This is a genomic window from Desulfosporosinus meridiei DSM 13257, from assembly GCF_000231385.2.
Taxonomy (GTDB): domain Bacteria; phylum Bacillota; class Desulfitobacteriia; order Desulfitobacteriales; family Desulfitobacteriaceae; genus Desulfosporosinus; species Desulfosporosinus meridiei.
Window position 1 is genome coordinate 1,920,858 of sequence record NC_018515.1, and the last position, 57,671, is coordinate 1,978,528.

Below are 57,671 nucleotides of genomic sequence, written 5' to 3' on the forward strand. Positions count from 1 at the left end.
ACTGCGCAAAAGCGGGATAAACGATCCGGTGTTCCATTCACTGCTGCAGATTCTGACTCCCTTTGGCGTCTATATCGTTACCGAAGATATTCTCCACGCTTCAGGAGTCATAGCCGTTGTAACTGCCGGAATCATCCACTCCGTTGTCAGAGAACATACGGAAACCTACATGGCCGAGGAACAGCTGCTCACTGAAAACACATGGTCCATCCTTTTGTTTGTCTTAAACGGATTTGTCTTCTTATTATTAGGATTGAATATTCCATCGGCAATGTTTGATACCATATCCAGTCCTGATCTGGGCAATTGGCTGGGTTTTGGCTATGTAGCGGCTATCGGACTTGCAATTCTTGCCATTCGCTTTATCTGGTCTTTTGTGAGCAAAGCCAATAATTATTATTTCCGGAAAAGAAGCGGTGCTGAAAAACCGGAAATAAGGACCGCCCTGATCACAACCCTGGCAGGTGTGCGCGGTACGGTGACCATGGCCGGCGTCCTGACCGTGCCGGCTTTTTTAGGAAACGGCGAGATATTTCCGGAGCGTTCGCTGCTTATTTTTATTGCTGCGGGAGTAATTCTTCTGCTTTTAATTCTGGCAACCCTGTTTTTGCCCTTGCTTTGCAAAAAGGAAGCACCTGTCGGAGGAGCTGGGGAGCAGGGGGATTTGACCTGGGCCAAGAATAAACTCCTGCTCTCGGCAATTAAGAAAATCAAAGCGGAAACAAATGGGGAAAATGAGTTAGCGGCTTTGCAGCTGATCAACGAATATACCGCCAGTTTTCAGAGGAATCTTTCAGGACAGAAATCTGATCAACAGTATGCAGAACACTATAACAGGAAAATCAATGAGGCACGTTTACTGGCTTTAAACCTGCAAAGAAAGTACATCAGCAATCTTTTGGCCAATGAGGAAATAGATATATCGGTTTTCGACATTCTGAGCCAATTTCTGGATTATCGGGAAGAAGCCCTGAACAATAATTTGCATTTCGAAACAAAGTTCTTCTTGAAACGTGCCCTGCGTGATTTCGGCCGCTTGGGCGGCAAACAGCACCGGAATGACGGTGCCGGCTTAGACGATCTGCATTTCGTCCGGGACATCCAGATAAGTGCTATGCGCGCAGCTGTTGAGGGTTTGACGGAATACGCCAAAACCCAGGAACAGCCGGAGTACGTTTATGCTGTGCTTCTGGACTATGAAAAAATGCTGCAGAGATTCAAGCGTACGGGCCGCGATAACGACAGGTTCGAAGTTCAAAAGGAAGAATTGCGGTTTAAAGTATTGGATGCTGAGCGTTCTGAAATGCGCAGAATGTATGAAGCTGGAGAAATAACCTCAGTCCAGGAGAAGGAACTGAGGAGATTTACAAACTACATTGAGAGTATCGTTTTGTATGAACATAATGAATAACACATTATTCCCTGCCACCCTGTGGTGGGACGAGACGGCAGTTTGACCGGCTATGTAGGCGGTCTTCCCGTAAAACAGTATTTTATTGGAGTTGGAGAAACACTATGCCTGATCTACAGTATTTTGATTATGGAGAAAAGGAAATCCAGTGGCTGAAAGCCCGTGATCCGATACTCGGTGCTGCGATGGATGAGATCGGGCATATCAACCGTCCGGTTATCCCCGATATGTTCACGGCTTTGGTAAATGCCATTGTCGGACAACAAATATCTACAAAGGCCCAGGTGACAATCTGGAATCGAATGCTGGAAAAATGCTCAGCTATTACACCGGAAATCCTGAGGGCAATATCGGCGGAAGAATTACAATCTTGCGGAATATCTATGCGCAAGACGTTATATATCAAAGAAATTGCTGATTCCGTGCAGAAGGGCAGCTTGAACCTGAGGCTTTTACAAACAATGTCGGATGAAGAAGTTTGCCTACACCTTAGCCAGATTAAAGGGATTGGTGTCTGGACAGCGGAAATGCTGATGATTTTTTCCCTGCAGCGCCCGGATGTCATGAGCTGGTACGACCTTGCAATCCTCCGTGGTTTACGGATGCTGTACCATCACCGTAAAATTACACCTCAGCTTTTTAATAAATACAAACGGCGTTATTCGCCTTATGCTACGGTAGCCAGCCTTTATCTGTGGGCCATAGCCGGTGGTGCCTGCCAACATCTTGTAGACTATCAGCCTAAAAAAGCAGCTCCTCAAAAAAAGAAATTGAACTTAATCCGCTAAACTGATTTATCTGGTTTGTAAGATTTGAAAAAGGAGGTGGCCATGGCTTCAGTTCCCTGCGGTACTAAAGGTTAACCTGACAACCTTGGTTGTTGATAGGACTGACGGAGGGCAGGGCTAACCCGGGAGAAGGCTCTCTTATTTATGGTGATGGAATAAATTTTAATTGATTTAAACTGAAAATGTTATAAAATAACTAAAAGCACTTTTACAAATATTACAAGAGGGAGGACGTTTTATGGAAGAGTTTAGTTCAAAAACGGAAAAGAATTTATGGGAAGCTTTTCTTGGAGAATCTCAAGCTCGTAATAAGTATACCTACTTTGCATCCATAGCCAAAAAAGAAGGGTACGAGCAAATCAGTTCGTTTTTTTTGGAAACGGCAGAAAATGAGAAGGAACATGCTAAACTTTGGTTCAGAGAACTTGGCGGTCTTTCAAATACTATCGAAAATATGAAAGCGGCGGTAGCCGGAGAAAACAGCGAATGGACGGATATGTATCCGAGAATGGCCGCTGAAGCCCGGGAAGAAGGATTAGAGCATATTGCCAAGTTATTTGAAGGTGTGGCAAAAATAGAAAAAGAACACGAGGAACGTTATAAACAGCTTTTAGAGAACCTGGAAGAGGGCAAAGTCTTTAAAAAAGATGGCAAGGTTTATTGGAAATGCAGAAACTGCGGTCATATTCACGAGGGAAGAGAAGCACCCGAGATATGTCCGGTCTGTGAACATCTCAGAGCATATTTTGAAGTTCGAGAACAAAACTATTAGGACGTTTCTTGAATATAAATAACATACGTGCGATATAAAACATAAAATAAATCATAAAACAGTCCGTGAAAAGAGGGGGTCCTTATGAAATGGGTTGTTCTCCTCATATTCGTTTCGGCTGTAATAGTATGGTTTATAGAACTAGGAAAAAATGAGTGACGCCCCTATAAGGGCGTTTTTTCTTTGTTTACATTGGGTTTAAGCTTTTTGATGAGGAAATTTGCCCATAGGAATCTTCGGACCGCTAGGATTCTGTTTGAACAAGATAACAGGCGCTGTGGAGCTTGCATCATTTCTGCGTGTTCATTATAATCTGGGGTAAAGATATTGGGTAGGGTTTGGGAGGTGTGACCATGGAGATCAAACATTTGGAGTATTTTGTGGAAGTGGCTCATCAGAAGAGTTTTAGTAAGGCTGCGGAAAAATGTCACGTGACCCAATCCACCATCAGCAAGCTGATCAAAGATCTGGAAAGGGAACTGGGTACTCCACTCTTTAACCGGACCTCCAAATACGTGCAATTGACGGATACGGGGGCAGTCTTTCTAGACCAGGCTCAGGAGATCGTAACCAAGTTTGCCAATCTCACCGGCGAATTTCAAAACCGCCTTAAACTGGAACGGGGCAAAATCTCTATCGGCCTGCTGCCCATTACCGGTACCACCCTGTTTGCTGAATTGCTAGGGGAATTTAAGAAGAAATACCCGCAAATCGGAATCAGTCTTTCCGAGCATGGGTCGAAAAAAGTCATCCTGGATATTCTGGACGGAACTCTGGATGTGGGGGCGGTCTGCAGCGTGCCGGACAGCCGGTATTTTGATTCCTTTGCTTTTGCCGAAGATCCGCTGTATGTTATCGTGTCAGCTCAAAATCCGCTCAGCAAAGCGGCATCCCTGGATCTCAGTTCCCTAGCCGGTGAGCCTTTTGTCTTATACAGCAGTGAATTTAGCCTGCATGATGAGATTATCAGCAAGTGTAAAAATGAGGGCTTTGAGCCCAACATTATCTTTGAGACTTCCCAGTTTGAACTGATGACCCAGATGGTGGCGGCTGATTTGGGCATCGCCTTCCTGCCGGGGGCCGCCTGCCGAGAACTGGATCCCCGCCGCTTTGTGGTGATCCCGGTGACCAATCCGCAGATAATTCACCAGATGTTCATCATCTGGAAACGAGGGCGGTCCATGTCCCATGCGGCTAATTTATGGCTGCAGTTCGCCACCGGATTCTTTGCCAAAAGTTGAGATGATCAGATTTTTAAATGTTTGTGAAGAAGGAGCGTTACGCCGGGCGTAACGCTCCTTTTGTTTGGGTTTCGGTGTTCTGATTGTTCAAGTTCAGAAGGAAATTCTCATAAATCTATTGCATCGATAGATATGATGGTAACTATCTATTTTACAAATATGAACTGGGACTATACAATTATTTATAGAAAGAGGTGAGAGTTCATGAGGCAGGGGTTACGTTTTATCGTGCAGATTGCCTTGCTTTGGGCAATCTATCAATTAGGAAACTGGCTGGCGGAGTTAAGCCATCTCCCGGTACCGGGCAATGTTTTGGGCATGCTGATCCTTTTTTTGCTGCTGCTGACGGGAGTGGTTCAGATCCACTGGATTGAGGAAGGAGCGGATTTTCTGCTGAAACATTTGGCTTTTTTCTTTATTCCCATTGCCGTTGGGCTGATGCAGTGGATCGGTCTGTTCCGGTTAAGCGGAGCCCAGCTTTTATTGTCGATCGTTATGGGCACGGCAGTATGCGTGGTGGTTATGAATTCAGTGACCAGTTTGCTGGTCCGGCTGAGTGCGCCCAAAGGAGGAGTTTAAATGAATCTGCTGCTAGTATTGCTGACAATGGCTGTTACTATAGTCGCTTATGTCTTCAGCCGTTTTATTAATCAGCGTTACCCCAACCCGTTTCTCAATGTTGTTTTTCTGAGCACTGCCCTGATCATTGCAGTCTTTTGGTTTTCCGGGGTTACGGTGAGCCAGTACCAGGAGGCCAGGAATATTTTGACCTATCTGTTGGGACCGGCCACCGTGGCTTTGGCCATTCCCCTTTACCGGAACCAGGAGATCCTAGGCAGGAATATACTGCCGGTGCTGTGCGGAATTGTGGTGGGAACCACGGCCAATATCGTCACCACCGTTTTGGTGGCGGAATTTCTAGGGCTGGATAAGCTCATTGTCACATCCTTAGTTCCCAAATCCGTGACCGTGCCCATTGCCGTCAGCGTCTCCGAGATTTTAAACGGTGATCCCACGCTGACTTCGGTTTTCGTGATTACTACAGGCATGATTGGGACCTTTCTGACGCCTTTTCTGCTTAATTTGCTAAAAGTACGCAACCCGCTGGTGCGCGGGTTGGCATACGGAACCACAGCTCACGGTCAGGGGACGGCCACAGCTCTGGCTGAGGGAAGGGTGCAGGGGTCTATGTCCGGGGTGGCTATGGGTATTGCCGCCATTTATATGTCGATAGCCGCACCATTTTTGGTGCATCATGTGTTGAGTTTGTAAAACAAAATGCGTTTGTTACAGACCTTTCAGGACTATCAAGGAGCTGAGCGGGCGGCTAAAATATATTATTAAAAAAGTTGAGGTAAGTATTAAACCTACCTCAACTTGTGTCAGCTATAAAGTTACACAGATAAGCGGAATCGATTATTTGCTGGCCAAATCGGCATGATGAAGAGATGATGATTCAAAGGACTGCACTGATTTATCAGGTTTGGTGTTCATTCTGGATAACTGCAGTACAGCCAGCCAGACAATGGTAAAGCCAATCCATTGCCCAAGGTCAATGGTCTGGTGTAAGATCAGCCAGTTAAGAAGCAAGCCTGTTGCCGGGAAGGCAAGTTCAGCAATGGTGGCATGAGAAGCTTTCACTCCATCTAACCCATGGTAGTAAAGCAAGAGACTTATAAGGCTTGGCACGAGGGTTTGAAATAGGAGGTTAGACCAAACGGGTGCCAAACTAAGGGCTTTCCCCATGCTTTGCCAGTCTGGGTGTTGTGCCAAGACCATAACAGTCAACAGAGGCAGGGCTACGGCGAAGCGAAGAGCAGTTAGAGTAGTAAAGGATACTTTGCCGGCCAAGTGTTTGCCCATAACGGTGGATCCTCCCCAAAGTGCAGCAGCTCCGATGGCAAACAGCGATCCAATGAGCTGTGAAGTATTCTCGGCAGCTGAAGGAATGTGCAGTCCGAAGGTAAGCAAGTAGGCTCCGATGAGTGCAGCAATGAATAAATTCCAGTAGTTTTTCTGCAAACGCTCTTTTAAAATTAGTGTGGCGAGGAGTACAGCAAAAAGGGGCTGGATTTTTTGTAAGATGAGCACAACGTTAGGATTGCCGTAAGTAAATCCGGCTGTAAATAGGACTGAGGCTAAGGCTGATCCTCCCCAGCCTATGAAGAGAACTGCCAACCAGTCATTAAGTTTAAGTTGCTTGAGTTCATGGCGTTTCCGGAGAAGCACCGGGAAAGCGAAGAAAAATAGTAAGACGTGTTCCAGCCAGACAATCTGAGAGGATGTCAGATTGTGCAGCAGTGAAACGATAAAGACACCATCAAGTCCCCACATAGCAGCTCCAAGGGCGATCCACCAGATACCCAATGAAGATGACTGTTTGTTTTGAGTCAAGTTCGAACCCTCCATATCCTAATACTGTATTTGAATTGAACCTTCTCATGTCAAAAGAAAGAATTATTAACATGAAAAAACCTCGTAAATATTTATTTCACGAGGCACCTAAGAGGAACTAGGGAAGCAGATTGCTTAAACCTAGTTTTTACCTTCTCTCGTCCGGACTGTACCGTCGGCCTTGGAATCTCACCAAGTCAGTCGATGCAACATTAATAGCTGCACCGAGTCGCGGGCTGAATTGCACGGGCAATCATCACCGCCGGTAAGGAATTTCACCTTGCCCCGAAGGTTCATATTCAGTTAAGAAAAGTATAACAGAATTTTGTGCTTCTGGGTACTTTAATTTTTTATCATACAGTGTTTACGGTTAATTTCATTGGTAACTCTTAAACAAAACTACCTTGATTTAAACCACTTCGAAGAAGTCGAAGATTCGCGTCAAGTAAACCGTGAAGGGCAGAATACTTAACCAACATGAAGCCTGTTCCCATCGAAATCATCTGTTATCACTGCCAGCAGTTCTACAGCGTGTTCCACGCTGCAGTAACAGACAAATTCTGAGTGAACTGGAATGTCGTCGCTTAAGAAATGCCGAAGCAAGTGGAGGGCTGAAGAGTGAATAATAGACAAGTTGGTGGATGAACTGGCAAAAGGTAAAGCCCATACAGCAAGGGAATACGTCAAATACCTCGACCTGGAGATCTTGCAGGTTAGGTATTTTTTTATTTAACATATTATGTCCGTATAAGACAATTTTCACAATCTCTTGCAATTTATAAAAAATACAATATAATAATAAATATAAAAAATTCTTGTATTATGAACTTATTAATATTGTTTACATTATTTTCGAGGTGTTTATCGGGGGTAGAAATTTAATTTAGGGGAGGAGTTAATATGGAAGGGCTGGATTTCTTGGTAACATCTATTTGTTTCTCTGTTTTGGGTTACGTATTATGTTATCTTACTCTTTCAAGTAACAATGAACTTAAAAGGGCTAACGATACTCAAGACGAATCATTGGCAAGATGAGAACGCAAGCTTTAATAATTTCTAACCTGTTGTTCGTGTAAAGAAATATAATCCCAATACAATGAGAAGGCCGCCGCTAAGTAATGTAATATAGTGGCTCTGGCCAATGGCCTTACTTAAAAGTAAGGCTGCTATGCCCAACATAGCAAGGGTTGCGGCAAGCCGCCGATATACCCTAACATGAGGAGATTGAAAATTCAGCGGTTTTGAGGTCTGACTAATCTAGATTAGTCCCCTCAAAACCGCCGAATTTTTTCTCGCATTCTTAAAGCAAATGTCCGCCAGACACTTCAATGTCCTGGGCTGTAACCCAGCCGAAATCATTGGACAATAGGTTCACAATGACCTTGGCAAGATCCTCGGGTTGGCCGATTCTGCCAAACACAGATTGCTCAGCCAGCGGCTGGATGAATTCAGGATGTTTACCGAATACTCCATCGCCAAAATTGCTGTGGGTAGGACCGGGAGAAACCGCGTTGACCCGAATTTTGCGAGGGGCAAGTTCCTTGGCGATGTAGCGAGTCCAAGATGAGAATGCTGCTTTTATCGAGCCGTAGGCGGAGTACCCTGGAAATGATTGGTTTTTAGATGTGCTCGTGGTATTAACGATGGCTCCACTATCATCCATGAATTGGACGAGGAGTTGTGTTAAAAAAACGGGTCCCTTGAAGTTCGTATTTAGAATCTTGTCGAAGTACTCTTCGCTCATCTCAGTGAACATCATTGGCCCACCAACACCGCCATTATTGACTAAGTAGTCAAAAGTTGTTCTGTTCCAAATTTCTTTAAGGTTCTTTTTCACTTCTAGAACGAAATCTTCGAATGTTGATATTTGAGTCAGATCCAACTTCAGTGCTGCAGCCCGAACTCCTTTATTCGTCTCAATTTCCTACTATCATAATTGAAGTGAATGAAGGCTTGGAATCTAAAGTGATCAAAAGGATAAAGCTTGTAGAGCAGTATTGTACTGTATTTAATATCATGAAATTAAGCGCTGACATTGAGGTGTCATGTTATATAAATGGGGTAAAACAACTACTTGATTAGATAATTAATTAACTGAATGCTGTATGTTCGGGCGGAAAGACAAAAGGGCTGGCGCAGTAAGACAGCCCGAAAATAATAAAAGACGGCGACTGGCAGTGCCAGAAGCCGTCTTTTGTCGTAAAATATAAGTTGATGAAAGCTAAATAAATTTCTAGCCTGTTCGTCCAAAATTTCCCCCCCTGAAACCTATTGACAATAATCCTAATTCGTATTATCGTATAGTACGAGTTAGGATTATTGCGCAGGGGGGGAATTATTATGGGTAATAGCAGTGATATAAGGCGTATTGGAAAAGCGACTGCCGCGCTTGATGGAATTTACTGGAACATTGCAAAAATGTCTGGCGTAAAAGAAAACCTGTTCTGGCTGCTTTATGCGTTAGATGACGGTGAGTTTCATACACAAAAGCAGATATGTGACGATTGGCTGTTTCCAAAGACAACTATTAATACGCTTATTAAGGAATGTGAAGTAGACGGATATGTTATCTTGCAAGCGATACCGGGGCGCAAACGCGAATTGCAAATATGCCTAACTGATAAAGGGCAAGCATACGCAAAACAGGTAATGAAATCTGTCTATGAAATAGAAAACAAAGCGTTGTCGGCGGCTTTGGAAAAATGCTCGCCTTCCTTTATAGCAGACCTTGAATTGTTTGTAGGCGAACTGCAAACAGTCTTTGAAAATTATAAACATACGGAAAGAGGATAAATACCTTTATGCGTATTCAACTATCAGACCACTTTACTTATAACAAACTTCTGCGGTTTGTTTTGCCGTCTATCACCATGATGATTTTCACATCTATATACAGTGTGGTAGATGGATTTTTCGTATCAAACTTTGTAGGAAAAACACCTTTTGCCGCAATCAATCTGATTATGCCGGTTCTTTTTATTCTCAGCTCGATAGGCTTGATGATTGGTGCGGGCGGTACGGCTATTGTCGGTAAAACCCTTGGGGAGAACGACAGAGAACAGGCAAACAAATATTTTTCCATGCTTGTCTGTGTTATTGCCGTCGCTGGCGTTGTATTTGGCACGGTTGGCTTTTTTGCAATACGTCCCCTTGCTATGGCTCTGGGAGCAGAGGGGGCCATGCTGGAGGACTGTGTTCTCTATGGGCGGGTGATTGTCCTTGTAATGCCATTTCAAATGATGCAAATGTCTTTTCAAAGTTTTTTTATTACAGCAGAAAAGCCAAAGTTGGGGCTTGCCACAACTGTCATAGCTGGTGTGTCAAATATCATGCTGGACGTGCTGTTCATTGTAGTGTTTCAGTGGGGTTTATTTGGGGCGGCTTTTGCAACTGCGCTCAGTCAGACGTTAGGAGCAGTAATTGCTCTTGTCTATTTTTTAAGAAAAAACGACAGCCTTTTGAGGTTGACTACAAAGACAAAGTTTTATGGGAAAGTCCTTTTGAGATCTTGTACGAATGGCTCTTCCGAGATGGTGAGCAATGTTGCGGCTTCGCTGGTTTCAATGCTCTATAACTACCAGCTTATGCGCTTTGCCGGAGAAAACGGCGTTGCGGCATACGGTGTTATTATGTATGTGAGCTTTATTTTCTCTGCTATTTTTTACGGCTATTCTATGGGAAGCGCACCGATTATCAGTTATCAATTTGGTGCGGGAAATCATAACGAGCTGAAAAATATGTTCAGAAAAAGTATGGTTTTGATGGCTGTGACGGGTAGTGCAATGCTCCTGCTCGTTATCGTTGCGGCTGATCCGCTGGCGAAAGTATTTGTTGGCTATGACCAGGATCTATACGATATGACTGTCCATGCTTTTCGTATATTTGCTATTGCATTCCTGCTCACTGGGTTTAGCACGTTTGCCTCGGCGTTTTTTACGGCGCTCAATGATGGAAAAATTTCGGCTGCCATTGCGTTTTTGCGAACTCTACTTTTTGAAACTTCCGCAATACTGATTATCCCTGCGCTGTTAGGGTTGGATGGTGTGTGGTGGGCAATTGTAGTAGCGGAGTTTGCGGCATTTATCGTTACGATCGCTTTCCTCATTATGAAACGCAAAAAATACCGCTACGCTTAATAATCTAATAATAATCAGAAACGGACAATGACCATTAATATTATTACAGTAGCCGCGAGTATGGAAGCGGTGGCAGAGAGCTTGCCAAACGTGGTTTTTCAAAGTTACGCCTAAGATTTGAAAAAGGAGGGAGTATTTTATGGCAGGACCGGACAAGAAAAAACTTTATCCCAATGAAAAGATAAAGACGGTTTGCTATATAAGTAATTTGCCTAAAAGACCCAATGTCGAGATTGGAGACTATACTTATTATAGCGATAATCATAAATCTCCGGAGAACTTTTATGATAATATCGAACACCACTACGAATTCTTGGGAGATAAACTGATCATAGGCAAGTTCTGTGCCATTGCCGAGGGTGTTAAGTTTATCATGAATGGAGCAAACCACAGAATGTCTGGCATTACAACCTATCCCTTTAATATCTTTGGAAGTGGCTGGGAAAAGGTCACTCCTGCCAGAGAGGATCTGCCTTTCAAGGGGGACACAGTGATCGGTAATGATGTTTGGATAGGCCAAAATGTTACGATCATGCCGGGTGTTAAAGTTGGTGATGGTGCAATTATTGCCGCCAACTCAACTGTGACAAAAAATATTGAGCCCTATACAATATATGGCGGTAACCCAGCCAAATTTATAAAGAAACGATTCAGTGATGAAAAAGTTGAATTCTTACTAAAGCTTCAATGGTGGAACTGGGACGAGGAAAAAATTTTTGCCAATCTTGAAATGCTAACCTCAGAAGCCGGTTTGGATCAATTAATAGAATAAAGTAAAGAAGAGACTGCCGGCAGCGAAGACGCTGCCGGCAGTCGGTGGAATCTGGGGATACTGCTGAGCAAGGTATGCCGGGTAGCGCTCAACCGGCGGGATATTTCGATTATGTTGTTACCCCAATGCTGTTAATCCAATCTTGAACCTGCTTATCATCAAAATCGCTTGTTGCTGCAAATCCCGGTAACAGTTTTGAATTGGGGCATTCTTTAGATATATTGATTTCTATTTGCCCAAATCCGCCACCACCATGAGTGCAAAACGGAATGATTGTTTTTCCTTTCAAATCTGCACTGCGCAGAAAGCTCAATATCGGAGGTGCAAAGGATTTGAACCAATTAGGTGTTCCTATAAAAATATATTCATAATTTTTTACCGGTTCATTTCCAGACAGCAACTTTGGACAGTACCCTCTTTCAATTTCATTTCTTACTTCTTTTGTTGCGCCATTGTAGGTAAATGAATAAGGTTTTTCCGGGATTAACTCTCTAATATCTCCATCTGTAATGATTGCTATATCTTCTGCCAAACTTTTTGTTGTATTTGAATAAGAGTAATATATAACCACTGGTTTATACATAATAAATCCTCCGAAATTCTAATAATAACACAATTCATATTTTGGACTATGAAAAAGCAAGCCCTAATTGAGGAAGCAACTCATATAGGCATTGGCTCTTGTTATTGCAGGTAGAAGAGGTTGCATATAGGCCAACCATGTGAAAGCGCATTCAAAGGGCTGACGATACTCAGACGAATCATTGGTAAGATGAAAAGGCTGCCTAAATAATTTCTAGCCTGTTCGTGTAAAGAAATATAATCCCAATACGATGAGAAGGCCGCCGCTAAGTAATGTAATATAGTGGCCCCATCTTTGTAAGCGCGGTAAACTCTTTAGCACAGCTGTAAAGGTTCCGGCGATAATCAGGGGTAACCCATGTCCAAGTCCATAAATAAAGAGCAGCAATCCTCCATACCAAAGAACACCTTGACCGGCTACATAAGTCATTAAAACTGCTAATACAGGAGTGGCACAAGGTGAAGCAACTAACCCAAACAATAAGCCCACTCCAAAAGATCCTAGAACTCCACCCTTTTTCTCGGGCATAGCCTGTAAACCCGGCAAATTGAAATTGACAACGCCAATTAGCTGTAACCCCATGATAATAGAGAAAAGAGCAATGATATAAAGCCAGGCGGAGCCTATCTGGCCAAAGGCTTTACCTAAAAGTGAGGCTGCTATGCCCAGTAGGGCAAAGGTTGCGGCAAGGCCTAGGACAAAGGACATTGAGGTTATAAAACCTTTGGTCTTGGAGGGCTTTTCCAAGCCGCCGATATACCCTAACATGACAGGTAACATGGATAAGATGCAGGGGCTTAGGCTGGTCATTAATCCCCCTAAGAAAACGAAAAGTAAAATGGTTACACCGCCATTAGACAAAACCCGGGGCAGAGTATCGTTAAAGAACGATTCGTACCAAGCAGAGTTTGGATTGCCGGAATTGAGGGCATTATCCAAGGCGCTTTTACTTTGAGGGCCAGAAGCGCTGTAAGTGATTTGGCCTTGTTGATCCAGCACAAAAAAAGCGGGGATATAGTAGATGTCAAATTGTCGGGCAAGAGCCTGTCCTTGAGGATCATCAATATCAACGACAATAAAGTTGACCTTATCTCGGTATTCTTTCTCTAGAGCCAGCACCACGGGCTCCATGCTCCTACAGCTGGGTCACCATTTGGCATAGAATTCTAAAAAAGTCAGTTTCCCAGATTTTTGAGCTTCTTGGAAAGCAACCATTGGTTGATTGGTTGGATTGAATTCCGAAGGGCTTGAGTATCTGGGAATTATTAATGCCATTATGGACAAAATGGCAACTGTTAGTATGATTAAGATCTTGGTTTTTGTTTTCATAATCCACACCTTTAGCATTTTATCAAGGCCGCAGCCCTTTAAATTAAGATCAACTCCTATTATGACAGAAGCACCTATTGGGGTCAAAGCAAGGAAAGGCTGAATCCAATCCAAGCTCAAAAACAATTGGAACCATGGTAGTTGACCCATAACCACATTGAATTGACGGGGATAGGAAACGAATTCCCAAGCCGAAGACCTGGGAATTCGTTTCTTTATGTTATCTAAATCATCTCTATTTACTTTTAACGGTATTCCGTTAATCATTTGCAGGGCACACTGGTATCCTGTACATACTTAAATAAATTAATGGGCGGAGCAAAAGGAGATTTCTGCATGGGGAAAATATCTCTGGATGAAAGGCTGAAAAGAGAAAAGGAAAAGCTGCACAGGCTAGTTGAGGAAGCCATAAATAATGGAATTCCGATTATACAGGATGAAGCAGTTATGAGACAGAACCGCAAAGTTGATGTCTTGGTGGTCAGACTGCAAAAAGAACTGGGGCAACACATGAGAAAGGAATAAGACAACGTTGTTCTGGATTTTTCAGCCGATATCAAGAAGTCGTTTAAGCAGCGACGAAAATTCAGCAGTATCGACGTTAATCTCAAGAATTGTTTCGTCCTTGGGATCATCGGGATACATCACAAAGGTGAGTTTACCGGGTTCCGATTCAAAGATTTCCAGCACATTTTTATCATCAAGGATTTCAATCTTAAGCTTACCGGACATATAAACAACCCCTTTGTGATGATAAACGAAGATTAACGCAACTCAATATTTTCGCGGGTTGACCAACCCATGATGTCATAAACAATTCAGTAACCAATAGTAGCTTCTAGTAGGTTGAAGAGACCCAAGATACTAGCTGCGGTTGCTATCCATCCATTGATAAATCCCATAGCGGCTAAACCGAATAAAACCAAGCTAATAAGAACACGTATTCCTCTGTCTAAAGCGCTTAGATTTCTCTGAAAGTTAAGTTCCACAATACGTCCCTCACATTTAATTAAAGATAATGTTAATCTTTCCCCTAAAGACTGAAGGGTATTCCTTGAGACAGATAGGCTAAATGGCAGAAGATGCAAAACTAATTTTTCCCTTGGTGTGACGATTTCTTACCCGTGGGAACCCTGAACTTGACGCTGTGGTCATTCAGGTCCGAGGGGTTGAGTGTAAAAACCACTACATTAGGCACTAACGGTGGTTCCACAGATAGGTAGTGCAGCAGGTCGATTTAGAAAAAAATCGTTATAGTGAAGAGAACTGCCGGCACCTATGATGCTGCCGGCAGTTTCCTTTTCCGATTGAACAGTTAAGCCTGGGGAGGGTCATAAAGATCATTCGTTGTCGTATCAATGACCATTATATCCCGTATTCCCATCAGGGCATTGCTGGGTGTTAAAAATATATCGCTGGTACGCTCTAGCAGCCTGCCTTCAAGACCTATGATGAAGGGTCAGGGTGTCAAATTAGTAGACGATCTAATGTCAATGCTCGTAGATATAGCTAAGGATCATCAAGCTAGCCTGATATGAATCCTTGCCTTTAGGAGTCAAGACTGGCGAAACTTAATTTGAATGCTACACGCGGGGACGCTTTTTGCGGTAGTTCTTCGATACAAGGTTGCAATTCCTCGCGCCTCTGCCAGTTATTACCACATATGAATAATGATGCAAAATATCAACGGAACGATATTCTTTCCTCGGGTAAACGGAAACGATATGCTTTTGGTTAAGTCATATATTTTGTTTGAAATAATTTTTTTTTGCCTTTAAATAAGGAAAACTCCTTTATTAAAAGCAATTTATTTTTGAATGAACCATCGATATGTCGGTGGTCTTTATCATGGATACATAAGTGAAACTACCTGCAAATTCAACGTTCTTTTGCATATTGTTTTATTTAAAGAAGGAATATTTAGGCAAGTTGTTTAATTCTAGGTGAGAGTAGCCGCGCATCCATGGTAGAATTGTTGTAAAAAATGTCATGTAGTTATTTTATCTATTATTGGAATTTGGCAAGACGTGGGTTTTAGCTCGAACTGCCCTTTGTTGTGTTGCATAGAGAGAAAGGGAATATCTCCGTAATTTATCTTCGGGTATACTCATGAAATGCTAGGTATACCCGAAACAAATATTCGCAAATTCCGCAATTATGTGTAATGCCCATTTCGGGGTGGTTTACCGGATGTGAATAATAGCATGAGGAGGAGGTCAAGTAAATGGATGAGCTAAAATATCCTATTGGTCAATTTGATTTTTCTGAAGAGGTCAGTGATGAGCAAATTCCAGCCTTAGTTACACAAATAGAGGTACTGCCAGATTTACTTTCAAAATCCATTAAAGGTTTATCTGAAGAACAATTGAACTGTTCATATAGACCAGAGGGATGGACAATTAGACAAGTGGTTCATCATATTACTGATAGCCATATCAACGGGTACGTTAGGTTCAGATTGGCGCTTACGGAAGATTGTCCTATAATCAAACCATTCGACGAGGTTCAATGGGCTGAACTTGAGGATGCTGTGAATATGCCGGTCGATGTTTCTCTGAGGCTTGTCGAATCGTTACACAAAAGATGGGTTCGATTAATAAGATCATTGACCGGTAGCAAACTTGACTCTGAATTTCATCACCCTGATATCGGAAACGTAAGTATAAAAAAGGCTATAAGTCTTTACGCGTGGCACGGTAATCATCATCTAGGACACATAAATACCTTCAAAAAGAAGATCGGGCTAGAAATATAGTTGGCATAAGGAAAAAACCAGCTTCATTATCCTCTTTTTAAAAAAAACCCCAAATTGATTCGAAGTGAAGAAAAAACTAAGAAAAAAGCTCATAAAAAGTTTACTTTTTCAGTGGTTTCGAACCGTCCCCCTGTGTCTTCCCTTTGTGTTTTTTATTTTTCTGTTTTATAAAGGAATTTAAATAATTATGAAGAATCAGTTATATTGTATGGTTATATATGGAATAAGCTATAATTCCATATATCGTGCGAGAAGTGGGTGCGATGATTGGAGAGCAATTTTATGATTCATGAGATACATCTGAAGACCAAAAGACGCGACGAAATGCTCGACATTACAGCTCGAGTCCAAAATCTTCTGGCGCAGGAAAATATCCTAGAAGGTCAAGTCGTAATATTTTCTTCCCACACTACGGCGGGAATCACAATCAATGAGAATGCGGACCCCGATGTTCAGAAAGATATTCTGCGGAGGCTTGATGAGATTTACCCGTGGGAGATGAATAGAGATCGGCACCTTGAAGGAAATTCCGCAGCTCACTTGAAAACAAGCACCGTAGGGACGTCCCAAACTGTCATTGTTCATAATGGAAAACTGCTCTTAGGCCGGTGGCAGGGCATTTACTTTTGTGAATTTGACGGTCCACGTGAGCGTACTTGTTATGTAAAGATACTTAAGTAAAATCTCAACTTCATTATTTCAGAAGAGGAGTGACAGGTAATGGTTACAATAACAGAAATTGCAGCCCAAAAAGTCAAGGAAATGCAAAAAGTAAAGAAGAAAGGAACCGCATTTCTTAGAATCCATCTATTAAATGAAGGGTGCAGCGGACCTAATTTTGGTATGACTTTAGAGGAGTTAATAACTGAGGATGATATGATATATGAAGAATATGGAATATCAATAATCGCGGATATAGGACTAGCAACGGCTTTAGAGGGAGCTATTGTAGATTATTCAGAGTCTAACGATGGCGGAGGTTTTGAAATACGCAAGGAGATTATAGGCCATGCTAGCGGCTGTGGCGGGAGTTGTGGAAATTGCGGAGAAAGTTGTTAATAGGGTAGAAGAAGCAACCATATTCCCTGGGGTACGCTTATTTTTATCGGTAGACTATTTAATTTGATTAGGAAAAGTTCGTTTTATAAATCAAATCCTTATTTCGACCTAATGGATCGAAATAAGGATTTTTGATATTTCAACGAGTGATAAATATGATACACATTCCTGACTTGTAAAATTCCTAAGACCAAATGAAATAGATTCTGAGACAAAGGGTAAAAAAAGGTGTTAGAGGATCGCGGTATCAATGTCCTGATCTACTAATCAAGCAGGAAGACAGTATATTACCAGTATATGACACGGCGCTTTTACATGCTGATGCTGCGGCATATTATGCATTAATCGATTGAATAATTGGGTCGAGGGTGACTGAACAATGGGAGGGTCATAAAGATCACTGCTTGTACCAAGAATCTTACGCGCGTAAGATTCTTGGTATAAGCCCCGGAGCATTCTCTCTTTTTTATAATGTCGAACATGCGGCTTGAAAAACCCGCAAAAGTTAAGTAGAATTACGAACCCGCTTCAAGTCATTCGCTTAAACAGCCGCTTCCTTAGCGGGAACCATTTTCTCCTTCGTCTTAGCTGTCCTTCGCTTAATAAATAAAAAGACACAGGGAATACAGACAAACAAAGGTATAGCGGAGATCAGAAATGTATCCGCAATGGCAGAGTTTAAGGCTTCTTTTTGCATAATACCGACTAAAACAGCACTGGCACCACCCGTCGCCGTGGCAGCATCCGTACCCATTTGGGCTAGGGCTGATGAAATCTGACTAAGAGCTTGTGTCGCAAGATAGGAATCGGAGGGAATACCGTCTGCGATGTTCCTGACATGAAAAATCTGACGATTGGTCATGATCGTGGTAAATATGGCAATGGACATAGTCCCCGCAACCTGACGCAAGACATTGGATAAGGAGGATCCCCGTCCGATAAGTTCTTTAGGAATCGAATTCATTCCGGCGGTGGTAATTGGCATCATACATAGCCCAATTCCCATTCCCCGCAGGGCCAGAATCACAGTCAGCCAGGGAATGGGTGTATTAATAGCCAGGTGCTGCAGCTCATAGGTGGTCGTACTCATTAAAAGCAAACCGGCTATAGCCACAGGGACTACCCCCAGCTTATCAAATAGCCTGCCGCTGAGGGGCATCATTAAGGCCATTAAGACACCTTGAGGTATCATAATAATCCCTGTGTCAATGGGAGTTAACCCCTGCACATTTTGTAAATAGAGGGGAACAAGAAAAGACCCTCCCATTAACCCTGCCATGACCAAACCGCCGCAGATCACACTTAAGGTGAAAATCGGATTTTTAAATAATTGTAAATCGAGGAGGGGGTCTTCCGCTCCGGCTTCCACCCAGATCAGCAGCAGCAGGCTAAAGAAGGAAACAAACAATAGGCCTACGATATAAAAGGAAGTCCAGCCTTCTTTATTTCCCTGACCTAAAGCCAGAAGCAGGGTGGAAAAGAAAATAACGGATAATACCGCTCCCCCCAGATCAAAGCTGGCTTGCTTCAGGGGTGATTCTTTCAGCAGGAATATCCCTGCCGTAACGGCAAAAATCCCAAAGGGAACACTGATGAAAAACAGCCAGCGCCAGCTAAAGAAATCAATTAAATAGCCACTGATGGTAGGTCCGACTGCCGGGGCTGCCATAGCTGCGATTCCCCATATGCCCAGGGCTGTGCCGATTTTGTTTTTAGGAACAATCCCGTAAATGATCGTCATGCTTAAAGGGGAGAGTACCCCCCCTGATATGCCCTGCAGAACCCGAAAGGCAATCAGGCTGATATCACTCCAGGCCAAACCGCATAATACCGAAGTTATGGTAAAGCCGGCTAAGGCGATGATGAATAGTTTCTTAGTCCCAAACCGGTCACCCAGAAAACCGCTGAGCGGTATGACAATTGCGGCAGCCAGGGAATATCCCGTTAATACCCACTGCATCGTATCGGTGGTAGATCCAAACACATTGGTCATTTCTGGTATGGCCACATTGATTAAGCTATTATTGAGAACCGTTACGAAGGTTCCCAATATGACCGCGCATAAGGCTAACCACATTCTGTCGTCCCTCCTAATTAATCTGGACTTTAACCCCGTCGGTCAATTGGGAACCAGGATTAATGACGATCTCATCATTATTGGCAACTCCGTTTATGACGTAATTCCAGTTAGAGTCTTTTTCCTTTAATTCCACCTGGACGAGACGAGCCACATCTTTATCTACCTTGTAAACATAATATTTCTGGTCTTGCTCTACAATAGAGGACTTAGGCAGTTCTGAGATTTTACCGTTCATGGAATCCAGGGAGATCCTGGCAATCATGCCAACCCGCAATACAGCAGAAGTATTGTCTATCCTTACTTTTACAGGGAAGGTATTGTTGGTTGAATCGGATACAGGGCTGATAAAGTCGATGGTTCCGTTAAATTTCTGGTCTATCCCGTCGACAAATACTTCTACAGGAGTCCCCGGCTTGACCTGAAAAATTTTATCTTGAGGAACGCTTACCTGCAGCAGAACCTCCTGCATATTAACGATCGTCAGCATTGAGACCCCGGGAGAGGCCATTTCGCCTGGATTAATCAGCTTTTCGGTTACGGTACCGTTAAGGGGAGAATAGATGGACGCATCCTGTACGGCACTTTGGGCCAGGGCTAAAGAAGCTTCGGCTCCGGGCAATCCGGCCTTTGCTTGTTCGTAGGCTGCTTCAGCTGTCTTCAGCTTCGTGTTGACAGCATCCAAATCACTTTGCGGAACGACTCCGGCTTCCGCTAGGGCTTTGGTGCGATCGTAATTGGTTTGGGCGTAGTCCAGGGCAATTTTGGTCTGAACAATGGTTTGCTTTAAAGTATCCAATGAGCTTTGGGTTTGGATCACTTTATTCCCACTATCAAACGCATCCAACTGAACAAGCAAGTCGCCTTTATTGACAAGGTCGCCTTCCTTGACGTTTACCTCGGTCACCTTGCCAGCCACCTTGGAGAAAACTTTCGCTTGTTGGTCCACAATAATCTTGCCGCTTAAATTGGCATTATTGGTGGTACTGCCGACTTTCATTACTTTTACCGGTATTGCTGTCGGTGCCGGAGTGCCGGAAGATGTAGTCTTTACAGCGCAGCCGGTCACTATTAAAGTCAATGTTGAAGATAAGAGGGTAATTGCTAATAGTCTGTTAATCATGCCTTTGCTCATGTTTCTTTCACCTGGTTAACCTTTCGCTTGGATTTTTAAGACGACGTTCATACCGGGAGATAATGAAAGCCCCTGTTGATCATCAATGGATAGTTTGATAGGAATCCGCTGAGTTACCTTGGTGAAGTTGCCGCTGCTGCTGAGAGAAGGCATTAAGGAAAAGCTGGAAACCGTCCCTTCACCGATTTCGATTATTTTTCCTGTCAGGGTATGTCCGGGAAAACTATCCACGGTAAATTCTGCTGTTTCTCCGCTTTGCAGGCGGCTGATATAGGTTTCCTCAATGTTAGCGGAAATGTATAAGTTGCTTTTATCCACCACTAAAGCGATAGGCTGGCCGGGGGAAAGAACTTCCCCTTCTCTGGCCAGGGTTTTGGTTACGGTTCCCGTGATAGGAGCTCGGAGGCTGGCGTTATCCAATAAGCCTGTGGCCAGATTGTTCGTATCCTGCTGACCGACAATCTGGTCAGCGACAACCGTATCACCCTGTTTTATTTGAAGGCTGAGGAGTTTTCCGGATATGCGCGGCATAACCCGGTAAGTATCCCCGTCAATACGGGCGTCTTCAGTAGACACGTAATGGGACCCTTCATACCAGTAGTAGTAACCAATACCTCCTCCGGCAACAACCATTAAGGCTAAAATGACATACAGCACTATTTTTCGTTTCATTTTTATAACTCCTTGCTCTTTCTAACTGGTTAATCGGGTGTTTCCATTTCTATGTAGTGGCTAGTTTGAAACTGGCTGCGTCCCTAATGGTCAAAGCCCTGCAGAAGATCCTTGAAGCAGTGGCGGATCACATCCCCACGGCTAATGATGCCAACTAATACTCCATTTCGCTCAACAGGGAGTTTCTTAATTTTCTTTTTCCCCAGAATAGTAGCGATGTTTTCAACTTCTTCGTCCCAGGAAACTTTAATGACCTTACTCTGAGCAATCTTAAGTACCTCTAAATCCAGTAGAAGTTTGATTCTTTCCGGGAACTCCTCATCATCCTTAATTACGGTAAAGTAGTAGAGTGAATCAAAGATTCGATGTTCATGGGTGCCGATATAGCGCATGATATCCCCGTCGCTTATATAACCAACAATCTTATTTTTAGTGTTGATTACCGGAACACCGCTGATCCTGTGAGTAATGAATTTAGCAATGACTGCACCGACAGTATCGCTTTCTTTAACGGTATAAACATCACTTATCATAATTTCATGAGCCTGCATAATTACCCTCCTAACCTTTGCTTGTACGCTTTTTAATATAGTTGCATGATGAAACTATGTAATTGTATTATACAACTAACTTGTCTGATGATCAATTCCTGATTTTTAAAGAGTTCCTCGTTTTTTAAAATCTTGTCGTTATGATAGAATAAGTCGTGTTATAAATTCGGCGAGGCAGTAAGGAGGCAATCATGAAATGAATGAAAATTGGCTGGAGACCATTCTATCGGAATTAGCCGTCCTTCATCGCAGTCTTGGATCGGCAGCTAAATATAAAAAGCCCGGAACCATTGAACGGTCCGCCCATTTGTTGCTTGGACAAATTACTTCTCAGGGTCCAGCCGGTGTGAAAGCTTTGGCGGAGGAGTTCCAGTTGGATATTTCCACCGTAAGCAGACAAGCGGCAGCCCTGGAGAAAAAAGGATATGTCTATCGTATGCCGGACCCTTTGGATAAAAGGGCGTATTCACTTCAGATCACGGAACTGGGCATGAAAGAACTTATGAACTATAAGCAAAAACGATTGGCTGATATGGGGAAACTGCTCAAGGATTGGTCTGCTGAAGACTGCGAAGCATTCGGTCAGCTTTTGAAAAAATTCAATCATACCTTGTTGAATTCGACCAGCAAGTAGAAAATCATCAAGGCCCGTACCTTCTATTATGAGGAGATTAAAAATCCGGCGGTTTTGAGGGCACTAATCTAGATTAGTGCCCTCAAAACCGCCGGATTTTTAATCTGAGTTTGTGATGGATGGGGAGAAGGGCTTTCCTTATGACGGGGCAGTAGAGCGACAGAGTGTTGGTGAGATTTTTTTAATTACGAGGGGAGGATATTGAGGTAAAATGTGGAAATAAGCTATGACACTTATATTGGAGTTAGCAACAACCCATGTATAGCTTTATTGCAATCATGAGCTTACTAACTTCTTATACAATACTTTAAAGTTACTTCGCTTTTGTCTTAATGCGTGATCCATTCGTAGGAAAATGTGTTACTACCACCGGAGAAAAATCAAAAAAGGCCAAGATTAGATGTTAGTCTGAAAAAAATTGGTTGTTGCAGATATGTTAAGAGGGAGGGATTGGATGAGGAAAACTATTGCCTATCTAGGCTATGGATTGGGTCTGATGATGCTTGTGTATTATGGCTTAAATTATCAGGAAGCACTGCATATTGAAGCAGGCAGAAACTTTGATCCGTTTCCATTAATGCAGTTTAGTTATGTTTACTCCTTGATGATTGGTATGTATATTGCTTTGCCTGGATTTATAAAGAGAATGGCTCTGAAAGGAACGTTATCAGTTAACTGGTTAAAGATCTTGATTCTCGGAATACCTATGCTGTTAATCAGTGCTTCAGGTATACTATTTTATTACTCCGTTTCATCGCAGCTTAATTCATTAATTAGATGGGTATATCTCAAGTATAATATGATGGGAACCACTTTAATCGGAGTAGCTTGCGGATACATATTATTAAGTTCGATTTTCAAAAAAGAGATCGAACAGAACACTGTCTCGGTTGTTAAGTCTAGCCTTGCCAAAATCGTTGTCCTGTTTATCTTAGGGTTTTCTTTGCTTTATGTTGCTTTGAACGGATTCCTTCATCCTATGAAGCTTGTGGATGTTCAAGCTGATATCGTAAAAAATGATGACCAAACTGGATATTTAGTCAACGATGGAAAGGATACAGTTTACTTTATACGCACAGAAATTGAATACCGTTTGAAGTTCGAGAATATGCCGGTCAGATCTATCAGGCAACCTGGTGGGGATCTCAAGATAAAGGTTGAACCTCAAGAAGAATTACGCAGCTTATTCTCAGAGGATATCTTCAAGCAGCCTGAAGGCATCGGATTTACCGGTGGCGGTAAGGAGACAGAAATAACTCTGACCTATACAATTGGATCCATTGACCCGGAAGGAAATAATGTTGATCTTCCCCCACCTGCTCCGGAGGTTTTAGAAGAGATCAAGGATCGTTTATATAATGCTGAATTAGTCTTCGAGTTTAGTGATACGGATATAAAAAGATTTAATTTGTTAGATTATAAAGGGAATTAGCTCAGAAACCATCCTAAGGGATGTTTTCTGAGTTCAAGGAGGCGTAATGATAAGGAAGAGGATAAATATGAGTATGACGCAGGCCATTTTAGATTAGTTGATTGGGGGATTCTTTATGAAGAAATCTTTAGTGGTTTTGTTTATATTTGTAAGCGTTATTATCTTTATCGCAGGAAGTTCTGAACAGATAAATTTAAATAGTAGGCTACTGTTTTTAGAAAAGGAAAATAAAGAGTTGCAGATGAAGTTAGAACAAGTTAATACGATATCGATGCTCTTTCAAGATTACAAAGATAAACAAAGGTTAGTACCGAAAGAATCCCAAATTTATACTCTTCCAATTAATGGGTTGAAAAAACTGAACATGATTGAACCGAACACAGTTATTCTAAGTAATAGATGCGGCACAATGCCAAAATGAACAGTTATGGTTTTATGTGTCGATACCAGTCTACGATTCCCCAATTAACCATAAGGGATGGATTCCAGAATCCGAAACGGTAAAATTAACCCAAGACAATGTAAAACAAGTGCAGGGAGATGTTTACATTAAAGAAGGAACTCCAATCTATGAGGTGGAGCAGTTTAATGAATTAAATTCTGTGGCACTTAATAAAACTCCTAAGGACGTTAGAGGAAGAATAGAGAAAAGAGAAGGTTCTTTCGTAAACTTAATGGCACCTGGTGGATGGTATTTTTGGGTAGAGGATAAGTATTTGATTTTTCCAAAAGTAGAAGAAGAGGAAATCGGTCTTATCTTCCCCCTTTTACTAATTTTATTGACATCTTCCTTGTCCATATAATATCATCTTCATTTTTTAATAATATGAGACAATAGGCTAACACCCTTTCTGATGACATCAGGTTCCAGATGACCATAGCCCATAAGCAGCTTGCTTTGATGCCTGCCTTTTTCAAGGCAGTGGCTTTCGACAGGAGTAATATATACTCCGTTTTTTAGACAGCTGCTTTTAAACCCCTCGTCAAATCGCCTTCCTGGAAAATCTATAGCAACATGCAGCCCGGCGGAATCTCCATAAGCAATCCACTCGCTGCTAAAAGCTTCTGCCAGCGAATCCAACAACACCTGCCGGCGCAGGCCATAAATTTTACGCATCTTTTGGACATGCCGGTCAAGCTTGCGTGTTCTTAAAAATTCTGCCAGAGCAGCCTGCTCAAAGGGTGGATTTTGTACATCCGTATAAGTACGCAGATTTCGCCAGTGCTCTTGAAGCTGATAAGGCAAAATTACATAACCTATTCTCAGGGCTGGAAAAACTGCTTTACTGAAGGTGCCGACATAAATCACACGTTGCGGGTCCAAAGTGTAAAGGGGAGCAATGGGCTCGCCGCTATAGCGGAATTCGCTGTCATAATCGTCTTCGATGATATAAAGATCCTTTTCTCTGGCAAAGCGAATCAGCGCGGTACGGCGTGAGGCGGGAAGAATTCCCCCCAAAGGAAACTGATGAGATGGCGTAACGTAGATTGGGCCTGTACTTCCGCATTTTGACAGGTAATCAGTCTGCATCCCCTCGGCGTCAACGGGGATAGGAATAATGGAGCAGCCCTTGTTTAGGAAGGTGCCAAGCATGCCGAGATGACAGGGGTCCTCCATCAATATTTTTTGGCCTTTCCCACAGAGAATATCCGCAATGAGATGCAGTCCTTGGGTTGCGCCAGCAGTAATAAAGATATCTTCTGCTGAAACCTTAAGCCCTCGACTTCTGAACAACCAAGCCGTAATCTCCTCTCGAAGGTCAGGCAATCCCTGGGGTCCGGTATAACCAAAATCCTCAAGGGGCAGTTCCTCGGAGGCCTTATGCAGCAGCTGCTGCCAAAGAAACCGGGGAAATTGTTTTAAGTCGGGTCTGCCCGTCCGAAAGCTTACGGAAATTGACCGGACTGCCTTGCTTTTTAGCTTAGGAGTGGATGCCGGTTTAACTGGTTCAAGGCATAAACCCTCCGAAACCCGGGTGGGGGCTCCCTGACGGCTGATGATAAAGCCTTCGGCAATCAGCAAGTCATAAGCCTCGCAAACAGTATTGCGGGAAACCTTCAGATCCTTCGCTAATTCCCGTGTGGAGGGCAGAGCTTCTCCCGCTTTCAGGTGCCCGGATAGCATTAGTTCTTTTAAGTACTGGTAAATTTGACGCCATAACTGCAATTCATGGTTCCGGTTCAATTCAATTCCTAACATAACCCCTCCAACTGGCACCGTAAAATCTGCTCCATACTGGCTCTTTAACAGAACCAGTGATCTGGGTAGAATTATACCATCAGGTTAAAAGAATGTAATGCATTTTTGGAGAGATGTTAGAATGGATGGTTTGAGCGGGAAATTATATTTGATTTGCGCTTTTTCCCTGGCAGGAACCAGCGTCATAGCGGCCAGGTTCGTTACGGGAAAGCTGGGCACATTTACAATCACGGCAGTAAGCCTGTTTTTTGCCCTTGTGTTTTTGCTTCCATTATGCAGAAAACAACTTGTCCGATATCTTCGCTTAATGTCCTTGCGTAATTTTCTCTTTTTGTCACTTCAGGCCTTATGCGGTATTTTTCTGTTCCGTATGTTTTTGCTATGGGGCCTTCATTATACTGGTTCAGGAGAAGCGGGCATACTCACCGGCGCTACGCCGGCCATAACAGCCCTTCTGGCTATGATTGTATTAAGGGAGCCGGTCAGCGGCAGAAAACTTGCCGGAATACTCTGTACGGTAGGAGGGGTTCTGATCATTCAAGGAGTATTAACGCCGGGAAAGGGTTTATCTTTAGAACATATCGGCGGGAATTTGCTCATACTTTGTGCGGCGGCTTGTGAGTCGGCCTTCAATACGCTGTCACGTATTTCCGCTGTCAAGGCGGCGGCGGACTTGAAAGAACCAGCAAGTCCTCTTGCTCAGACCGCCATTGTATCGGCAATTGCTCTGATTCTCTGCCTGATCCCGGCAGCCTTTGAGCATCCCTTGAAGGAACTTGCCGGAATCGGCATGCTGGAGTGGACGGCTCTTCTTTGGTATGGCGTATTTGTAACAGCTCTGGCATTTATCTGCTGGTACTCTGGCATAAAGCGCTGCGGTGCGTTTACAGCTGCGGCTTATTCGGGCATGATGCCGCTTACTTCCCTGCTGCTGGCGACTGCAGTGTTGGGCGAAAGCGCCGGTTACCAGCAGTGGTTGGGCGGTCTTCTTGTAATCCTCGGCATGTTCCTTATCGGGACTGAAGGATTGTGATAGAATAGTAGCATGAAAAGGGAGGGTCTGCTTCATGCATAAGATCCTGATTGTTGAAGACGATGCTGTGATTGCTAAAGCGATTAAAAACCATATCGGGAACTGGGGGTGGGAAGGGGAATGTGTGACGGACTTCGAGCAGGTGATGTCTCTGTTTATCTCTTTCAATCCCCAGCTTGTGCTCCTGGATATTTCGCTGCCTTTTTACAATGGCTACCACTGGTGCAGCGAGATCCGCAAGGTGTCCAAGGTACCGATCATCTTTATTTCCTCCGCTACCGAAAATATGAACATCGTCATGGCCATCAATATGGGCGGTGATGATTTTATCGCCAAGCCTTTTGACCTGAGTGTCTTGACGGCTAAGGTGCAGGCCATGCTGCGCCGAACCTATGATTTTGCCGGACAGACGGATTTGTTGGAGCACCGGGGAGCCATCCTTAATACCAGCGATGCTTCCTTAACCTATAATGACAGCAAGGTCGAGCTGAGCAAGAATGATTATAAGATCCTGAAAATGCTGCTGGAGAATAAAGGGAAGGTCGTGGGCCGTGAAGCAATCATGGCCCGCCTGTGGGAAACGGACAGTTATATCGACGAAAACACCCTGACGGTGAACATGACCCGGCTGCGCAAAAAACTGGAGACAGCAGGGCTGGCCGGATTTATTGTGACCAAAAAAGGGATAGGGTATATGGTGACGTGATATGAAAGAGATCAGCCTAGGGGCAGCGGGGAAGCAGTACCTCCGGGGGCAGAGCCGGGGAATTCTTTTGTACTGCATCTTTGCCGGGGTCTTTGCCTTGGTGTTTTATCTGTATCATCTGCCGGCGGAAGCGGTGCTTTATGCTGGTTTGCTCTGTGCCGTCCTGGCTCTCCTGGTTCTGACAGCGGATTTCCATGGCTATTATCAACGCTGCAGAGTGCTCCGGGATTTGCAGAAACAGATTATGTTCAGCCTGGAAGGGCTCCCTGAGGCTAAGGGATTATTGGAAAAGGAGTATCAGGAGCTGATCACCGCCCTCTACCGGGATAAGATCAGGCTGGTTTCCCGGGCCGATAATGAACGGAGGGATTTGGTGGATTATTATACCCTGTGGGCCCATCAGATCAAAACCCCTATCGCCGCCATGGGCCTCCTCCTCCAGTCCCTCCCCTCGGCGGAGGAGGATGGGAGTGCTGCTCAGAGTATGGAGCAGAACAGGGAGCTGGCCATGGAGCTGTTTAAAATTGAACAGTATGTGGAAATGGTGCTCCAATACCTGCGGCTGGAGAGCCCTTCCTCCGATTTTGTGCTGAAACGCTATGCTCTGGATGATATCGTCCGGCAGGCGGTGCGCAAATATGCCAAGATGTTTATCCGTAAGAAGATCAGCCTGGATTTCTCCCAGCTGAACTGTGACGTGCTGACGGATGAAAAATGGCTGGTGTTTGTCATTGAGCAGATCTTGTCCAATGCTTTGAAGTACACCAACCGGGGGAAGATCTCCATTTATCTGGAAAAAGACGATGCCAAAACCCTGGTGATCGCCGATACAGGGATAGGCATTGCCGGGGAAGACCTGCCCCGTGTCTTTGAAAAAGGCTTTACCGGTTATAACGGCCGAAGGGATAAAAAGTCCACTGGGATCGGTCTTTATCTTTGCCAGCGGATCCTGACCCAGCTGTCCCACACCATTGTGATTGAAGGGGAGCCGGGCAAGGGCACGAAAGTGAAGATCGGCCTGGATAGGGTGGATATGGTGCTGGAGTGAATCTAAAGGGCATTTGGGCAGCTTGTCAAAAATAAGTCGGTCCTGATTGAAACGATGAGTAGTCGAATACCGGAATGTCAGCGATGACGGATCAATAGTTAGTATCAGGGATAAGAATAAAATCTGTGACCTAAAAGAGAGGGTGTAACCCGGGAAGATTCTCCCGTCCTTCGGAAAATTGAAGGACGGGAGTTTTATATTCGTGACATAAACATGGGGAACTAAACTTCTTTGACGGATAGAGCAGTTTAAATTGGTCACTGGTGACCAATTTAGCCTAATTGACAAAGAAAGGTTTTTTGACTAATATTATGTCATGCGATATATCGCATGACATAATATTAAGGAGTGGGATAATGTGTCCTATTCAGGGGGCCCGATGACGGAAGCAATGTATTATATACTCTTGGCTTTAATGAATCCCAATCATGGCTATCAGCTAATGGCTGCAATTGAACAAGTATCAAATGGGCGGATAAAAATGGGGCCGGGAACGTTGTATGGCGTTCTCACAAGACTGCAAAAAGATAATCTCATTGAAATATTAAGTGATGATGGCAGAAGGAAGACCTATGCTATTACGGAAGAAGGCAGAACTGCCCTCAAAGCAGACTATGAAAGGTTAAAAGACATGATTCAGGATGGCAGAATATTAGAGGGGTGAATAGAGATGGGCAAGATAGTAAGGAGGCTAATGCTTGACGATATCTATGCTATCGGCCGGAATGAGAGCTGGTTTTCTGGTATGGCAAGAAAAGGTCTGCATTTAAAGAAAATTGGTCGTCTATTTGTCTATTTTGAAAAAGGAGAACCAAAGGAAACCAACTATCGAATCGATTACCTTAAAGAAGCACCTTCCCAGGAACAACTTGACGTTTATCATGATTGCGGTTGGAATTTTATCGCAAAGGCCGGTTATTTCTATGTCTTTTCTGCTGATGAGAAATCCTGCACCACTGAGCTGCATACTGACCCAGTTGAGCAAGGTTTTGCCCTGTCAGAATTAAACCAGCGACTGAGAAATAATTTAATCATTCTATCCATTGTAATGGTGGTTTTCTTGGGAATGATGATCAGCGTCTATTATTTTAACGACGAGCCCTTTTTATATATGATAAAAGGTCAATTTGTCCAGCAGATGTTCATTGTGATTGTTGAGCTGTACGTTTTTTATTCTGTAATTCGCAACTATAGAGTAGTTCGCAAGCTCAAACAATCTCTGCTTCGGGGTGCAGAAATCGATCATAACCAGGATTATAGAAAAGCCAGGTTATTGGGAGGTATATGGGCAGGTGTATTTTTACCCATGGCCTTATTTACAATTTTCATACCAATTGTTGATATTGCTAGAAGCAATGACTATACACTTTCGGAAGGCAATACTAATCTACCTATTATCAGGCTGGCAGAAATAGAAAAAAGCCCAAATCTTAGGCGGAAAACAGGTTATTATGATAATGTTGATCGGGAAAATAGGGTCAGCTTCGATTGGAGCCTGCTGGCACCTGTTCAATATGAAATCGATGAACATGGAGTTATCAACGGCGAAATGTGGGGAGATAACAGCGGTGTATATTCTCCCAGTATCACCACTCGATACTATAAGCTGACTTTTAGGAGCATGGCAGAAAACCTTACTCTTGATCTTATTAATCGCTATGTTTGGCGTGATAACAGTGAAGTTAAGGAGGTTAAACACCCGTCCTTTGATAAACTATATATGGTAGAGGATGGAATCAGCAAACAAATCTTTGCCTATTTGGATAATCAAGTAGTGCATGTTACCTATTATGGGGAAGAGGGAATAGAGGATATTATACCGATCCTTGCTCAAAAGATGAAAGAGGTGATTCCATGATACCAATTTCACATACGGAAATATTTACCTTTTCGTGATGTAATGGTATTATCTCATCGATAAATGTCTCAATGGCTACACAGATGAGGAAAAAATAAATGTATCGATATTTCCAGATTTAACGGTAGATTTGACTGCGGTGTTTCCTTCTATTTAATAAGGGTAGGATAGAGTGACGGAGTAAACTCCTTTGGCTGAATAAAAGATGATCTACCTTAGAAAAGGGTAAGTTCAAACTGGAAAATGTAAGCCAAAGTTATGGCAAGGCATTTTCCAGTTTTGCTATACTGAACCTACTCAGCAAAGGAGGTTCTTCTTGATAACCATGTCGGCACCTTTTGTAGATTCCAGACAGAACATCTGTTCAAAACTGTTCTCTCCATGGTAAATAAGGGCAAAGAATGTTAAGATGGCAATTAATCCATTTTTTATTGGGCCTATCCAAAAGATGATGTGGAAGCTGATACCAATTGAAATAAGGAGCTGAGACTAGTTGCTTCTTTTTAAAGATCTTATGTGGTTTTTTAAGCAGGAGAAAAAAGGCTATATCTTAGGGATCATTGTCTTAGTCCTCGTCGCCTTGCTAAATTTATTACCTCCATATATTGTTCGGGTTATTGTCGATGAAGTCAGTCGCGGGGCCCTAAGGTCGGAATCCTTGCTTTATTGGACGCTGGTCCTTGCCGGGATAGGTTTGGCCGTTTATGCTTTGCGCTTTTCCTGGCGGTTAATGATATTTGGGGCGGCAAGCCGTTTAAGCAGGTTGCTTAGAAAACAGCTTTTTGATCACTTTACCCTGATGTCCCCGCAATTTTATCAAAAGCATCGCACCGGGGATTTAATGGCCCATGCCACCAATGACATCCAAGCCGTTGAAATGACGGCCGGCATGGGGGTCTTGACTTTTGTGGACTCCATAACAACCGGGGGGTTAGTGGTTTTATCAATGACTGCATTTATCAGTTGGAAACTGACCCTTATTGCCCTCTTGCCAATGCCCCTGATGGCTTGGTCTACCAGCCGTTATGGGACAATGCTGCACAACCGGTTTCACCATGCCCAAGCCGCCTTTTCTGATCTTAACAATAAAGTGCTGGAAAACATTAATGGGATGAGAGTTGTCAAAGCCTTCGGAGAAGAAGAGGCAGAATTAGAAGCTTTTCGCGGGTTATCCGAGGATGTGGCGGCGAAGAACCTGGCTGTTGCCAAAGTAGATGCCCTCTTTGACCCGACAATCCAGCTGATTATTGGGCTTTCTTTTTTTCTGGCCCTTATTTTTGGCTCCATTGACGTGATTCATGGTGAATTAACCTTCGGGCAGCTTACTCAGTTTACCATCTATTTAGGTCAATTTATCTGGCCCATGCTCGCTTTCGGCTGGCTGTTCAACATTCTTGAACGGGGCAGAACCTCCTATGACCGAATAGAGAGTCTATTGAAGATTAAGCAAACCATCAAGGAAAAGGAGGGGGCTCTTAGCCGCTTCAACAATGGTGATGTCATCTATAAAGGAGCTTCCTTTACTTATCCCGGAGGCAATACACCGGTTTTGCAAACTATCAGTGTTCGGGTGGAGCAGGGGCAAACCCTAGGGATTGTCGGTAAAACAGGGAGCGGGAAAACTACCTTTTTGCGCCTGCTTCTGCGGGAGTTTGACCTTAACCAGGGAGATCTTCAAATAGGCAGCATGTCGATTTACGATGTAACCCTGGAATCTTTGCGCAGTAAAATAGGGTATGTGCCTCAAGATAGTTTTCTTTTTTCCACAACTATTGCTGAAAATATTGCCTTAGGCCAACCGGAGGCCTCCATAGAGGAAATTCATCAAGCAGCAGAGATTGCCGGCATCCACGCAGATGTGCTGAGTTTTCCCGAGGGGTATGGCACCTTGGTCGGAGACCGGGGGGTCACCCTTTCAGGAGGGCAGAAGCAGAGGATATCTATTGCCCGGGCCCTTTTGCTGGAACCGGAAATTCTCATTTTAGACGACTCATTATCGGCAGTTGATGCGAAAACGGAGAAAAAGATTTTAGAGAGCCTGGGAAAAATGCGGGTGCAAAAAACCACCTTTATATCCTCTCATCGTCTTAGCGCCGTTGAAAAAGCAGACCTAATCATCGTGCTGAAAGACGGACAAATCACGGAACAAGGTTCTCATCCGGAACTAATGGCTCTCAAGGGCTGGTATGCCGCGACCTATCGAAGGCAGCAGCTGGAATCCTTGCTTGCCGATGGGGAGGAGCATTGAGATGGTGATCCGACGCTTACTGACTTATCTTATCCCTCATAAAAAAGCCTTGACCTGGGCTTCTTTCATTCTGATCCTGGCTACCTTTGCCGATGTCATCGGTCCTGTTCTGGTTAAGGTTTTTCTCGATCAGCACTTAGTTCCCCGCTCCTTTGACCGGGGTGCCTTGATCATTCTGGCCTCAAGCTATCTGGGGCTGAACATACTGTCGGCAATATTACACTATTATCAACTAGTCAGCTTCAACGAAATTGCCTTGAAAATCGTCCGGCAGCTGCGAATTGATGTTTTCTCTCATGTCCAAAACCTGGAGTTTAAGGTCTTCGACACTACTCCCGCCGGGGCCTTAATTTCGCGCATAACCAACGATACGGAAGCCGTTAAAGAGCTGTTTGTGGGGGTTTTAGCGGCCTTTGTCCAGAATGTGGTTTTCATGCTGGGCGTTTTTGTGGCTATGTTTTATTTAGATGTTCGTTTAGCCTGTTTTTGTTTGATCTTGCTGCCGATTATTATCATCCTCATGATTTCCTACCGCAAAGTAAGTACCAAGGTTTACCGAAGGCTGCGCCAGGAACTTAGTCATCTTAATGCCAAACTGAATGAATCCGTCCAGGGAATGAATATCATCCAGGCTCTGCGCCAGGAGAAGCGCTTTCGCCGGGAATTTCAGACCATCAGCAATAATTACTACCGGGAAGAGATGGTTAATATTCGTTTAGAAGGTCTTTTTGTCCGGCCGGCGGTTGACCTGATCTATACCTGGGCCTTAATCATGGTTTTAAATTATTTCGGGTTCCAATCTTTGACGGGGCCCATTGAAATAGGGGTGCTTTACGCTTTTATCAACTACCTGGACCGTTTCTTTGAACCTGTCAACATGATGATGGAGCGTTTGTCCCAATTCCAACAATCCTTCGTTGCTGCCGAGCGGGTTTTTGAATTGTTGGATGACCGGCGAGTAACTTCGAAGGGTAGCTCTGTGGATTCTCCTGGGATCAGTCAGGGAAAAATTGAATTTAACGATGTCAGTTTCTCTTATGATGGCGACAAGGGGGCAAAGGTCTTAAAATCAATCAGCTTCACAGCCTACCCTGGTCAAACTGTTGCTTTAGTCGGGCATACGGGCAGTGGTAAGAGCACCATTGCTAACCTGCTCATGGGGTTCTATCCGGTCACTCAAGGAGAAATCCTTATCGACGGAGTTTCCCTTTCCCGGCACTCCCATCAGGAGCTGCGCTCAAAAGTAGGGCTGGTTGCCCAAGATCCCTTCTTATTCGCAGGTACTATTTCCAATAATATTGCCTTGGCCCGAGCTGAGATTAGAGAAAAGGAAGTTCGGGAAGCTGTTTCCTTTGTTCAGGCCGAAGACTTTATCAGCAGGCTGCCCCAGGGACTTCAAGAGCCCATGGGAGAACGGGGGACAACCTTATCCAGCGGACAGCGCCAACTGATCTGTTTTGCCCGGACTATGGCCGGCAATCCCCAGATACTGGTCTTAGATGAAGCAACAGCCAGCGTGGATACGGAAACAGAGGAAGCTATTCAAAAGGCTTTAAGCAAGATGCGCCAAGGCCGGACAACTATCGCTATTGCTCATCGGCTTTCAACCATTCAGGATGCCGACCTGATTTTAGTCCTGCACCATGGTGAAATTGTGGCGAGGGGAACTCATGCCGAACTTTTGGCTCAAGAAGGGTTGTATTATAAGATGTTTATCCTGCAGCATGGGGGTAAAGAAAAGGAATAAGAAGTGATTTCGGAGGAAAGGTTTAGTTACCGGTCATTTCCATAATGATGACATCAAAATTCTGGAACTTATCTCAGGACTCATTGCAGCAGCGATGTTTAACGCCATGAAAAATGAGGAAAATGAGCTGTTTCATCAGGCTACCCACGATAGCTTGACAGGGATATCCAAAATATACAATGGAGCAAAGGAGAGCAAATCAAGAGCGGCTCATGGGCCTGGAACGACAAGCACTGGAGCAGCTAAGGCAATTTGGTACCCCAGTAAGACTTCGTATTCAACAAAACCATCATGCTTAATGTGCAGTGAGCAGGACACAATGTCCAACTCTCTGCTTTTTTATCGGATAGCACTTCTTTTATATTTTTGAACGGTTTTACCGGTCGGAGGGTGCCCGCAGGCGGGAAAGAGGGGAAGGGAATTTTCAAGCATAAATATAATCGTGATTAAAAGGAATACTATAATTATTAAAATCTTTAGGAGACAAAAGATGGAAATAAAATATATTCCTTTCTTTTACACGTTGATTTTTGCTTTAATTCTCGTTGCAGTAGTACCTAAAGCTGAAATTCGCAGATTATCGATATACGGAATTATTTTTGGGGCAGTATTCGATGTTGTGCTTGTTAGCATAGCAAATATAACTGGATCATTCAGGTATATTAATTATGAGCCTTTTGGACTAATAGGTATTCATTTTCTGGCACCGATCAGTTGGGCTATCTTCTTTATAATGTATTTTCACCTCTTACCGAACAAACGATCTTATATTTATCTGTACACGGTTTCTGGTGTGTTTTATAGCATGATGTTTTGCCAAATGATTACGAAACTTGGCGTTTTAAAACTCTCACATGGTCTATTAGACTCAATTATCCCCTTTGTTTTTTGGTTTCCCTTGGCTACTTGGGGTTATTTGAAGTTAGAAAAGGCTAATTGAAGGTAGAGTGCGTAGCTGCTGAGAGAGGGCGACTACATTCGTTTGCATAAGCCACACCCGCGAAATATCCTCAAGCTGTATCAAGTAAGGGATGTCATTACAGCTTTACAAGAAAGGGGATTGAAGATAGTTGCTCATAACGGAACCCCTAAGAGGATAAGGGCTTGGGAGTAGGTCAAATTGTGCAGCGTTGCATAATTTGAGCTGTCGTCCCCCTCAGGGAGGCGGGGAGCTTAGGGCCGTGTTCCTTGAAGATTTGGATTAGCCTGGTAGCGGTGCTGTGGGAGTAGCTGACCGATTCCTCCAGCCACTGGCCCCACTCCCCATGCTCGAGCAATGCCTTGGCTTCCGTCAGGTGCCGTCCGATTTCGACGGCGTTGATCAGCACCATCAGCCGCGAATACAAGGGGTGTCCGTTCCGTGGCCACATCATTCATGCTATTTTCCGTCCTTTATTGATAGAATATGTGCAGGGCTTTTGAAGGTGCAGGAATCAATGAGCTCTTGACTGAACATAAAATAAGATGCGCCGGCATAAACCGGCGCGAAGTGGGCTCAGCCGAATGTTACAGGATAGCAAAGCCGTACACGCTCCTATGCTGGGAGGCTTGTGTACGGCTTTGCTGAAAAACCCTTAAGTAAATGTTGACTAAAGAATGAAAAAATATATAATTAAAATCATAAAGCTAATGAAATGTTCTTATAAAAAAATAGCTCTTATTCTTGTATAAGCTCAATAATATGGTTTGAGCGTCTCGACCAGGCAACCATAAATTGCCCAGGCTACATGAATAACTTTTTAGATTGCCGTTTATTAACCTAAACGCGTGTGTCTGACTTGTTATTCCTGTGCCTGGGTTTTTGTTTTGTGCATGATTTAATTTTCAGTCTTTTCACAATGGAATAATGTAAGGCTCGATTTTCTCCGCTCCTGCGGAATTAGGAGGCAGATGTAATGAATGTTGGTAAAAGTATTCCTCGTGTCGATGCTTTCGACAAAGCAACAGGAAGAACCAAGTATACTGATGACCTGTGTGACAGCCGGGCCCTGGTAGTTAAGCTTGTGCATTCGACCATCGCTCATGGTCTTGTCAAAGCAATTGACATTTCTGAAGCGGAAAAAGTCGAAGGGGTTGTAAAAATTGTTACCTGCTTTGATGTTCCTAAATATTATTTCCCTACGGCGGGACACCCCTGGTCAACGGACCCTCATCATCAGGACGTAGCCGACCGTCTTCTGCTGACAGACAGAGTCAGATTCTATGGCGAAGAGGTTGCGGCAGTAATAGCTGCGAATGATATTGCTGCTGCCCAGGCCGTCAGAAAGGTTAAGGTAGACTATGAGGAATACCCATTTGTGCTTGATGTTCAGGAGGCCATGGAGGAGAGGGCTCCCCAGCTTCATGAAAACTACCCTAACAACATTCTTGGCCACAGCAATCTGCGCATCGGTAATTATCAGGAGGCCATTAAAGAACCCGGGCTGATCAAATTTGATAACTGGTACGATACTCCAACCGTTCAGCACTGTCATATCGAGAATCATATCTGCTACGCCTATGAAGAAAATGGCAGGATTAATATTGTTTCCTCAACCCAGATTCCCCATATTGTCCGCCGGGTTGTCGGTCAGGCCCTGGGTATTTCCTGGGGAAAGGTCAGGGTAGTCAAGCCCTATATCGGCGGTGGTTTCGGCAACAAGCAGGATGCTTTATATGAACCCTTGTGTGCCTACCTTTCAACTCAGGTTGGAGGAAGACTGGTGAAGATCGATGTGACCAGAGAAGAGACTTTTACGAACAACCGTGTCCGTCATGCCATCAGAAGCCATATAATTACCTGGGTACGTCCTGACGGGACCATTGTGGCCAGAAAGCTGGAAGCCTTCTCCAATCAGGGTGCCTATGCTTCTCATGGACATGGTATTGCCGCTAAAGGAATGGGGGCCTTCCCCCAGTTATATCCCTGCCCCAATGTTGAAGCGGATGCTTATACCGTCTTCACCAACCGTACTGTGGCAGGTGCCATGAGAGGCTATGGCATCCCTCAGGCCATGTTTCCTGTGGAGAGCCAGATTGACGATATAGCGCGCCAAATCGGTGCCCATCCCCTGGAATACAGGCTGAAGCATCTGATGCCTGTGGGCTATGTGGATAGCTTCTCCAAAAATGAGAACTACTTTGACAGCTTTAGACAATGTATAGAAAAAGGAAAAGCGGCCATCGACTATGACCGGAAATACGAAGAATACAAGAACCAGACAGGAAATATCCGCAGGGGTATAGGCTGTGCTGTTTTTTGGTATAACACGGCAGTCTGGCCGATCAGTTTGGAAACCTCTTCCTGCCGTATGGTTCTTAATCAGGATGGCTCAGTTCAGCTGCAGTTAGGCGAAACTGAAATAGGTCAGGGTGCCGATACTGTTTTCGCTCAGATGGCAGCGGACATTTTAGGCTTCTCCATGGATAAAATTAATGTGATATCCTGCCAGGACACGGATGTTACACCCTTTGGTACTGGTGCATATGCCTCCAGGCAAACCTACGTCGGAGGGTTTGCCGTCAGGCAGACTGCTGAGCTGCTCAAGACCAAAATATTGGAGTATGCTCACGAATTGACAAGAATGCCGGTATTCAACCTGGAAATAGCAGATAATAATATTGTCCGCACCACGGATGGCCGAATTCTCATGTCAGTGGGAGACCTGGCCTGTGAAGCTCTTTATAGTCTGACCCATTCCCAGCATATTACGGCAGAGGGCACTTACCAAATTAAGACCAATGCCTACTCCTTTGGCTGCTGTTTTGCGGAGGTGGAGGTTGATATCAAATATTGCAAAGTAAAGGTGCTTGATATTGTCAATGTTCATGATTGCGGACAGCTGATTAACCCTGATCTGGCTGAAGCACAAGTTCATGGCGGTATGAGTATGGGCATCGGCTATGCTCTGTCGGAACAGCTGCTCTACGATCCCAAGTCAGGCCGCGCCCTTAATGACAATCTTCTTGATTACAAGCTGCCGACAACTATGGATCATCCTGATCTGGCGGCACAGTTCGTGGAGAATTATGAACCTACCAGTGCCTTTGGCACCAAGGCTCTGGGCGAGCCGCCGGTTTGCCCGGTGGCCCCCGCCATTCGAAATGCGATTTTAAATGCCACAGGTGTCCCCCTGTATAAAATTCCCATGACCCCTCATGTTCTCTTTGAACGTTTTACTGAAGAAGGACTGATTTAAGCGCGGTTTGTCTTTAGTCAGCGGGATTGGTTATGTCTCTCCGCCCAGGGAATTGACTGGATTAATGCGCAGAGATGCCTGGGAAACCCGGGCCTGAAAGGAGTTATTATGTACGATATTAAAGCATTATATGAAGCCGGCAGTATTCGGGAAGCTGTTGAGTTAAGACTTGCCCACCCCGAGGCGGATATTATTGCCGGCGGCAGTGACGTTTTGGTCCAGATGCGTGAAGGGAAACGGGCCGGCAAAGAATTAATCAGTATCTATATGATTGACGAGATGAGAGGAATCAGGCTTGATGAGAATGAAGCAATCAGAATCGGTTCCTTAACCAGCTTTTCCCACATTACCAAACATGAACTCATTCAAAAACACATCAATGTGTTGGGGGAAGCCGTGGATATGATTGGAGGTCCTCAGGTGCGAAACATTGGCACCATAGGCGGCAACACCTGCAATGGTGTGACCTCCGCAGACTCTGCTTCCACCCTCCATGCCTGGGAGGCAATTATCGAGCTCACCGGCCCTGAAGGTGTGAGAAGAATTCCCATCAAGGAATTCTACCTTAAAGCAGGGGTTGTCGATATCAGGGCGGGGGAAATCCAGACGGCTATTATCATTCCGAAAGAAAGCTACGCAGGCTGCAAAGGGCACTATATCAAGTATGCCATGAGAAATGCCATGGATATTGCGACGACAGGCTGTTCCGTCAATGTTAAGCTTTCCGAGGACAAAAAAACCATACTCAAGGTGAGGATTGCTTATGGCGTTGCCGGTCCTGTTCCCATGCGCTGCCCTGCGGCGGAAGTTAAAGCCAATGGTCAGCCGGTCTGCAGTGAGACAGTCAAGGCCTTTGCTGCCGGGGTTCTGGAGGATATCAATCCCCGTGACAGCTGGCGTGCTTCCAAAGCATTCCGTCAGCACATTGCCGTGGAACTGGCAGAGCGCTGTTTAATCGAAGCCATCAGATTGTCCGGAGGTGAGATTTAATGTCAGCACAATATAAACTGGTAAAATGCAGCATCAACGGCAAGGACGTTGAAACCATGGTCGATGTCCGGGCTTCCCTCACCGATATGCTGAGAAACGATTACAGCCTTACCTCAGTAAAAAAAGGCTGTGAGGTGGGCGAGTGCGGAGCCTGTAACGTGATTATCGACGGGGAATGCTTTAACTCTTGTATTTACCTGGCTGTCTGGGCAGAAGGCAAGAAGATTCGTACTTTGGAAAGTCTGCTGGGACCCGATGGGGAGCTTTCCGACATTCAGCAGGCCTTTATCGATGAAACAGCTATCCAGTGCGGCTTCTGTACGCCGGGATTTATTATGACGGCCGTTGAAATCCTGGAAACGGGTCAGGAATATACCAGGGATCAGTTAAGAAAGCTGCTTTCCGGTCATCTGTGCCGCTGCACCGGCTATGAAAATGTTGTTACTGCCGTAGAAAAAACCATGCTCAGACGGCTTGGTAAATTAGATTAATTTCCGGGGTTATAATCATTCTTGAATTGAAGGCATCTCCTGCTAAGAGACAGCTGCAGTAATTGATTGTCAGAAGGTGAGAGTAAAATGTTTATAGTCAACATTAATGGCAAAGATTATCAATCGGAAACCGATCTGAGCTTGATGGATTTTTTGCGAGACGAACTCCAAATAACCTCAGTCAAGAATGGCTGCAAAGAAGGCGCTTGTGGAACTTGTACCGTGATTATTGACGGCAAGACGGTTCGTGCTTGTGTGCAAAAGCTTTCTAAATTAGCCGGCAAAAAGATCCAAACCATCGAGGGCTTTACAGAGAGAGAAAGACAGGTATTTGGCTATGCTTTCGCGGCCAGCGGAGCTGTACAATGCGGATTTTGCATTCCGGGCATGGTTATCAGCGGGAAATCTTTGCTGGACCGAAATCCTGATCCAACCAGAGAGGATGTAAAAGGGTCAATCCGCACCAATATCTGCAGGTGCACAGGCTATAGCAAAATTGAAGATGGGATTCTTTTGGCTGCCAAAATGCTGAGGGAAAACTTGGAGATCCCTGAAATGGTCCAAACCGGGAAGGTCGGGGAGAAAACCTGCCGGGTTGATGCTCTTCCCAAAACCCTGGGGACGGCCATGTATGCTGATGATTTCAGCTTCCCCGGAATGCTGTATGGCAAAAATGTCTTCAGTAAATTTGCCCGTGCTAAAATCCTGGCCATTGATCTAAGTAAAGCGCTGATCATGCCGGGGGTTGTTGCCATTTATACGGCCAAGGATATTCCCGGCCAGAGATACATCGGTCATCTGGCCCAGGACTGGCCGGGGATGATTGATGTGGGAGAACAAACCAAGTGTTGCGGAGATACTCTGGCCATGGTGGTTGCCGAGACGAGGGAACAGGCCATGGCGGCTGTAAAAGCGGTGGAAGTTCAATACGAACCCCTTAATCCCATTTGCACCCCACAAGAAGCTGCCGTTCCCGATGCGCATCAAATTCACGGTGAAGGATTTTGGCAATTCGGCAAATTTCGCATTCCGGAAAATAACCTGTTTGACCATGAAGAAGTAAAACGTGGGGATGCGGAAACTGCCCTGCGCAATGCTAAGTTCGTGGTCGAAGGTACTTTTCAGCTGCCGCCAACGGAACATGCCTTTATGGAACCGGAAACTGCGGTCGCTCTTCCTGACGGAGATGGGGTTAAGGTGATTACAGGGGGGCAGGGGATTTATGATGAATACCATGAAATCAGTGCTTATCTCGGCCTGCCCTTGGAAAAGGTCAGAATTCAAAGTGCCGTGGTGGGCGGAGGATTTGGCGGCAAGGAAGATATGAGCGTCCAGCATCAGGCCGCCCTTTGCGCTTATCTGACCAAACGGCCGGTTAAGGTTGCTTTTAGCCGCCAGGAAAGTATCAACTATCATCCCAAACGCCATGCTATGGAAATCTATTGTAAAATCGGCTGCGACGAAAAGGGTATCCTGCAAGGGATGCAAGCCAGAATAACTTCCGATACCGGGGCTTATGCTTCTCTGGGCGGACCGGTGCTGCAAAGAGCCTGCACCCATGCCGGCGGCCCTTATAATTATCAGAATGTGGATATAGAAGGAAATGCCTATTATACCAATAACCCTCCCGCCGGTGCCTTTCGCGGCTTTGGCGTCACCCAGTCCTGTGCGGTTGTCGAATGTCTTATCAATCAGCTGGCGGAAAAAGCCGGTATTTCCGGTTGGGAGATCCGTTATCGCAATGCCATCAGACCCGGTCAGTCCCTGCCCAATGGCCAGATTGCGGATGAAGGAACGGCTATGGCAGAGACGTTGGCAGCGGTCAAAGAAGAGTTTGAAAAATATGAAGCTGATCCGGATTACTACGTGGGCATCGCTTCGGCTATGAAAAATGCCGGGGTTGGCGTAGGTGTTCCTGATATCGGACGCTGCAATTTGAAAATAATCGGCGGCAAAGTCCATGCCAGGTCCTCAGCGGGGGCAATCGGGCAAGGCATCCAGACCGTTTTGACTCAGGTGATTTGTGATACAACCGGCTTGCTGACGAATCAGGTTGTCGTAGAACATCCGGACACCAAATATACGCCTGACTCGGGTACCACAACGGCATCCCGGCAAACTGTCTTTGCGGGGGAGGCGGCCCGGCAATCAGCTTTGCAATTAAAAGCTGAGTTGGATACAGGGAAGTCGTTGGCGGATTTGGAAGGGAATGAATATATAGGAGAATTTGAGTTCAAAACCGATCCCATCGGCTCGCCCAAACCTAATCCGGTAAGCCATGTAGCCTATGGCTATGCCACCCAGCTTTTTATCCTGGATAAAGAAGGGAAAGTCGTCAAAGTTATTGCCGCTCATGACGTGGGCAGAGCAATCAATCCCCTCTCCGCCGGCGGTCAGGTAGAAGGCGGTGTAGCTATGGGGCTGGGCTATGCTTTAACGGAAGACTTTCCCTTAAAAGATGGAATCCCTCAGGCAAAACTTGGTACCTTAGGGCTTTTTAAAGCACCGCAAATGCCCCCTGTCGAAGTCCATTTGCTTGGCAAAAACAGCCCCGAGATAGCCTTCGGCGCTAAGGGGGTTGGCGAAATCGTCTGTGTTATGGGGGCTCCGGCCTGTCAAAATGCCTACTATAAAAAGGACGGGGTATTCAGATATAAATATCCTTTGGAGAATACCTATTATCGCAAGCCAAAAGCTTAAAAAATTCAATTCTCTTTCGCTTATTTTGAGGTTTGTACGAAGTTGAAAAACTTTTATCTAATCTTCAGCAGGTCAAATTATGCAACGTTGCACAATTTGACCTGCTGAAGAACAAATATTTCAGAGTATGGTTATAAATCGAACAGATAATTTCCACCTTTATAGCGTAAAATGATACAAATAATAAGTCTTTTCCGCGTTCTGACCGCTAAAAGCGACTGCTCTAAGCCAGTTCATGCTGTCAGAACCTGAGTCTGAACCTTACAGACTCACAGGGTTATGATTGGAAACGATATAACCTTCACTTTTGAGAAGGAAAAGCTGCGGCAGAAGAATGCCTTACCGTTGAAGATACTGATGCGACTTGCTTTTAATTTCTCAAAGCAGGCCGCGTTTTTTTATAGTATACGATGATTGTTTTTCTTAATATTCAGTATTCTAAAGAAAAACTTCTTCGATAAGTAAGGCATATTGCTTAATAGCCAGAGCCGAAAAAGTGAACTAATTACCTATAAATCGAGTTGGCCACCAAAGCTTTGTATTGAGCTTCCGTTAATTTGCAGTGATAGAACAAGTCGTAATAACGGGCGGTCTCTTTATAGAGATCATAGTTAGCTTGTTCGGGATAGAGCAACTGAGTAATCCAGATCATGCCCATATAACGGTTGACAGAAGGGGGGAAGCCCATCCAGTTATAGGGTCCCAGAGGTACCTCGTAATATTTGCCATTCTTGATAGCCTTTACTTCCTGCCAGGATTTATCTTGGCCGATTGTGCTGTAAATGCTGCCAGGCGCAAAGACAATCACATCAGGGTTCCAGAGGATGATTTGTTCCAGATCCACAGGATTTCCGCTGCCCTTGCTGGAGATGTCTTTGACCACGGCCACATTGTTGCTGATCCGATCAAGGATCTCGGCGTGGAATGAGTCTTTGGCCAGGACATTAAGACCATTGTCACCCAGACAATAGAGGAGATTGGCTTTGCCCTTTTCCCCGACCTTTTTCATAATCTCATCGGTATTCTGCTTGATTTCTTCGCAGTAACGGGCGAGGACTTCAGCTTCTTTCTCCCTGCCCAGCAGCTTGCCCAGCATCCGGTAGGTGTCCCCCATGGTTTCGGTGGTGGCGGTGATATGAACTGTGGGTATACCTACCTGCTTTGAAAGTCCGTTCATATCGTCCGCGATGGTGGATTTGGGTTCCCCCACGTCAATGATAAGCTGAGGGTTAACTTTAGCTAGTTCCTCAAGATTCAGATCGGAGCTTCCGTACAGCTGGCCTAAAACGGGAAGGTTGTAGTATTTGGTATCGAGATATTCCTCGGCTGCCGGAGCCCATTTCGAGGAAAGGCCCGCAAACATATCCGGGGCCAGGGCGAAGAGGACGATTTGGGCCATAGAGCCGGAAGGGGCAATACGGGTAATATTTTTAGGGATTTCAACGACCCGCCCGGCTGAATCCGTAAAACTGACGGTCGCGCTGTCATCCGAACCGTTGCCGGCGGAGGCGGAAGCAGGCTGGTTGGGTCCGGTGAGTTTTCCGCAGGCAGTTGTCATGGTTAAGGCCAGACAAAGAAGGATGAGCACTGCTATAAGTTTTTTTCTCATGGGAAATCCTCCTTAAACTTTAATTTTTTTATACTAGATCCTCATACTGCTAACAGAACTAAAAAGGAGCGTACGAGTCGGGCAGCTTCGCCCACATCTAGGTAATACCTTGCAAACCAATGGCTCCGATTCCCACTCAAGCTATGTGAGCCGTACCGCCTCTCCGTGCAATGAGTTCACTCTTGCGGGCGAAGCTGCCTTCTTATGAAGTCATTGATTTTTTTGCATGGATTTTTTAGATTTCCTATGTATATAAGAAGAAAATCGCGGCAGGGAGCCAGCTTCGATAATGCTCTTCGGAATACAGACTCGGGCTTTATCGTCGTAGAGACTTTGCAGCTCAACGTCTATCCCGTAAAGCTGGTAAATCAGTTCTTGGCTAAATACCTGGCAGGGGGAACCCAGAGCCAGCACTTTGCCATCCTTCATTGCCAGGACCTTGTCTGAGAATAAAAAGGTCTGATCCGGATTATGGGTGGATTGGATAATGGTATACCCTTCTTTGGCCAAGGATTTGATCTGGGTGAGAACCCGGATCTGGTTGCCGAAGTCCAGGTTAGCTGTGGGTTCATCCAAGATCAGGATTTTGGCTTCCTGAACCAGGGCCCGGGCCATTAATACCAGCTGCCGTTCTCCGCCGCTGATCTGGGTATAGCCCCGCTCTTTTAAATGAATGATGCCCAGGCGTTCCAAGGCAGACTCCGCCAGTTTGCGCTGTTTGAGGCTGGGGCTGGAAAGGGAGGAGAGCTGAACGGTGGTGCCCATGAGAACCATATCGAAGACCGTATAGTTAAAGGAAGGGTAATGAGACTGAGGGATATAGGCGATGTACTGGGCCATTTCCCTGATTCCCAACTTGCGGATGTCCCTGCCGTTTAAAAGAGCCTTTCCCCTATACTTACTAAGCAGGCCGAGGATACAGCGGAAGAGGGTGCTTTTTCCAGTGCCATTAGGTCCCAGGATGGATAACAGTTCCTGATCCTTGGCTACAAAGTTGATCCTATCAAGGATAAGCCGGTCCCCATAGCTGAAACTCAGATTAGCAACCTCAATACTCAAAAACTTTCCCCCTTCCTGGTTATTAAGTAGACAAAAAAGGGTGCCCCGATAAACGCCGTGAGTATGCCCAAGGGGATTTCTGTTGTAAACAGATTTCTGGAGAAATTGTCTACAAATAAAAGAAAAATTGCCCCTAGCAGCATGGATGCTGGCATAAGGTGAATGAAATTGTTCCCTACCAGTTTTCTTGCTAAATGGGGAATGATCAGACCTACCCAACCGATCATGCCGCTTACGGATACACTGGCGGCTGTGACAAAGGTGGCGCAGATAATGACCAGCAGGCGGATTCTTTGAGCATTGACCCCCATAGTCTTGGCTTCTTCGTCCCCTAAGGTGAGAACATTCAGGCGCCAGCGCAAGAGGAGCAAAGGAATTAGCCCGAGGCTCATGGGGATGATGGAGAAGAGAATATCGCTGAACTTTGCCCCCGCCAGGCTTCCCATCAGCCAGTAAGTGATGGCGGGAAGCTGATCCGTGGGATCGGCTACTAATTTGATAAAAGAGGTGCCTGCCGAGAAGAGGGAGCTGATCATGATTCCTGACAGAACTAAAGCCAGAAGGCTTTTTCCCCGGGCGCGCCGACTGATAAGAAAGACTAAAGCTACTGTCAGAAGTGAGAAGAAAAAGGCGCTGAAGGTAATAAAAGTACTGCTTCTGTAATAAAGGATCGCCAAGGCAGCTCCAAAGGCAGCCCCCTGTGAGGCTCCCAAGACATCCGGAGAAGCCATAGGGTTTTGAAAAACCCCTTGATAAGCTGCGCCGGCAGCAGACAGGCAGCAGCCGACCAGACAGGCTAAAAGGATGCGCGGCAATCTGATATTGAGCAGCACGATTTCAACCTGATCGGGCCAGAATTTCTCTGCGGGATATAATTTCTCAAGCAAAATTCCCAGGAGTTCTCTGCTGGGGATAGGATAGCGGCCGAAGCGAATGGAGATGAAGATTGAGATGATAAGCAGAATGCCCAGACCGCAGACTACTGCTTGATTCCGGTTTATTTTCCTCGTAGTCTCACCGCCTTCAAAAAGAAACTGACATAAAATCGCCTAGCATAAATTAACATGCAGCAGTGTTTAAGAGAAGAAAAAGCCGGCAGGAAATGAGGAATCTTCTGATTTGTTAAAAATTATATAAGGGGATGAACACCTTGTCAATGAATAAAAGCAAATAAAACTATATATAAACAAATAAAAACTAACATAAATTAACTAGACATTGAGGTTATAAATAGTTAAATTTAAGATAACCAATAAAATAACCTAACAAAAACAAATAACTTATTGAAGGAAAGCGTTTGGAGGTTGTTATGAAACTGATAACAGTTGCCGGACCGCCCTCTTCGGGCAAGACATCGGTAATACTCAGACTGATTGAAGGGATGAATCGTCCTCAAGGCAGTATTGGGGTTGTGAAGTTTGACTGCCTGACTTCTTTTGACAATCTCAGCTATGCCGAGGCGGGGATTCCTGTGCATACCGGGTTTTCCGGCAAGGTATGTCCGGATCATTTTTTTGTAAGCAATATTGAAGATGCGGTTCAGTGGGGAGTGCAGTCAGGTTTTGAGGTGCTCATCACGGAGAGCGCCGGTCTCTGCAACCGCTGTTCCCCCTATATTAAAGGGATTCTGTCCGTCTGTGTCATTGACAATCTCTCCGGAGTGAATACCCCTCGCAAAATAGGCCCCATGCTCAAATATGCGGATATCGTGGTGGTGACCAAAGGAGATATTGTTTCCCAGGCCGAACGGGAGGTCTTTGCCTTCAATATCCGGCAGGTGAATTCAGCGGGGAAAGTCATTTTTTTGAACGGGATTACCGGACAAGGGGCCTTTATTCTGGCCAAATACCTGCAGCAGGCCGGGGAGATTCACAGCCTCAGGGATACTAGACTGCGTTTCACCACGCCGGCGGCGATCTGCTCTTATTGCACCGGAGAGACTAAAATCGGAGAGCCTTATCAGATGGGAATGATGAAGAAGATGGAGTTTAAAAGCCTATGACAGCAGATTTTTTGAGTATCCTGACCAGCCGGCCTCTGGCGGAGGTCTTGAGGGAATATCCCATCGGCTGGGACTTTCTGGCTAATTACCGGCTGCATAGTTTAGGGCCGGAGCTTTCTTTCTCTCAGGCCTTGCTGGAAGTGGAAGAGGAAGCTCTGGCAGAATTCGGCTTGGACCGGTTGGGAGCCTTAGAGGGCTTTGCTGAGTTTCTGGAGCAGTTTACTCCTAAAGAGAATCCCTTGACCGAGGTCAAGTCTATTACGATTATCGGCGGCTGGAATAAAGCCAAGAGCCCGGAAGCTGTCAGTCTGACAATTTCCGCCGGGGAAATCATCAGCATTGTCGGGCCCACGGGATCGGGGAAAAGCCGGCTGCTCAATGACATTGAGTGCCTGGCTCAGGGGGATACCCTCACGGGCAGGAGAATTCTGGTCAACGGGGCGGAACTGGATGACCTGCAGCGCTTCGAAATGGAAGGGAAACTGGTGGCTCAGCTTTCCCAAAATATGAATTTTGTCATGGATTTGACGGTTCGTGAATTTTTGGAGATGCATGCCAAATGTCGGCTTACACCTAATGTAGGAGAAGTGACAGCAATTTGTTTTCAGTGTGCCAATGAGCTGGCTGGGGAAAAATTCTCTGAAGACACTTTGGTAACTCAGCTCAGCGGGGGGCAGTCCCGGGCCCTGATGATCGCGGATACTGCCTTCATGAGTGAATCTCCCATCATCCTGATTGATGAAATCGAAAATGCCGGAATTAACCGGCGGCAGGCGATAGGACTTCTGGCCAAAAGGGAAAAGATTATTTTAGTCTCCACTCATGACCCTCTTCTGGCCTTGAGCGCCGACAAGCGGATTGTGATTCAAAACGGGGGAATCGCCAAAGTTATTGAGATTTCCGAGGCGGAGAAAGAGAGTTTGGGGATCATTGAAGACCTGGATAATACTATGCAGAGGCTGCGCACAGCGCTGCGGGCCGGGGAAGTGATCCGCATGAGAGATTTGGAAGAGCCTGGCTGATAAGGATTCAGTGGGGAAGTCATTTGTTAGTTGAAGATTGCCCAATCTAAAGGAGGGATTACGGTGTGGGAGTTATACGATGCTTTAATCGAAGGGATACCTGAAGATTACAGGGTTGATGAGCTGGTTTGCGGGTACCATTATACTTATGTCCGCAGCGGAGACGGTTCAGGAGTGGCTGCGGGGCGGCCCTATAATCAGCGGATGCCTATGTTTAACAAAAACCTCTTGGGCTCGCCCCTGCGGGAAGCGGCATCCTGTGTGAAATCATGGAACCTGATGGAGGCTGCTCTGGGATCTGCCGCCCTTAACGCTTACTACAATAATCCTCAGGTGGCCAGAGCCAACGGTGTGGAATTTTCCGATGCCCAGCGCGTGGAAGACCGGCGCTATGATCCCTTTATCATGTCTCAGAATGTGGTTAAGGGAAAAAAGGTTGTGGTTGTGGGGCATTTTCCCTACCTGGAGAACCTGCTGGAACCGGTCTGTGACTTTTCCATTATTGAATGGGACCCCTTAGAGGGGGACTACCCGATGTCGGCCTGTGAGTACTTGCTGCCTGAAGCAGATTATGCCTACCTTACCTGCACAGCTTTGGTGGATAAAACCCTGCCCCGGCTCCTGGAACTGACCAGAAATGCTGACCGTGTCTGCCTGGTGGGGCCTGCTACTCCCTTAGCTCCGGTGCTTTTTGACTACGGGATTGATGAACTGTCCGGGTTTCTCATTAAAGACAATGCTCAGGCTTTTAGGGTGGCAGCCGGGGCGGAACAGGTGAAGATTTTCCGAGCAGGCCAAAAGGTGGCTTTTAAAGCAGAAAGGCAGCAGGATCATGAATTTTGAATGGAATGCCCAGACCATTCGCTGGTATGAGGAGGCTAATGCCTATTCAGGGTTCTTCAGAAAAGTGGCTGACCTGATTGCTCCCATGCTGCGAAGTTATACCACCCTTTGCGATATCGGCTGCGGTCTGGGTCTTCTGGATCTGGAGCTCAGCCCCAGTATCGCAGGCATTACTTGTATGGATATTAACCCCAATGCCCTGGGGGCTTTGCAGAAACAGGTAGATGCCAGGCAGATCAGCAATATCCAGCCTAGGCTTATGGACTACAAGGATCTAAAGGAGGACTGGGACATTATCTGCATCAGCTTTTTTGGCAGCAGAGAAATTGAAGAATTTCTGCCCCACTGCCGGAAGCTGATTGCCGTGGTGGGCAAGAAACAGCAAACAGAGCTTTACCCGGAAAAATACCGGAAATTCTTGAAGAATACTCCTGAAAAGGTGGAGAATTTTCTCAAGGAGAAAAGGATCGACTATGTCCTCACGGAAGCGGCCTTTGAGTTCGGTCAGCCCTTTCACTCCCGGGCCGATGCAGAGGATTTCCTCCGGACCCATTGCCCAGCTATCAGTGCTGAGGACTTGAGCAATTTTTTGCTAAGGTCTCTCAAAACCACCGGGGACTCCCGTTTTCCATGGGTCATCCCCCGCTTGAAATCCATTGGAGTATTTGAGATTAAAGGGAGTCTGTGAGAAATGCATATCTTTTTGACCGGTGAAATCCAAATCGGCAAGAGTACAGTCATCAACAAGACTCTGGATTTGCTGCAGATAACCCCTCAGGGCTTCCGCACCTATTTCGGACCGGACCGGACTCAAGCAGACAGGCTGCTTTACCTGGATTCCGCAGCTAAGCCTCAGACTTTTAATGAAGAAAAGGCTGTTGTCCATTTTCGTGCAGAGCGGCCGCCGGAGGTTCTTGTTAAAAGGTTCGACGGCTTCGGTGCTCAGCTGATTCGCAGGGCCAGGGCTGATTCGGAATCGGCTCTGATTTTAATGGATGAATGCGGCAGTCTGGAAAGTGGGGCTCAGGTATTTCAGCAGGAGATTTTAGCGGCCCTGGATGGGAACAAGCCCATACTGGGTGTTGTCAAACTAACCAGCAGGGGCTGGACGGACCAAATCAGAGAGCACGCCCAGGTGGCCCTGCTCACGGTGACTCGGGAAAACAGAGATAGGCTGCCGGAGCTGCTTGCTCATTTTCATAGTGGCTAAGCGCCAAAGGAAGTTGAGAACGAAGTTGGTTATCTGAAGGCACTCTTGGCTTCTCAAAGGTAGATTTCTGCTAAAGATCAGGTTGAAAAAGGTGAATAGGCTTTTCAAGAACATCATAACTATCACTACAATTAACCGAACAGATGAAATAGGGCCTCACATTAGCAGGAAATAGAAGGGTATTAGTGGAATTAGCATATAGCATAGAGCAACTAATTAAGAGTTTCACAAGTGGGTAAAATAATCCTAAAATAAAGGTTTACGGAGGGAATTACAGCATGAAAAAAGTGGTCGCTTTTATGGGGAGCCCAAGAAAAAATGGCAACACCGTCACCCTTGTTAAAGAAGTTATTCGTGGAGCACAAGAGGCTGGGGCTGAAACAACTATTTTTGATCTGTATGATATGAATCTTAAACCCTGCAAAGGCTGTTTAGCTTGTCGCAAAACCGGAAACTGCGTCATGCAAGATGATTTTCAGAATATGTTTAAACATATTATCGAGGCCGATGTTGTGGTTTTTGGATCCCCCGTCTATCTTTGGCAGATTACAGCTCAAATGAAATTGTTGTGGGATAGGCTCTGCGGCTTATTCGATGAAAACCATAAGCCCAGGTATGCTGCTAAAAGCCTGATCATGGTTTATTCCCAAGGTAATCCCAACGCCCAGGCTTTTCAGACATCCTTTCAGAGCTATGAAGCGATGTTTAAGATGTTTGGTTTGAATGTAGTTAATACCATTTTACAAACCGGCGGCACTGACCCCAGCACTGCAGCTAACAATCAAGAACTCTTATCTAAAGCTTATGAAGCAGGAAAGGCCATCTAGTGAAATATAATCTACCTTACAAAAGGGTAAGCTTAAACTGGAAAATGTAAGCCAAAGTTATGGCAGGGCATTTTCCAGTTTTGCTATACTGAACCTACTCAGCAAAGGAGGTTCTTTTTTCATGACTATTCTCGAGGTGAATAATCTTAAAAAAGTCTATACTACCCGCTTTGGCGGCAGCCCTGTTCAGGCCTTAGCCAATGTGTCCTTCTCCGTGGAGGAGGGGGAATATGCAGCGATTATGGGGGAATCGGGGTCAGGCAAAACCACCCTGCTCAATATTCTGGCCTCTCTCGACAAACCCACCAGTGGTGAGGTGCTGCTCAAGGGGAAAGGGCTCAGCACCATTAAAGAAAAGGAGATTTCCGCCTTCCGTCGGGAAAATCTCGGTTTTGTGTTTCAGGATTTTAATCTATTGGATACTTTCTCCTTGCAGGATAATATTTTCCTGCCCCTGGTGCTCTCCGGCAAGTCCTATGAGGAGATGAGCCGGCGTTTGGAGCCCATTGCCCGCAAGCTGGGCATCGGTGATATCCTAGCCAAATATCCTTATGAAGTGTCGGGAGGGCAGAAGCAGCGCTGTGCCGTGGCCCGCGCCCTGATTACCAATCCTCAGCTGATTCTGGCGGACGAACCCACCGGCTCCCTGGACTCCCAGGCCGCTGAGAGCTTGCTCCGCCTGTTTAAAGAAATCAATTCGGAGGGGCAGACTTTGTTAATGGTGACCCACAGCGTGAAAGCGGCCAGCCATGCCCAACGGGTACTGTTTATTAAGGATGGTGAGGTCTTTCACCAGCTTTATAAAGCCGGAATGTCGGATGAAGCTATGTACCAGAAGATCTCCGATACCCTGACCACCATGGCCACAGGCGGTGGGCGTCATGAGTAGATTCTTTTATGCCAAGCTGGCCGCCACCAATCTGAAAAAGAATGCCCAAACCTATCTGCCCTATATCCTGACCTGCATCGGTACGGTGATGATGTATTATATCATGGTGTTTCTGTCTGAAAATGAGGGCTTGGGAAAAATGGCCGGCGGCTCCCAAGTGCAGATGATCCTTAACCTAGGATGCTATGTGATTGCTATTTTTTCGGCGATTTTTCTCTTCTATACCCATAGCTTTCTGGTCAAACGGCGCAAAAAGGAATTTGGCCTTTTTAATATCCTGGGCATGGAGAAGAAGCATATCGCCAGAGTGTTAGCCTTCGAAACCCTGTATGTGGCGGGGATCAGCCTGGGGGCAGGCCTGCTGGGCGGGGTACTTCTCTCCAAGCTGATCTTCCTGGTTCTGCTGAAAATCCTCAACTTTGAGGTGCCCCTGGGCTTTGAGGTGTCCGGCCCCGCTCTGGCGGCAGTGCTGGTCCTGTTCGCCGGGATCTTCCTGTTGACACTGCTCAATACCTTGCGCCAAATCCATCTGGCTAAGCCAGTTGAACTCCTGATGGGCGGACAGACAGGGGAGAAGGAGCCGAAAACAAAATGGCCTTTGGTGGTGATGGGAACCTTGAGCCTGGGCGGGGGGTATTATATCTCCCTCACCACCCAATCCCCTCTGGCCGCCCTGACCCAATTTTTCTTTGCCGTCCTCCTGGTGATGGTTGGCACCTATTTTTTGTTTACGGCGGGCAGCATCGCAGTGTTTAAACTGCTGCGCCGGAACAAGAGGTATTATTATCAGACCAGGCATTTTACCGCAGTAGCGGGGATGATATACCGGATGAAGCAAAACGCCGTGGGGCTGGCCAATATTTGTATCATGGCCACTGCCGTGCTGGTGATGGTGTCCACCACCGTGTCCTTGTACATTGGGATGGAGGACGTGCTGCGCACCCGGTATCCCCAAAATATTATGATATCCACCCCCATGCCTGCCCAGCAATCCGTGGAGGGCTTGCAGACGTCGGTTAAAGAAGTCTTGGCGAAGCACCGGCTGGAGGGGAAGGATAGGCTGGACTACAGGTATGTGGCCTTTGTCGGCAATCAAGAGGGGGACAGGTTGATCACGGATCTCAGCAATATCTCCAACGACTTTTCTTCGGTCAGGGAATTCTATCTGATTCCTCTGGAGGATTATAACCGGCTGGCTAAGAGAACGGCCAGCTTGGAGGACGATGAGATTCTGATTTATTCCAGCGCCAGCAAGTATGAAGAAGATACCCTGACGGTATTAAACCGGACATTGACAGTCAAGGAAAGGCTGGACTCGTTTTTTGAAAATAACCTGAATAGGGTATCCATCTCGGGCAGCTATTATGTCGTGGTCAAGGATATGGATGTGCTCAAAGCCCTGGCGGAGGCCCAGGTCGAAGAAAAAGGGGATGATCCCTCAGGGTATCGATATTATCTGGGCTTTGATCTGGAAGCCGACGAGGCTGACATCTCGGCTGTTTACCAGGACATCCGCACTGCCCTGGGCAGTGACTATCCCGGCAGCAGCATCGAATCTCCGGTGGCAGCCAGGGAATCCTTTTTCGCTATATATGGAGGCTTGTTCTTCCTGGGAATTTTCCTGGGGGCGCTGTTCATCATGGCCACCGTACTGATCATCTATTACAAGCAGGTTTCCGAGGGGTATGACGATAAGGCCCGCTTTGAAATCATGCAGAAGGTGGGAATGAGCCGTGAAGAGGTCAGAGGCTCCATCCGCAGTCAGGTCTTGACCGTATTTTTCCTGCCCCTGGTTACCGCCGGGATCCATATTGCCTTCGCTTTTCCCATTATTACTAAATTGCTGGCCGTACTGAATCTCACCAATGTGGGTTTGTTTGCCTGGTGCACAGCGGGTACCATCCTGGTTTTCGCCCTGTTTTATGCTCTTGTCTACGGGCTGACGGCCAAAGTGTATTATCGGATTGTCAGCTGGGGGACGTCTGTATAAGCGGCTGCCTGACCGGAAGCCTCAGTTCAGCGGCTATGCCTTGGGGATTGCTCAGAGCAGGCCCGGTTGCTAGCAAATTTTGAGGCGAAAACTGCAATTTTTGAAACAAAACCAGCGGGGGCTTTTTCCAGCGAAGCCCCCCAATTTTTTATGTACTTTTTTAGGAAGCCAGCCGTTGGTATTGCAAATAGAACGTATGTTTGACATAATACAAATGAGAGGAGTGGACTTGAATTTTCAGGTAAAAGGAGTAACTGAATATGGGCGACAACAAGAAATTTTGGAACCGGTATTCCGGGCTGTATGACTTCGAGATTAAGCGGTTTAACAAAGCGGCATACGAAGAAATGTACAATCTGATGTCGAAAGTACTGAAAGCCGATATGCGGGTTTTGGAAGTCGCTACCGGGACCGGTTTGATCGCGCTTGGCATAGCCAGATTTGTCCGGCAAGTTGAAGCGACGGACTTCTCCCCCAAGATGATTGAAACCGCAAAAAAGAAAATTGCTCCGTCAAATGTTAAATTTTCCATCGAAGACGCTACGGCATTATCCTTTGCAAATGACTCATTTGACGCGGTCATCATTTCCAATGCTTTGCACATTATGCCAGACCCCGAAGCAGCGCTTGTGAGTATCCGCAGGGTACTGAAACCTGGTGGATTACTGATCGCACCGACCTTTGCGCATGGGCACCTAAAAAACTCCTTCTGGAATCTGAACGCCAAAATACTGAAACTCATCGGGTTTGAAACTTACTCCAAGTGGACACCGGAGGAATATACCGGGTTTATTGAGAAAAATGGTTTTTCGGTTGGTCGGCGGAAAGTATTAAGAGCCTCCTTTCCGCTTGTCTATCTTGAGGCGACTAAAGTTTGATAATCTTTATCGTCAAGGAGAGGTTTAATTATGAAAGATATTATGTTTTACAAGGATTATATCGGCTCGGTACATTACAGCACCGGGATGTAGTATTTTACAGCGAGCTTGAAGGTATAAACGATTCAAGCAGTTACGAAGGCACCAGTGTCACCGAATTGAAAGCGGCTTTTGAGGAAGCGGTAACACTCGAAAAATTTATGGGAGAAGGTGTAACCCATAATATATTTAAGCAGCTTTTTATTGTCTAAGGAGACAGTAAGTAATCCGAATATTTATCCATATAATGTATTTGTTGATAAAATAGAAAAATCATTATTCTTCAGATCAATTACAGTTTTATATGGCAATAATGCATCTGGAAAATCTACGCTGCTGAATATTATTGCCAATAAGTTGCAGATTGAAGGATATGAGTATGCCACCTGCAATAAGTACGGAATTACACCTTATTTCACAAAATTCGTAGATGAATGCAGTTATTCTTTAGGTGAAGATGAACACGGCAGGCAGATTGGCAGACTTCCTCAGAGAAGCAGGTATATTAAAAGCGAAGATATTCTATATGAAATTAAAAAAATACAACAGGAACAGGTTCTAGGTGATGGGTACATATATGAACATATTAGGAGAGGGATGAATAAGGAACAAATAGAACGATTAAAAAACTCCGATAAAATGCGAAAACAAATGGAAATATTAAAATTTGCACAGGAAAAGTATTCGAATGGAGAAACAACTTTGCAAATGTTGGATGATTATATTGAAACTGATGCACTTTATTTGTTGGATGAACCGGAGGTATCCTTGTCGCCAGCAAATCAAACGTTGCTAGCTGAGAAGATAAATGAAATGTCAAGGTTTTTAGGATGTCAGTTTATTATTTCTACGCATTCACCATTTATGCTGGCGACGTTAGATGCAAAAATCTATAATCTTGATTCAAGGGAATTAGAGGTTGTAAAATGGGCAGATCTTGAGAATGTGAGATATTTCTATGATTTTTTTCAGAGACATAAGAAAGAGTTTGAATATCAGATAAAGAGAAGCATACCAATGATCGAGAGGTGATAGTATGGCAACAACAACAGATTTTATTGAATATGTTTGTGAACAGATCAGCGGCGTTGGTGCTGTTAGATATAAGAAAATGTTTGGAGAGTATATGGTTTATGTGAATGAGAAGCCTATACTTCTCGTCTGTGATAATATGGTCTTTGTGAAAATACTTGACTGTATCAGCGAAAAGATGAAAGATGCAGAGACAGGCTTTCCGTATGACAGAGCAAAAGAACATTATATATTGGACATAGACAATTCCGTCTTCAGCAAAGAAGTCATCGCTTTATTGGAGCCGGTTATTCCGATTCCAAAACCTAAGAAGAAAAAAACAGCCCGGCTTTATGATATCCCGTAAACCATTTTGTAAGTTGCCTGAAATTGTAGTTTTGAGGGAATATGGCAATAAGAATAGCACTCGGTCCGGAGTGCTTTTCTTATTCCATATTCGGAGGGTCTTATAAGCATCCCTCGCCATGGAGAGTTTACTTGACATACCATTGGGTATTCTGATTGCAGGCTATGTATTCAAGAAGTAAGAGGGAGAGATAAAATGAATTTAAAAATGAAAAAGATATTGGCTGGAGCCTTTGGATTGGGGCTTATTATCTTATTGCTGCTTTTTGTAAACAGCTTTGTCGGCAATCCTGTATCTAATGCCTTAGCTAAAAAAGCCGCTCAACAATACATTGACACAAAGTACAGTGATCTGAATCTGAAAATTGAAAGATCCAATTACAATTTCAAGTTCGGTTCGTATTTTGTGTTCGTAAAGTCTGGTACGAGCGAGGACACTGCCTTTAGCATCTATGTTGACAGCTATGGAAATGTCATACGTGATGACTACGAGTACGAGGTTGCTAACAATTTCACCACTTTTCGGAGATTGGATGAAGAGCTGCGGGAAATCGCGAAAGAGATGATTGGCGGTGAGCTTGATTATGACTTTGATCATATCGCACTTCCTTTTGTCAAGGAGGGAGATTTATCGAAACTTGAGCGGGATATGACATTGGATATTCACAATCCCCCGCTGCCACTGACGATTGATGTGACATTGTTTAGTCAGGATGTTTCCTTTAGCAAAATTGCGGAAGTCGCCAAAGCTTTAGAAGCTGTTTTACATGAGCGGGATATTCCTGTCCGTGAGTATAGCATTCGTATTTTGCCCCTATCTGATAAGCCGCAAAGTGAAAACCAAGCAGTCTCATGGGTCAATTCCCTTTCTGTTTCCTATTTTCCCTCAGAACGAATGGGGGAGGCAAATTTGCCGCAAGTTATGGAGCAGTTTGAGACCGGTCGAGTTGCCGAGGTGAATGCAAAGGATAAAAAATGAATAATAG

57 protein-coding genes, 1 pseudogene and 3 riboswitches (1 of these 61 only partly in view) are annotated in these 57,671 nt (G+C 45.1%); of the genes and pseudogenes, 42 read left to right on the forward strand and 16 right to left on the reverse strand.

The features are described from left to right. From DESMER_RS08810 to DESMER_RS08835, 6 genes are all read left to right on the forward strand, one after another. Positions 1-1,411: the 3' portion of a Na+/H+ antiporter gene (locus DESMER_RS08810; protein WP_014902695.1), read on the forward strand. 620 nt of this gene lie to the left of the window's left edge; 1,411 of the gene's 2,031 nt are visible here — the last part of the coding sequence; the start codon falls outside the window, past its left edge; its stop codon occupies positions 1,409-1,411. Between the two features lie 104 nt (positions 1,412-1,515). Continuing rightward, positions 1,516-2,199: a DNA-3-methyladenine glycosylase family protein gene (locus DESMER_RS08815; protein ID WP_014902696.1), complete on the forward strand. Its 684-nt coding sequence runs from the start codon at positions 1,516-1,518 to the stop codon at positions 2,197-2,199. 238 nt (positions 2,200-2,437) lie between these two features. Further along, positions 2,438-2,971, forward strand: a complete 534-nt coding sequence (gene rbr / locus DESMER_RS08820) for a rubrerythrin (protein WP_014902697.1) — start codon at positions 2,438-2,440, stop codon at positions 2,969-2,971. A gap of 353 nt (positions 2,972-3,324) precedes the next feature. After that, positions 3,325-4,212 carry a LysR family transcriptional regulator gene (locus DESMER_RS08825; RefSeq protein WP_014902698.1) on the forward strand — a complete coding sequence of 296 codons (888 nt, stop codon included), beginning with the start codon at positions 3,325-3,327 and terminating at the stop codon, positions 4,210-4,212. A 204-nt stretch (positions 4,213-4,416) separates the two neighbouring features. Next, positions 4,417-4,791: a CidA/LrgA family protein gene (locus DESMER_RS08830; protein WP_014902699.1), complete on the forward strand. Its 375-nt coding sequence runs from the start codon at positions 4,417-4,419 to the stop codon at positions 4,789-4,791. After that, the gene (locus DESMER_RS08835) at positions 4,792-5,484 is read left to right on the forward strand and encodes an LrgB family protein (RefSeq protein WP_014902700.1); all 693 of its coding nucleotides are present in this window, start codon (positions 4,792-4,794) and stop codon (positions 5,482-5,484) included. 144 nt (positions 5,485-5,628) lie between these two features. Here DESMER_RS08835 and DESMER_RS08840 read toward each other — a convergent pair whose 3' ends face one another. Continuing rightward, entirely contained in the window at positions 5,629-6,606 is a 978-nt protein-coding gene (locus tag DESMER_RS08840; protein WP_014902701.1) for a DMT family transporter, read from the reverse strand. A gap of 146 nt (positions 6,607-6,752) precedes the next feature. Continuing rightward, positions 6,753-6,903: riboswitch (FMN riboswitch) on the reverse strand. A gap of 1,003 nt (positions 6,904-7,906) precedes the next feature. Beyond that, positions 7,907-8,527 (reverse strand): SDR family NAD(P)-dependent oxidoreductase, encoded by a 621-nt coding sequence (locus DESMER_RS08845; protein WP_083856468.1) that lies wholly within the window; start codon positions 8,525-8,527, stop codon positions 7,907-7,909. A 419-nt stretch (positions 8,528-8,946) separates the two neighbouring features. Here DESMER_RS08845 and DESMER_RS08855 point away from each other — a divergent pair, with 419 nt between their 5' ends. From DESMER_RS08855 to DESMER_RS08865, 3 genes are all read left to right on the forward strand, one after another. Continuing rightward, the gene (locus DESMER_RS08855; RefSeq protein WP_014902703.1) at positions 8,947-9,399 is read left to right on the forward strand and encodes a MarR family winged helix-turn-helix transcriptional regulator; all 453 of its coding nucleotides are present in this window, start codon (positions 8,947-8,949) and stop codon (positions 9,397-9,399) included. Positions 9,400-9,407: 8 nt separating this feature from the next. Continuing rightward, the gene (locus DESMER_RS08860) at positions 9,408-10,742 is read left to right on the forward strand and encodes an MATE family efflux transporter (protein WP_014902704.1); all 1,335 of its coding nucleotides are present in this window, start codon (positions 9,408-9,410) and stop codon (positions 10,740-10,742) included. A gap of 139 nt (positions 10,743-10,881) precedes the next feature. Then, positions 10,882-11,514 (forward strand): Vat family streptogramin A O-acetyltransferase, encoded by a 633-nt coding sequence (locus DESMER_RS08865; RefSeq protein WP_014902705.1) that lies wholly within the window; start codon positions 10,882-10,884, stop codon positions 11,512-11,514. 109 nt (positions 11,515-11,623) lie between these two features. Here the strand turns inward: DESMER_RS08865 and DESMER_RS08870 are convergent, their stop codons facing one another. Both DESMER_RS08870 and DESMER_RS08875 read right to left on the reverse strand, forming a co-directional pair. Beyond that, positions 11,624-12,097, reverse strand: coding sequence for a flavodoxin (locus DESMER_RS08870; RefSeq protein WP_014902706.1), 474 nt, complete (start codon positions 12,095-12,097; stop codon positions 11,624-11,626). A 213-nt stretch (positions 12,098-12,310) separates the two neighbouring features. Beyond that, entirely contained in the window at positions 12,311-13,426 is a 1,116-nt protein-coding gene (locus tag DESMER_RS08875; RefSeq protein WP_242831104.1) for a cytochrome c biogenesis protein, read from the reverse strand. 336 nt (positions 13,427-13,762) lie between these two features. Here DESMER_RS08875 and DESMER_RS08885 point away from each other — a divergent pair, with 336 nt between their 5' ends. Continuing rightward, entirely contained in the window at positions 13,763-13,951 is a 189-nt protein-coding gene (locus DESMER_RS08885) for a hypothetical protein (protein ID WP_014902709.1), read from the forward strand. Positions 13,952-13,972: 21 nt separating this feature from the next. On the opposite strand, the gene DESMER_RS08890 is transcribed toward DESMER_RS08885, so the two are convergent. The 3 genes and pseudogenes from DESMER_RS08890 to DESMER_RS24390 all read right to left on the reverse strand — a co-directional run. Then, a complete protein-coding gene (locus DESMER_RS08890) occupies positions 13,973-14,158 on the reverse strand; it encodes a hypothetical protein (RefSeq protein ID WP_014902710.1) in 186 nt (61 codons plus the stop codon). Positions 14,159-14,244: 86 nt separating this feature from the next. Further along, positions 14,245-14,415, reverse strand: a complete 171-nt coding sequence (locus DESMER_RS23865) for a YgaP-like transmembrane domain (RefSeq protein ID WP_014902711.1) — start codon at positions 14,413-14,415, stop codon at positions 14,245-14,247. 326 nt (positions 14,416-14,741) lie between these two features. Beyond that, positions 14,742-14,843 (reverse strand): annotated as a pseudogene (locus DESMER_RS24390) (DUF2922 domain-containing protein); the annotation flags it as partial. 807 nt (positions 14,844-15,650) lie between these two features. On the opposite strand from DESMER_RS24390, the gene DESMER_RS08900 reads away from it, so the two are divergent. The 3 genes from DESMER_RS08900 (at position 15,651) to DESMER_RS08910 (ending at position 17,240) form a co-directional block, all read left to right on the forward strand. Further along, positions 15,651-16,181, forward strand: a complete 531-nt coding sequence (locus tag DESMER_RS08900; RefSeq protein ID WP_014902712.1) for a YfiT family bacillithiol transferase — start codon at positions 15,651-15,653, stop codon at positions 16,179-16,181. Positions 16,182-16,463: 282 nt separating this feature from the next. Beyond that, entirely contained in the window at positions 16,464-16,862 is a 399-nt protein-coding gene (locus DESMER_RS08905) for a secondary thiamine-phosphate synthase enzyme YjbQ (RefSeq protein WP_014902713.1), read from the forward strand. Positions 16,863-16,901: 39 nt separating this feature from the next. Next, positions 16,902-17,240 (forward strand): HesB/IscA family protein, encoded by a 339-nt coding sequence (locus tag DESMER_RS08910; RefSeq protein ID WP_014902714.1) that lies wholly within the window; start codon positions 16,902-16,904, stop codon positions 17,238-17,240. 541 nt (positions 17,241-17,781) lie between these two features. Here the strand turns inward: DESMER_RS08910 and DESMER_RS08915 are convergent. From DESMER_RS08915 to DESMER_RS08930, 4 genes are all read right to left on the reverse strand, one after another. After that, positions 17,782-19,317, reverse strand: coding sequence for a DHA2 family efflux MFS transporter permease subunit (locus DESMER_RS08915; RefSeq protein ID WP_014902716.1), 1,536 nt, complete (start codon positions 19,315-19,317; stop codon positions 17,782-17,784). Positions 19,318-19,330: 13 nt separating this feature from the next. After that, a complete protein-coding gene (locus DESMER_RS08920) occupies positions 19,331-20,452 on the reverse strand; it encodes an efflux RND transporter periplasmic adaptor subunit (protein ID WP_148275268.1) in 1,122 nt (373 codons plus the stop codon). 15 nt (positions 20,453-20,467) lie between these two features. Next, entirely contained in the window at positions 20,468-21,124 is a 657-nt protein-coding gene (locus DESMER_RS08925) for an HlyD family efflux transporter periplasmic adaptor subunit (RefSeq protein ID WP_014902718.1), read from the reverse strand. Positions 21,125-21,207: 83 nt separating this feature from the next. Further along, a complete protein-coding gene (locus DESMER_RS08930; RefSeq protein ID WP_014902719.1) occupies positions 21,208-21,675 on the reverse strand; it encodes a CBS domain-containing protein in 468 nt (155 codons plus the stop codon). A gap of 196 nt (positions 21,676-21,871) precedes the next feature. On the opposite strand from DESMER_RS08930, the gene DESMER_RS08935 reads away from it, so the two are divergent. The 4 genes from DESMER_RS08935 (at position 21,872) to DESMER_RS24130 (ending at position 24,544) form a co-directional block, all read left to right on the forward strand. Continuing rightward, positions 21,872-22,309, forward strand: coding sequence for a MarR family winged helix-turn-helix transcriptional regulator (locus DESMER_RS08935; protein ID WP_014902720.1), 438 nt, complete (start codon positions 21,872-21,874; stop codon positions 22,307-22,309). Between the two features lie 454 nt (positions 22,310-22,763). Beyond that, entirely contained in the window at positions 22,764-23,741 is a 978-nt protein-coding gene (locus tag DESMER_RS08940; protein ID WP_014902721.1) for a hypothetical protein, read from the forward strand. Positions 23,742-23,856: 115 nt separating this feature from the next. Continuing rightward, a complete protein-coding gene (locus DESMER_RS24125) occupies positions 23,857-24,162 on the forward strand; it encodes a hypothetical protein (RefSeq protein WP_014902722.1) in 306 nt (101 codons plus the stop codon). 109 nt (positions 24,163-24,271) lie between these two features. After that, entirely contained in the window at positions 24,272-24,544 is a 273-nt protein-coding gene (locus tag DESMER_RS24130; protein WP_174278160.1) for a hypothetical protein, read from the forward strand. A gap of 8 nt (positions 24,545-24,552) precedes the next feature. Here the strand turns inward: DESMER_RS24130 and pdxR are convergent, their stop codons facing one another. Beyond that, positions 24,553-25,941 (reverse strand): MocR-like pyridoxine biosynthesis transcription factor PdxR, encoded by a 1,389-nt coding sequence (gene pdxR, locus DESMER_RS08950; RefSeq protein ID WP_014902724.1) that lies wholly within the window; start codon positions 25,939-25,941, stop codon positions 24,553-24,555. A gap of 97 nt (positions 25,942-26,038) precedes the next feature. On the opposite strand from pdxR, the gene DESMER_RS08955 reads away from it, so the two are divergent. The 8 genes from DESMER_RS08955 to DESMER_RS08990 all read left to right on the forward strand — a co-directional run bounded on the left by DESMER_RS08955 (position 26,039) and on the right by DESMER_RS08990 (position 35,521). Next, the gene (locus tag DESMER_RS08955; protein WP_242831074.1) at positions 26,039-26,974 is read left to right on the forward strand and encodes a DMT family transporter; all 936 of its coding nucleotides are present in this window, start codon (positions 26,039-26,041) and stop codon (positions 26,972-26,974) included. 34 nt (positions 26,975-27,008) lie between these two features. Beyond that, the gene (locus DESMER_RS08960) at positions 27,009-27,680 is read left to right on the forward strand and encodes a response regulator transcription factor (protein WP_014902726.1); all 672 of its coding nucleotides are present in this window, start codon (positions 27,009-27,011) and stop codon (positions 27,678-27,680) included. 1 nt (position 27,681) lies between these two features. After that, the gene (locus tag DESMER_RS08965) at positions 27,682-28,728 is read left to right on the forward strand and encodes a sensor histidine kinase (protein ID WP_014902727.1); all 1,047 of its coding nucleotides are present in this window, start codon (positions 27,682-27,684) and stop codon (positions 28,726-28,728) included. Between the two features lie 358 nt (positions 28,729-29,086). Continuing rightward, complete coding sequence (locus tag DESMER_RS08970) at positions 29,087-29,392, forward strand: PadR family transcriptional regulator (RefSeq protein ID WP_014902728.1); 306 nt, start codon at positions 29,087-29,089, stop codon at positions 29,390-29,392. Between the two features lie 6 nt (positions 29,393-29,398). Further along, positions 29,399-30,586: a DUF2812 domain-containing protein gene (locus tag DESMER_RS08975; protein WP_042333577.1), complete on the forward strand. Its 1,188-nt coding sequence runs from the start codon at positions 29,399-29,401 to the stop codon at positions 30,584-30,586. Positions 30,587-31,079: 493 nt separating this feature from the next. Then, positions 31,080-32,834 (forward strand): ABC transporter transmembrane domain-containing protein, encoded by a 1,755-nt coding sequence (locus tag DESMER_RS08980; protein ID WP_014902730.1) that lies wholly within the window; start codon positions 31,080-31,082, stop codon positions 32,832-32,834. A gap of 1 nt (position 32,835) precedes the next feature. Further along, the gene (locus DESMER_RS08985; RefSeq protein ID WP_014902731.1) at positions 32,836-34,581 is read left to right on the forward strand and encodes an ABC transporter ATP-binding protein; all 1,746 of its coding nucleotides are present in this window, start codon (positions 32,836-32,838) and stop codon (positions 34,579-34,581) included. A gap of 490 nt (positions 34,582-35,071) precedes the next feature. Further along, the gene (locus tag DESMER_RS08990) at positions 35,072-35,521 is read left to right on the forward strand and encodes a hypothetical protein (protein ID WP_014902732.1); all 450 of its coding nucleotides are present in this window, start codon (positions 35,072-35,074) and stop codon (positions 35,519-35,521) included. A 175-nt stretch (positions 35,522-35,696) separates the two neighbouring features. On the opposite strand, the gene DESMER_RS08995 is transcribed toward DESMER_RS08990, so the two are convergent. Beyond that, positions 35,697-35,954 (reverse strand): DUF3102 domain-containing protein, encoded by a 258-nt coding sequence (locus DESMER_RS08995; protein ID WP_345787939.1) that lies wholly within the window; start codon positions 35,952-35,954, stop codon positions 35,697-35,699. A 270-nt stretch (positions 35,955-36,224) separates the two neighbouring features. After that, a riboswitch (purine riboswitch) is annotated at positions 36,225-36,327 on the forward strand. A gap of 149 nt (positions 36,328-36,476) precedes the next feature. Between DESMER_RS08995 and xdhA the strand changes: the two genes are divergently transcribed. From xdhA to xdh, 4 genes are all read left to right on the forward strand, one after another. Continuing rightward, positions 36,477-38,759, forward strand: a complete 2,283-nt coding sequence (gene xdhA, locus DESMER_RS09000; RefSeq protein ID WP_014902733.1) for a xanthine dehydrogenase subunit XdhA — start codon at positions 36,477-36,479, stop codon at positions 38,757-38,759. Positions 38,760-38,867: 108 nt separating this feature from the next. Then, positions 38,868-39,749 carry a xanthine dehydrogenase subunit XdhB gene (xdhB, locus tag DESMER_RS09005; RefSeq protein ID WP_014902734.1) on the forward strand — a complete coding sequence of 294 codons (882 nt, stop codon included), beginning with the start codon at positions 38,868-38,870 and terminating at the stop codon, positions 39,747-39,749. Then, positions 39,749-40,240, forward strand: coding sequence for a xanthine dehydrogenase subunit XdhC (gene xdhC, locus DESMER_RS09010; protein WP_014902735.1), 492 nt, complete (start codon positions 39,749-39,751; stop codon positions 40,238-40,240). The genes xdhB and xdhC overlap by 1 nt, the downstream gene beginning before the upstream one ends. A gap of 87 nt (positions 40,241-40,327) precedes the next feature. Next, a complete protein-coding gene (xdh, locus tag DESMER_RS09015; protein ID WP_014902736.1) occupies positions 40,328-42,940 on the forward strand; it encodes a selenium-dependent xanthine dehydrogenase in 2,613 nt (870 codons plus the stop codon). Positions 42,941-43,120: 180 nt separating this feature from the next. Then, positions 43,121-43,274, forward strand: a riboswitch (molybdenum cofactor riboswitch). Positions 43,275-43,445: 171 nt separating this feature from the next. Here the strand turns inward: xdh and DESMER_RS09020 are convergent. The 3 genes from DESMER_RS09020 to DESMER_RS09030 all read right to left on the reverse strand — a co-directional run bounded on the left by DESMER_RS09020 (position 43,446) and on the right by DESMER_RS09030 (position 46,609). Next, positions 43,446-44,549, reverse strand: a complete 1,104-nt coding sequence (locus DESMER_RS09020; protein ID WP_014902737.1) for an ABC transporter substrate-binding protein — start codon at positions 44,547-44,549, stop codon at positions 43,446-43,448. Positions 44,550-44,759: 210 nt separating this feature from the next. Beyond that, on the reverse strand, positions 44,760-45,608 hold the full coding sequence (locus tag DESMER_RS09025) for an ABC transporter ATP-binding protein (protein WP_014902738.1): 849 nt from the start codon (positions 45,606-45,608) through the stop codon (positions 44,760-44,762). Beyond that, complete coding sequence (locus DESMER_RS09030) at positions 45,605-46,609, reverse strand: FecCD family ABC transporter permease (RefSeq protein WP_085931658.1); 1,005 nt, start codon at positions 46,607-46,609, stop codon at positions 45,605-45,607. The genes DESMER_RS09025 and DESMER_RS09030 overlap by 4 nt, the downstream gene beginning before the upstream one ends. A 308-nt stretch (positions 46,610-46,917) precedes the next feature. Between DESMER_RS09030 and DESMER_RS09035 the strand changes: the two genes are divergently transcribed. From DESMER_RS09035 to DESMER_RS09095, 13 genes are all read left to right on the forward strand, one after another. Beyond that, a complete protein-coding gene (locus DESMER_RS09035; protein WP_014902740.1) occupies positions 46,918-47,610 on the forward strand; it encodes a GTP-binding protein in 693 nt (230 codons plus the stop codon). Next, a complete protein-coding gene (locus DESMER_RS09040; protein WP_014902741.1) occupies positions 47,607-48,632 on the forward strand; it encodes an ATP-binding cassette domain-containing protein in 1,026 nt (341 codons plus the stop codon). Before DESMER_RS09035 ends, DESMER_RS09040 begins: the two co-directional genes overlap by 4 nt. Before the next feature lie 63 nt (positions 48,633-48,695). Then, positions 48,696-49,475: a DUF364 domain-containing protein gene (locus DESMER_RS09045; protein ID WP_014902742.1), complete on the forward strand. Its 780-nt coding sequence runs from the start codon at positions 48,696-48,698 to the stop codon at positions 49,473-49,475. Next, positions 49,465-50,163, forward strand: a complete 699-nt coding sequence (locus DESMER_RS09050; protein WP_014902743.1) for a methyltransferase domain-containing protein — start codon at positions 49,465-49,467, stop codon at positions 50,161-50,163. Before DESMER_RS09045 ends, DESMER_RS09050 begins: the two co-directional genes overlap by 11 nt. Before the next feature lie 3 nt (positions 50,164-50,166). Beyond that, the gene (locus DESMER_RS09055; protein WP_014902744.1) at positions 50,167-50,685 is read left to right on the forward strand and encodes a nucleoside-triphosphatase; all 519 of its coding nucleotides are present in this window, start codon (positions 50,167-50,169) and stop codon (positions 50,683-50,685) included. A gap of 278 nt (positions 50,686-50,963) precedes the next feature. Further along, positions 50,964-51,512, forward strand: a complete 549-nt coding sequence (locus DESMER_RS09060; protein ID WP_014902745.1) for a flavodoxin family protein — start codon at positions 50,964-50,966, stop codon at positions 51,510-51,512. Between the two features lie 121 nt (positions 51,513-51,633). Beyond that, positions 51,634-52,401: an ABC transporter ATP-binding protein gene (locus DESMER_RS09065; protein WP_014902746.1), complete on the forward strand. Its 768-nt coding sequence runs from the start codon at positions 51,634-51,636 to the stop codon at positions 52,399-52,401. Continuing rightward, positions 52,394-54,391, forward strand: a complete 1,998-nt coding sequence (locus DESMER_RS09070; RefSeq protein ID WP_014902747.1) for an ABC transporter permease — start codon at positions 52,394-52,396, stop codon at positions 54,389-54,391. The genes DESMER_RS09065 and DESMER_RS09070 overlap by 8 nt, the downstream gene beginning before the upstream one ends. Before the next feature lie 260 nt (positions 54,392-54,651). Further along, positions 54,652-55,269 carry a class I SAM-dependent methyltransferase gene (locus DESMER_RS09075; protein ID WP_014902748.1) on the forward strand — a complete coding sequence of 206 codons (618 nt, stop codon included), beginning with the start codon at positions 54,652-54,654 and terminating at the stop codon, positions 55,267-55,269. Next, positions 55,266-55,520, forward strand: a complete 255-nt coding sequence (locus DESMER_RS24400) for a hypothetical protein (protein ID WP_014902749.1) — start codon at positions 55,266-55,268, stop codon at positions 55,518-55,520. Before DESMER_RS09075 ends, DESMER_RS24400 begins: the two co-directional genes overlap by 4 nt. Continuing rightward, entirely contained in the window at positions 55,513-56,340 is an 828-nt protein-coding gene (locus tag DESMER_RS09085) for an AAA family ATPase (protein ID WP_014902750.1), read from the forward strand. The genes DESMER_RS24400 and DESMER_RS09085 overlap by 8 nt, the downstream gene beginning before the upstream one ends. Positions 56,341-56,344: 4 nt before the next feature. After that, a complete protein-coding gene (locus DESMER_RS09090; protein ID WP_014902751.1) occupies positions 56,345-56,686 on the forward strand; it encodes a TfoX/Sxy family protein in 342 nt (113 codons plus the stop codon). Between the two features lie 195 nt (positions 56,687-56,881). After that, positions 56,882-57,664 carry a YfjL-like protein gene (locus tag DESMER_RS09095; protein ID WP_014902752.1) on the forward strand — a complete coding sequence of 261 codons (783 nt, stop codon included), beginning with the start codon at positions 56,882-56,884 and terminating at the stop codon, positions 57,662-57,664. The last annotated feature ends 7 nt before the right edge of the window (positions 57,665-57,671 follow it).

Excerpts from the sequence above, each read along its gene's own strand:
- DESMER_RS08830 (WP_014902699.1), top strand. The coding sequence starts at position 4,417 with ATGAGGCAGGGGTTACGTTTTATCGTGCAGATTGCCTTGCTTTGGGCA.
- DESMER_RS08995 (WP_345787939.1), bottom strand. The coding sequence starts at position 35,954 with ATGATGTGGCCACGGAACGGACACCCCTTGTATTCGCGGCTGATGGTG.
- DESMER_RS08965 (WP_014902727.1), top strand. The coding sequence starts at position 27,682 with ATGAAAGAGATCAGCCTAGGGGCAGCGGGGAAGCAGTACCTCCGGGGG.
- DESMER_RS09075 (WP_014902748.1), top strand. The coding sequence starts at position 54,652 with ATGGGCGACAACAAGAAATTTTGGAACCGGTATTCCGGGCTGTATGAC.
- DESMER_RS09020 (WP_014902737.1), bottom strand. The coding sequence starts at position 44,549 with ATGAGAAAAAAACTTATAGCAGTGCTCATCCTTCTTTGTCTGGCCTTA.
- DESMER_RS08955 (WP_242831074.1), top strand. The coding sequence starts at position 26,039 with ATGCATTTTTGGAGAGATGTTAGAATGGATGGTTTGAGCGGGAAATTA.
- DESMER_RS08930 (WP_014902719.1), bottom strand. The coding sequence starts at position 21,675 with ATGCAGGCTCATGAAATTATGATAAGTGATGTTTATACCGTTAAAGAA.
- DESMER_RS08855 (WP_014902703.1), top strand. The coding sequence starts at position 8,947 with ATGGGTAATAGCAGTGATATAAGGCGTATTGGAAAAGCGACTGCCGCG.
- DESMER_RS08890 (WP_014902710.1), bottom strand. The coding sequence starts at position 14,158 with ATGTCCGGTAAGCTTAAGATTGAAATCCTTGATGATAAAAATGTGCTG.
- DESMER_RS09035 (WP_014902740.1), top strand. The coding sequence starts at position 46,918 with ATGAAACTGATAACAGTTGCCGGACCGCCCTCTTCGGGCAAGACATCG.
- DESMER_RS09055 (WP_014902744.1), top strand. The coding sequence starts at position 50,167 with ATGCATATCTTTTTGACCGGTGAAATCCAAATCGGCAAGAGTACAGTC.
- DESMER_RS08925 (WP_014902718.1), bottom strand. The coding sequence starts at position 21,124 with ATGAAACGAAAAATAGTGCTGTATGTCATTTTAGCCTTAATGGTTGTT.
- DESMER_RS08915 (WP_014902716.1), bottom strand. The coding sequence starts at position 19,317 with ATGTGGTTAGCCTTATGCGCGGTCATATTGGGAACCTTCGTAACGGTT.
- DESMER_RS08865 (WP_014902705.1), top strand. The coding sequence starts at position 10,882 with ATGGCAGGACCGGACAAGAAAAAACTTTATCCCAATGAAAAGATAAAG.
- DESMER_RS09070 (WP_014902747.1), top strand. The coding sequence starts at position 52,394 with ATGAGTAGATTCTTTTATGCCAAGCTGGCCGCCACCAATCTGAAAAAG.
- DESMER_RS08900 (WP_014902712.1), top strand. The coding sequence starts at position 15,651 with ATGGATGAGCTAAAATATCCTATTGGTCAATTTGATTTTTCTGAAGAG.
- DESMER_RS09060 (WP_014902745.1), top strand. The coding sequence starts at position 50,964 with ATGAAAAAAGTGGTCGCTTTTATGGGGAGCCCAAGAAAAAATGGCAAC.
- DESMER_RS08985 (WP_014902731.1), top strand. The coding sequence starts at position 32,836 with ATGGTGATCCGACGCTTACTGACTTATCTTATCCCTCATAAAAAAGCC.
- DESMER_RS08910 (WP_014902714.1), top strand. The coding sequence starts at position 16,902 with ATGGTTACAATAACAGAAATTGCAGCCCAAAAAGTCAAGGAAATGCAA.
- xdh (WP_014902736.1), top strand. The coding sequence starts at position 40,328 with ATGTTTATAGTCAACATTAATGGCAAAGATTATCAATCGGAAACCGAT.
- DESMER_RS08885 (WP_014902709.1), top strand. The coding sequence starts at position 13,763 with ATGGGGAAAATATCTCTGGATGAAAGGCTGAAAAGAGAAAAGGAAAAG.
- DESMER_RS08940 (WP_014902721.1), top strand. The coding sequence starts at position 22,764 with ATGAGGAAAACTATTGCCTATCTAGGCTATGGATTGGGTCTGATGATG.
- pdxR (WP_014902724.1), bottom strand. The coding sequence starts at position 25,941 with ATGTTAGGAATTGAATTGAACCGGAACCATGAATTGCAGTTATGGCGT.
- DESMER_RS24125 (WP_014902722.1), top strand. The coding sequence starts at position 23,857 with ATGAAGAAATCTTTAGTGGTTTTGTTTATATTTGTAAGCGTTATTATC.
- DESMER_RS08975 (WP_042333577.1), top strand. The coding sequence starts at position 29,399 with ATGGGCAAGATAGTAAGGAGGCTAATGCTTGACGATATCTATGCTATC.
- xdhA (WP_014902733.1), top strand. The coding sequence starts at position 36,477 with ATGAATGTTGGTAAAAGTATTCCTCGTGTCGATGCTTTCGACAAAGCA.
- DESMER_RS09050 (WP_014902743.1), top strand. The coding sequence starts at position 49,465 with ATGAATTTTGAATGGAATGCCCAGACCATTCGCTGGTATGAGGAGGCT.
- DESMER_RS09065 (WP_014902746.1), top strand. The coding sequence starts at position 51,634 with ATGACTATTCTCGAGGTGAATAATCTTAAAAAAGTCTATACTACCCGC.
- DESMER_RS08905 (WP_014902713.1), top strand. The coding sequence starts at position 16,464 with ATGATTCATGAGATACATCTGAAGACCAAAAGACGCGACGAAATGCTC.
- DESMER_RS08815 (WP_014902696.1), top strand. The coding sequence starts at position 1,516 with ATGCCTGATCTACAGTATTTTGATTATGGAGAAAAGGAAATCCAGTGG.
- DESMER_RS08835 (WP_014902700.1), top strand. The coding sequence starts at position 4,792 with ATGAATCTGCTGCTAGTATTGCTGACAATGGCTGTTACTATAGTCGCT.
- DESMER_RS08860 (WP_014902704.1), top strand. The coding sequence starts at position 9,408 with ATGCGTATTCAACTATCAGACCACTTTACTTATAACAAACTTCTGCGG.
- DESMER_RS08825 (WP_014902698.1), top strand. The coding sequence starts at position 3,325 with ATGGAGATCAAACATTTGGAGTATTTTGTGGAAGTGGCTCATCAGAAG.
- DESMER_RS09095 (WP_014902752.1), top strand. The coding sequence starts at position 56,882 with ATGAATTTAAAAATGAAAAAGATATTGGCTGGAGCCTTTGGATTGGGG.
- xdhC (WP_014902735.1), top strand. The coding sequence starts at position 39,749 with ATGTCAGCACAATATAAACTGGTAAAATGCAGCATCAACGGCAAGGAC.
- xdhB (WP_014902734.1), top strand. The coding sequence starts at position 38,868 with ATGTACGATATTAAAGCATTATATGAAGCCGGCAGTATTCGGGAAGCT.
- DESMER_RS08990 (WP_014902732.1), top strand. The coding sequence starts at position 35,072 with ATGGAAATAAAATATATTCCTTTCTTTTACACGTTGATTTTTGCTTTA.
- DESMER_RS09090 (WP_014902751.1), top strand. The coding sequence starts at position 56,345 with ATGGCAACAACAACAGATTTTATTGAATATGTTTGTGAACAGATCAGC.
- DESMER_RS08870 (WP_014902706.1), bottom strand. The coding sequence starts at position 12,097 with ATGTATAAACCAGTGGTTATATATTACTCTTATTCAAATACAACAAAA.
- DESMER_RS08935 (WP_014902720.1), top strand. The coding sequence starts at position 21,872 with ATGAATGAAAATTGGCTGGAGACCATTCTATCGGAATTAGCCGTCCTT.
- DESMER_RS08920 (WP_148275268.1), bottom strand. The coding sequence starts at position 20,452 with ATGAGCAAAGGCATGATTAACAGACTATTAGCAATTACCCTCTTATCT.
- DESMER_RS09040 (WP_014902741.1), top strand. The coding sequence starts at position 47,607 with ATGACAGCAGATTTTTTGAGTATCCTGACCAGCCGGCCTCTGGCGGAG.
- rbr (WP_014902697.1), top strand. The coding sequence starts at position 2,438 with ATGGAAGAGTTTAGTTCAAAAACGGAAAAGAATTTATGGGAAGCTTTT.
- DESMER_RS08960 (WP_014902726.1), top strand. The coding sequence starts at position 27,009 with ATGCATAAGATCCTGATTGTTGAAGACGATGCTGTGATTGCTAAAGCG.